The sequence below is a fragment of the Streptomyces sp. NPDC093546 genome, from assembly GCF_044765045.1.
In the GTDB taxonomy this organism is placed as follows: domain Bacteria; phylum Actinomycetota; class Actinomycetes; order Streptomycetales; family Streptomycetaceae; genus Streptomyces.
In genome coordinates this window covers 335,619-391,685 of record NZ_JBIWJG010000006.1, presented here as the reverse complement: position 1 = coordinate 391,685, position 56,067 = coordinate 335,619, and the positions used below count along the sequence as shown (strand labels likewise).

Below are 56,067 nucleotides of genomic sequence, written 5' to 3'. Positions count from 1 at the left end.
CCCCCTGCCTGGGGTCACCTCGTTGAACGATCTGATCCGTGAGACGGACGGCCTCGCCGGACTGCTCGCCGCCGGCGCCGCGGCGCTGGACGTGCCGCCTGGTCCGCACGCCTCCGAAGTCCGACTGCTCGCCCCGCTCCAGCCGTCCTCCGTCAGGGACTTCGTCACGTTCGAGGAACACGTCGAAGGCGTACGCCGGTCCGTCAGCGGCGAGCCCGGCGTACCCGCTCAGTGGTACGAGGCGCCCACCTACTACTTCACCAACCCGCACGCGGTCTTCGGCCCGCACGACGACGTCCCCATGCCCCCGGGCTCGTCCGTGCTCGACTTCGAACTCGAAGTGGCCGCCGTCATCGGCCGGGAGGGCCGCGACCTCACCCCGGAGCGGGCGCGGGACCACATCGTCGGCTACACGATCTTCAACGACTGGTCCGCACGGGACCTGCAGTCCGCCGAGATGCGGGTCGGTCTCGGCCCGTGCAAGGGCAAGGACACCGCCACCACCCTCGGCCCCTGCCTGGTGACCGCGGACGAGCTGGAGCCGTACCGCGATCCCGACGGCTTCCTGCGCCTGGCACTGACCGCCGAGGTCAACGGCGAGCGGATCGGCTCGGACCTGCTGTCCAACATGAGCTGGACCTTCGAGGAGATGGCCGCCTACGCCTCGCGCGGCACCCGGATCGTCGCCGGCGACGTGCTCGGCTCGGGCACCTGCGGCAACGGCGGCTGTCTCGCCGAACTGTGGGGCCGGCGCGGTGAACAGGTGCCCCCGCCGCTGAAGCCCGGCGACACCGTCACCCTGACCGTGGAGGGCATCGGGTCCCTCACCACCCGTGTCGTGCCCGGCTCGGCGCCGGTCGCCCTGCCCCGTGGGCGGCGCCGCAGCCGGGAGCGGCCGTGAACGGCGGGCGCGCAGCTGCCGTGCCGACTCGCTCCGGATGTAACCCAGCGACGCGATTCGTATGCACCTTCGCCATCCGAGGGTGAATCCTTTCACTCCGTTTACCTCGCAGCGCCTTGACCACGCAACGGAAGCGTGCTTCCGTGTCAATGAAACGATTCACTCGCCGCCGACGCTAGCGCGGCCCAGGTTCCGAGGTTGCCCATGACTGTCGTACGGGACGCCGTGAAGGCCGCGCTCAAGTCCCAGACCATCGAGACGCCCTCCTGGGGCTACGGGAACTCCGGCACCCGTTTCAAGGTGTTCGCCCGGCCCGGCGTGCCCAGGACGCCCTGGGAGAAGCTCGACGACGCGGCGAAGGTCCACGAGTTCACCGGCGTCGCCCCGAAGGTGTCCCTGCACATCCCATGGGACAAGGTCGACGACTACGCCGCCCTGGCCGCGTACGCCAAGGAGCGTGGCCTCCAGCTCGGCGCGATCAACTCGAACACCTTCCAGGACGACGACTACCGGCTCGGCAGCGTCTGCCACCCCGACGCGGCGGTGCGCCGCAAGGCCGTCGACCACCTGCTGGGGTGTGTCGACATCATGGACGCCACGGGGTCGAAGGACCTGAAGCTGTGGTTCGCCGACGGAACCAACTACCCGGGGCAGGACGACGTCGCCGCCCGCCAGGACCGGCTCTCCGACGCCCTGGCCGAGGTGTACGAACGCCTCGGCGACGACCAGCGCCTGCTGCTCGAGTACAAGTTCTTCGAGCCCGCCTTCTACACGACGGACGTGCCGGACTGGGGCACCTCGTACGCCCACTGCCTGAAGCTCGGCCCGCGGGCGCAGGTGGTCGTGGACACCGGCCACCACGCGCCGGGGACCAACATCGAGTTCATCGTGGCGCTGCTGCTGCGGGAGGGGAAGCTCGGCGGTTTCGACTTCAACTCGCGCTTCTACGCGGACGACGACCTGATGGTCGGTTCCGCCGACCCGTTCCAGCTCTTCCGGATCATGCACGAGGTCGCCAAGAACGGCGGCCTCGGCCCGGCCGCGAACGTGGCCTTCATGCTGGACCAGTGCCACAACATCGAGGCGAAGATCCCCGCGGTCATCCGCTCGGTGATGAACGTGCAGGAGGCCACCGCCAAGGCCCTCCTCGTCGACACCGACGCGCTGGCCGCCGCGCAGCGCGCCGGTGACGTACTCGCGGCCAACGCGGTGCTGATGGACGCCTACGCCACGGACGTGCGCCCCCTGCTGCGGGAGGTCCGCGAGGAGATGGGGCTGGCCACCGACCCCGTCGCCGCGTACGCCGCGTCCGGCTGGGCCGAGAAGACCGCTGCCGAGCGCGTCGGCGGCGAACAGGCCGGCTGGGGCGCCTGACCTCGTCGTGCGTCATGCCCGGCAGCCCGCCGACCGCCCCTTCCTCCTCCTCTCGCGATCCTCGAAGGATGTCCCATGTCTTCCGCTCCCCGCTCTACGCCCCATGAGCTCCTGCAGCGTTCGAACCGCCTGGGCGCCGACCCCCGCAACACCAACTACGCCGGGGGAAACACCTCGGCCAAGGGCGTCGGCACGGATCCGGTGACCGGCACGGCGGTCGAGCTGCTCTGGGTCAAGGGCTCCGGTGGCGACCTGGGCACCCTGACGGAGGACGGTCTCGCCGTTCTGCGGCTGGACCGCCTGCGCGCGCTGAAGGACGTCCACCCCGGCGTGGAGCGCGAGGACGAGATGGTCGCCGCCCTCGATCACTGCTCGTTCGGCAAGGGGGGTGCGGCCCCGTCGATCGACACCGCGATGCACGGCCTGGTGGAGGCGGCACACGTCGACCACCTGCACCCCGACTCCGGCATCGCGCTGGCCTGCGCCGCCGACGGTGAGAAGCTGACCGCCGCATGCTTCGGGGACAGCGTGGTGTGGGTGCCGTGGCGCCGGCCCGGCTTCCAGCTCGGGCTCGACATCGCCGCCGTCCAGGCCGCCCACCCGGGCGCGATCGGCTGCGTCCTCGGCGGCCACGGCATCACAGCCTGGGGAGCCACGTCGGAGGAGTGCGAGCGCAACTCCCTGCACATCATCCGCACCGCCGAGGCCTTTCTCGCCGAGCGGGGCCGCCCCGAACCGTTCGGACCGGTCGTCGCGGGCTACGAGCCGCTGGACGAGGCGGCGCGCCGGGACCGTGCCGCCGCTCTCGCGCCCCGTATCCGGGCGCTCGCCTCCCAGGACCGGCCCCAGGTCGGCCACTTCAACGACACCGAGGCCGTCCTCGACTTCCTGTCCCGCGCCGAGCACCCCCGGCTGGCGGCGCTCGGCACGTCCTGCCCGGACCACTTCCTGCGCACCAAGGTCCGCCCGCTCGTCCTCGACCTGCCGCCCTCCGCGCCCCTGGACGCCGTCCTCGCCAGGCTCGGCGAACTCCACACCGCCTACCGGGAGGAGTACGCCGCCTACTACGCGCGGCACGCCACCGAGGACTCCCCGGCGATGCGCGGGGCCGATCCCGCGATCGTCCTCGTCCCCGGTGTCGGCATGTTCTCGTTCGGCAAGGACAAGCAGACGGCGCGGGTCGCGGGCGAGTTCTACGTCAACGCGATCAACGTGATGCGCGGGGCCGAGGCGGTCTCGGCGTACGCGCCGATCGAGGAGTCGGAGAAGTTCCGGATCGAGTACTGGGAGCTGGAGGAGGCCAAGCTGCGGCGCATGCCGAAGCCGAAGCCGCTCGCCACCCGTGTCGCCCTGGTGACGGGCGCCGGCAGCGGCATCGGCAAGGCCATCGCCCACCGCCTCGCCGCCGAGGGCGCCTGCGTCGTCGCCGCCGACGTCAACACCGAGAACGCCGCGGCGGTCGCCGAGGAGATCGGCGGGCCGGACAGGGCTGTGGCGGTGACGGTGGACGTGGCCGACGAGCACGCGATCGCCGCCGCGTTCCGCGAGGCCGTCCTCGCCTTCGGCGGCGTCGACCTGGTCGTCAACAACGCCGGCATCTCCATCTCCAAGCCGCTGCTGGAGACCACCGCCCGCGACTGGGACCTCCAGCACGACATCATGGCCCGCGGCTCGTTCCTCGTCTCACGCGAGGCCGCCCGCATCATGATCGAGCAGGGCCTGGGCGGCGACATCGTCTACATCGCCTCCAAGAACGCCGTCTTCGCCGGGCCGAACAACATCGCCTACTCCGCCACCAAGGCCGACCAGGCCCACCAGGTCCGGCTGCTCGCCGCCGAACTCGGCGAGCACGGCATCCGCGTCAACGGCGTCAACCCCGACGGTGTGGTGCGCGGCTCCGGCATCTTCGCCGCCGGCTGGGGTGCCCAGCGCGCGGCGACGTACGGCATCGAGGAGGAGAGACTCGGCGAGTTCTACGCCCAGCGCACCCTCCTCAAGCGCGAGGTTCTCCCCAAGCACGTCGCGAACGCCGTCTTCGCCCTGACCGGCGGCGACCTCACCCACACCACCGGCCTGCACATCCCCGTCGACGCCGGCGTCGCCGCGGCCTTCCTCCGCTGACGGCCCCTCATCGCCCTGGGGCCGGCGACCGGCCCACCGGCCTCAGGTGCGTCCGCGGACCGGCGGCACGATGCCGCACGGAACCGGCCCTGACAGCGTGCCCGCACGGCGCCACCGGTCCGCCTTCGCCTTCCCCCTCGTTCCTCGACGAGCCGCTGAGCCGCCCCCATCGCAGAGGTATCCACGTGACCACCACTCCACCCTCGTCCGCCTTCGCGTCCGCGTTCGCCGCGGTCGACCTCGGCGCCACCAGCGGACGGGTGATCACCGGTCGGGTGGGGCGGGACAACCTCGACCTCATCGAGGTCCACCGCTTCCCCAACACGCCCGTGCGCTTGCCGGACGGCCTGCGCTGGGACGTCCTCTCCCTGTTCCAGGGCGTGCTCGACGGGCTGCGCGAGGCCGGCCGCTCCGGTGGTGTCGCCTCGATCGGCGTCGACACCTGGGCCGTGGACTTCGGACTCCTCGACGCCGACGGCTCCCTCCTCAGCAACCCGTTCCACTACCGCGACGACCGGACCGACGGCGCCGCCGCCCGCGTCTGGGAGCGGATCGGCCCCGAGGAGCTGTACGGCATCACGGGCCTGCAGCACCTGCCGTTCAACACCGTCTTCCAGCTGGCCTCGACCGAGGGAACCGCCCAGCGGGACGCCGCCCGCACGCTGCTGCTCGTCCCCGACCTGCTGGTCCACTGGCTGACGGGATCCGTCGGCGCCGAGGAGACCAACGCCTCCACTACCGGTCTCTTCGACGCCCGCACAGGCACCTGGTCCAAGGTCCTCCTGAGCCGGCTCTCCCTCGACCCAGACCTGTTCCCGCCACTGCGCGCCCCTGGCGACCCGGCCGGCACCCTGCTGCCCCACGTCGCCGCCTACACCGGGCTCGATCCCCGGACGCCGGTGACGACGGTCGCCTCGCACGACACCGCCTCCGCGGTCGTCGCCGTACCCGCGACGGAGCCGCACTTCGCCTACATCTCGTGCGGTACGTGGTCGCTGGCCGGCCTCGAACTCGACGCCCCGGTCCTGAGCGAGGCGTCCCGGGCGGCGAACTTCACCAACGAGCGCGGCATCGACGGCACCGTGCGGTACCTGCGCAACATCATGGGAATGTGGCTGCTGGAGGAGTGCCGGCGCGCCTGGGACAAGGAGAACCCGCCCACCCCTCTCCCGGCCCTCCTCGACGAGGCGTCCCGGTCCGAGGCGTTCGCCTCCCTCGTCGACCCGGACAGCCCGGAGTTCCTCGCCCCCGGCGACATGCCGGCCCGCATCCGGGACCACTGCGCCCGCACCGGCCAGCGCGTCCCCGGCAGCCGGGGCGCGGTGGTCCGCTGCATCCTGGAGAGCCTGGCCCTCGCCCACCGCCGCGCCCTGCGCCAGGCCGCCGAGCTCGCCGGCCGCGACATCACCCGCATTCATCTCGTCGGTGGCGGCTCGCGCAACGACCTGCTCTGCCAACTCACCGCCGACGCCACCGGCCTGCCCGTCGTCGCCGGCCCCACCGAGGCCACCGCGCTGGGCAACATCCTCGTCCAGGCCCGCACCGCCGGCCTGGTCGGCGACCTCGCCGACATGCGCCGGCTGGTCGCCTCCACTCAGCACCTGCGGCACTACACCCCCCGGGGTGACAGCGCCGCCTGGGACGCGGCGGCCGCCCGACTCGCCTCCGCCCCGAGGATCTCCTGATCCCCGTCGCCCTCTTCACCACCTGCGCCGACGACGCGGTCTTTCCCCCTCCGCAGCCGTCGCCACCGTCAGGCTGCCGGCTGGTGGAGCTGCCAGGAGCGGAGGAACGCTGCGGCTTCGGCAGCACCTGGAGCTCCTGGCCGTCCGCGACCAGTGTCCTTGCTCAGCCGGTGGTGTCGAGCAGCAGCTTCGCGGCCGCCATCGCCCCGTCGGTGCGGACCGCGCCGGCCACGGCCTTCGCCCGGCCGCCGGTTTCCGGATGCAGCGCCGTCTTGAGCGCGGCCGACAGGGACGCGACGGTCGGCACCGGACCGTCGTGGGCCACACCGATGCCCAAATCGGCCACCCGGCCGGCCCAGTACGGCTGGTCCGCCAACTGGGGCACCACCACCTGAGGAGCGCCGGCCCGAGCGGCCGTCGTCGTCGTACCCGCGCCGCCGTGGTGCACGACGGCCGCCACCCGTCCGAACAACTCCTGGTGGTTGACCTCGCCGACGGCGAAGCAGTCGTCCCGGTCGTCGATGAGCCCCAGATCCGCCCAGCCGCGCCCGACGAGCACCCGGCGGCCGCATCCACGAACCGCCTCGATGGCCACCCGGGCCGCATCCTCCCCGCCGCCTACCGCCATGCTGCCAAAGCCCACGTACACCGGCGGCGCGCCGGCGTCCAGGAAGGCCACCAGCTCGGCCGGGAGCGGCCGCTCGTCGGGCAGCACCCACGCGCCGGTCTGCACGACGTCGAGGTCCGGTGTCTGCAGCCACGGGTCCAGCACCGGGTCCGTCGCCAGCCACGGCCGCTCGCCGAAGGCGTAGTCGCGGACGTTGTCCACCGGCGGCAGCCCGATCGACGCCCGGTTGGTGTTGAGCGCCTCACCGAACAGCGCGTTGATGCTCTGGGCGTCCAAATCCCACAGCGCCCGGTTGTCGGTCACCTCCGGCGGGAACGGCCGCCCCGGGTACGCCAGCGGCGGGCGCTGCGGCGAGGGCAGGGTCAGCTGCTGGAAGATCGCCGACACGTAGCGGATGCCCAGCTTCTCGGCCACCGACCGCGCCCCCGCGATGGCCGGCATCGCGCCCGTCGCCACCAGCACGTCACACCCCTCGGCCACCGCCGGTATCACCTCGAACTGACCGGCGATCAAATCGGCCGCGCGCTGCGGCAGATTGGCCTTCGACGGCGGCGGAGCCCTGGTCATCAGCGCACGCGCCGACTGCCCCACCCCCACCACCGACACGCCCACCCCGGCCAGCCGCTCCGCGAAGACCTCGTCCGGCGGCGCACACACCCGCACCTCCGCACCGAGTTCGCGCAACCGCACCGCGAGACCCACCAGCGGTTCGACATCCCCGCGCGACCCATACGTCGACAACAACACACGCACTTCGTAAATCTCCTGTTTTGTGGTTCCTTGACCGGGCCGATCGTTCTGAGGTACGGCCCGGCTAGCGAATGGTGTTACCTGTGTTTCTTGAGTTACCGAGCCCAGGGCAGTTCACGGGTGCCCTCGGTGCCGGGAACGGAGGCGACGCCGTCGGAGCGCATCGAGACGTGGGCCTCGGCCTGTTCCGGGGCGTGGATCCGGCGGACGCGGTCGGCCGGCAGGATCAGGGTCTGACCGGCCGCGACCTTCTCCGTACGGCCGCCGCAGGTCACCTCCAGCGCGCCCGCGGTGACCGTCCAGACCTGCTCACGGCTGATGGAGTGCTCGGGTCCGGTGGCGCCGGCGTCCATCGTGACCGTCCAGCTGCTGAGTTCAGCGCTGCCGCGGCTGGGGGCCGCCAGACCGGCCATGGTCGCGTTGGGCGAGACGGTGACGTGGTCGGCGGAGGGCGTGATCACGATCGCGGCGGCGCTCTCGTCGTCGGCCGGATCGGCCGGACCAGCGGCGTCGGCGGCGGCCGCCCATTCGACGAGCTGGACGACGACACCGTTCGGGTCGGTCATCTGGAACAGCCGCTCACCCCACGGTTCTTCGCGCAGCGGCATGGTGATGGGGGCGCCCGCCGCGCGCAGCCGGGCCTCCTCCGCCGCGAGGTCGGTGACCGTGAGGGCCAGGATCAGACCGGCCGCCCGCTGGTCGCGCTGCTCGGGCGGGAGGACGTCCGTACCTCCTCCGAGGAGTATGACGTCGACGGCGGCGTCACCGCGGGTCAGGGACACGAAGCCGTCGTCGGCCATGGCCACCTCGTAGCCGAGGTGGGTGCACAGGAACGCGCGGGAGGCGTCCACGTCGGCGACGGTCAGGGAGAGGGTGGAGGAGGAGACGTTCATGACGGGTCCTTCGTGAAGTGGGTGATGGTGAGGCCGGAGTCGAAGGCGCGCGTGCCGGCCGGGACGAAGCGCGTCGGGGTGAAGGGGCCGTCGAACAGGGGGATGCCGGAGCCGAGGACGAGGGGGTGCCGCTTGATGATCAGCTCGTCGATCTCGTCGCGCAGGGCGGCCGCCAGCTTGCCGCCGCCGCACAACCAGATGTCCATGCCGTCCTGCTGCTTGAGCTCGCGGACGAGCGCGACCGGGTCGTCGACGACGGTCACCGCCGGATCGGGGCTGGTGAGCGTGCGGGAGACGACGTACTGCTTCAGGTGGGCGTACGGGCTGGTCCACCCCAGCTTCAGGCCGGGGGCGTAGGTCGCGCGTCCCATGATGACGGTGTCGAAGCGCTTGGCGGCGCGATCGGCGATGCCCAGCGGCTCGCGTGCGGGTGCGGGCATCGTCTCGGGGAAGTCGGCCAGGATCGCAGCGGCTTCCTCACCCTCGAAGGGGAGGAAGTCGTACTGGTCGTCGGGGCCGGCGATGTAGCCGTCGAGGGTGGCGGCGATGTAGTAGGTCAGCTTGCGCATGGACTGGCTCGATTCTTCGAGAAGGGGGACGGATCGGGGTGCGGATCTCGTCGTACGGATCAGTCGGCCGACACGTCGAGCTGGAGTTCGCGGGTGCGCCGATAGGAGCGGAAGCCCAGGGCGCGGTTGACCGCGAGCATGTGGACGTTGTCGTCGGCGTTGTCCGTCTCGATCTCGACGACGCCGGGATGCTCGGCGCGCAGCCGGCACACCATGGCGGCCTTGACCCACAGGCCCAGCCCGTGGCCGCGGTGTGCGGGCACGACGGCGGTGTCGTACTGCTGGGCGCGAGGCCCTGAGCCCTGCGGGAGGAGGATCTCGGTGTAGCCGGCCATGGTGCCGTCGTCGTGGACGGCGGCGATGGTCAGCAGGGTGTCGCCGCGGTCGGCGACCACCTTGGCCATGGCGCGGACGCGGTCGGCGTCCCACGCGACGCTGCCGTAGTCGAGGTCGCCGACGGGCATGTCGTTCATGGCGTTCTTGGCCTCGGCGAAGGCGTCGGCGAGGTCGTCGGGGACTGTTCCGGTCCAGCCGGTCAGACGGTAGCCGGGGTGCTCGGCCTCGGTGATCCGCGGCAGGTCGGCCACCGCCGGTTCGTCGAGGCGCAGGACGAGGTGGTCCAGGGTGAGTGCCCGGCGAAAACCGTGGCGTTCGCTGAACTCCTCGCCCGGGCTGTCGGCCGCGGCCGCGGCCGCGGCGATCAGGCTGCGCCGGTTCTCGGTGCGGCAGGCGGCGACGACCGCCGACAGCAGGAGGGAGCCGGTTCCCAGGCGGCGGTGTGCGGGGTCGACGTGGAGTTCCAGTTCGGCGAGGTGCTCCTGGCCCGGGGAGGTGAACACCCGCAGGCCGGCGACTCCGACCGGAATGCCGTCCGCACCGGTGGCCAGCCAGGTCAGCCGGTGGCTGCCCAGTGCGGGGCGGGTGAGCTGGGCGTGGATCTGTCCGGGGTCGGGGGTCGGTACTCCGGGCAGGTCGTGGGCCGTCGAGGCGGCGACGACCCGATGCCACGCGGCGGCTTCGGCGAGCGTGACGCGCTGGAGCGGATGGACATGTACTGAGAGGGACAAGGTGATGGCTTTCGGTCGAGTGCGGGAAGGACGGGTGTGACCCGGTTCAGGCGATACGGCTGTCCGGCCGTGTGATCGCCTTCGCGTTCTTTCCGTCGGTGTGGCGCACGAGCGGCCAGTCGACGTCGACGCGGGCGGCTGTGGCGAGGTAGTTGGTGAACACGTTGAGAGCGACGTGGGCGACGACCTCGACGATCTGCCCGTCGGACAGGCCGGCGCGCCGGGCCGCGGCCAGGTGCTCGTCGGTGACGGTTCCGCGGTTGCGGACGATCACGGCGGCGAGATCCAGGACGGCGGCGTCCCACGGGTCTTCGGCCTTGCCATGGCGCGCGCGGGTGGCCTCGTCCGTACCCAGCCCAGCCAGCTTGGTTCCGCGGAACGTGTGCACGGACAGGCAGTAGTCGGACCCGTTTTCCTGCGCCACGAGCAGCGCGATGCTCTCGCGCACGTCCGCCGGCAGGGTTCCCTGCGTACTCAGGGCGGTGACGACGCCCAGGTACCCCTTCAGCACGGCCGGGCTGTTGGCCATCACTCGGGCCAGGTTGGGGACGATTCCCAGCGCCTGGTGGGTGGCGGTGAACAGGGCTGCGGTTTCACCGGTCGCGCTCTCGGGTTCGACGGTGCGGAGTGATTGCATGCCGGTAACCCTGACGGTTGATCTTGATACATTCCCGATGCTTCTTCGATGCACGCGATGACGACCCCTGGAGTGACGGCATGCGGTTCACGATCCTCGGCCCGGTGGAGGCCGTGGCTCCCGGTTCCGACGTGCCCGCCCTGGCACCCCGCCATCGCGCGGTGCTCGCCTATCTGCTGCTGCACGCCGGGGTCGCGATCAGCACGGACCGCCTGATCGACGCGATGTGGGGGCCGCTGCCGCCGGATTCCGCCCGCGCACAGATCCAGACCACGATCGCCGCGATCCGACGGATGCTGCGCGCCGCGGACGCCGACCGGATGCTGGCCACACGCCCGGCCGGGTACGTGATCACCCCGGAGCCGGGACAACTCGACTTGGACGAGTTCACCAGTCTGACCGCCAAGGCACCGGCCGACTCCGACGACCCGGGGCGTGCCGCGGACCGGATACGTGCCGCGATGGGGCTGTGGCGGGGAGAGCCGCTGGCCGGCATCACCGCCCACTACGTCGAGAGCGCCAGAGCACGTCTGAACGGGCAGATGCTGTCCGCCGTCGAGCGCCTGGCCGAGCTGGAGCTCACCCGGGGGCGGCACGAAGACCTCATCGACGAACTGTCCGTCCACTTGGCGGCCAACCCCTTGCGGGAGCGGCTGTGCTGCCGGCTGATGCTCGCCCTGCACCGGGCCGGACGCCAGACGGACGCGCTGCACGTGGCGAGGACCTTCCGGGAGAACCTGGCCGAACAGCAGGGACTGGACCCGGGCCATGCGTTCAACAAGCTCGAACAGGACATCCTGCGGGACGCCCCCGATCTGCGGCCGCCGCTCACCGCTCCGGCGAAGCCGCAGGGAATCAGCTTCCTGCCGTACGACGTCCCGGACTTCACCGGACGCGAGGACGAGCTCGACGGGCTGATCCGCCTGTGGTCCGGCAACAACGCCGGCGTCGTGACGATTTCGGCGATCGACGGGATGGCCGGGGTCGGCAAGACGACGCTCGCCGTCCACCTGGGCCACCGCCTCGCGGACCGGTTCCCGGACGGACAGCTCTTCGTCGACCTGCAGGCGCACACCGCCGGTCAGGCGCCGCTCGACGCCGGTGCGGCGCTCGAAGTCCTGCTCGGCCAACTCGGCCTGCCCGCCCAGCACATACCCGCCTCGGTCGCCGACCGCGCCGCCCTGTGGCGGTCCGAACTCTCCGGCCGCCGCGTGCTGGCCGTACTGGACAACGCCCTCGGCGCCGACCAGGTCCGCCCCTTGCTGCCCGGGGTCTCCAGCACCCTGGTCCTGATCACCAGCCGCCGACGGCTGACCGACCTGGACGGCGCGCACGCGCTGTCCCTGGACGTGCTGCCCGCCGCGGACGCCGTGGAGCTGTTCACGGCGATCGTCGGCGAGCGGGCGTCCGCCGAACCCCTCGCCGTCCTCGATGTCCTGCAGCTGTGCGGATTCCTGCCGCTGGCCGTCCGCATCGCCGCCGCCCGCCTGCACCATCGCCCCCGCTGGACCGTCGCGTACCTGGCAGACCGGCTCCGCGACCAGCGCCGCAGACTCTCCGAGCTGGCCACGTCGGAGCGGGGGGTGGCAGCGGCGTTCACGCTGTCGTACGAGCAGCTGACCCCGGACCAGCAGCGCATGTTCCGGCTCCTGGGGCTCCAGCCGGGCCGAGACATCAGCCCCGAGGCGGCAGCCGCGCTGGCCGGCCTCCCGCTCGACGACGCCGAGACGCTTCTGGAGGGCCTCCTGGACGCCCACGTCCTGACCCAGCACCAACTCGGCCGCTACACCTTCCACGACCTGCTGCGCGAACACGCCCTCGCCACCGCCGCCGCCGAGGAGCCTCCCCACGCCCAGCGCGAGGCCCTCGGCCGGCTGTTCCACCACTATCTCCACACCGCCGGCGCGGCCGTCGACCACCTCTACCCCGAGGGCAAGAACCTCAGACCGCGCATCCCCGCACCGGACTTCCCGGCCTCGCCCCCACGGGACGAGCTCGAGGCGCTCACCTGGCTGGACACCGAACGCGCGAACCTCATGGCGTCCGGCCGGTACGCGGCCGAGCACGACTGGCTGTCCCACACGAGCCAATTGACCGCCACCTTGCACCGCTACCTGCTGGGTCACGCCCACCAGGCCGACGCGCTGGCCCTCAACGACCTGGCACTGCGAGCCGCCCGCCGCAGCGGCGACACAGCCGCCGAAGCCCGGACGCTCATCGACCTCGGCCAGGTGCACTTCTGGTGGCACGGCGCCTACGAGCACGCGGCCGAGCACTACCGGCACGCCCTGGACCTCGCGCGCGGGATCGGCGACCAGAGGACAGCGGCCGACGCACTGCATGCCCTCGCCGCCGTCTCCTTGCGGCGACGGGAATACGACCAGGCCCACGAACACGGCACGCAGGCCCTCGTGCTCTTCCGCGAGCTCGGGGACCGTAGTGGCGAAGCCAGATGCCTGACCTACCTCGGCATCATCCACGAACGCCGGGGAGAGTACGAGGCCGCCCACGAGAACCACCGGCACGCACTGCACGTACACCGTGCGACGGGATCCCGCATCGGCCAGACCGTCGTGCTGAACAACATCGGGCTGGTGTACCAACGGGAAGGCCGCTACGACGAGGCCCGGCGCCATCACGACCAGGCCCGGGAACTGAGCCGCAGGTTCGACTTCCCCGGAGACGAGGCCGAGTCGCTCAACGCCCTCGCGGAAGCCGCCCGCTCCATGGGCGACCTCGACCGGGCCGCGGCCGAACACGACTCCGCGCTGGCCCTCGCCCGCGAGACCGGCTACCGCCCCGAGCAGGCCCGCGCCCATGACGGCCTGGCTCACGTCCACCACGACCTCGGCCGCATCGACCTCGCCCGCGACCACGCCCTCCAGGCCCTTGACCTCTACACCGCCCTCGCCGTCCCCGAGGCCGACGAAATACGTACCTTTCTCACCGGGCTGGCGCCCACCGCGCACGAAGCGGAACCGCTGGAGGCATCCGCCGCCGACCAGCTGTCTTGAACGCTACCCACCAGCACTCGCCCCGGCATTCCCGATCCGACGGAGCGCCCCCGACGCGCTGACACGGTCAAGCACGCTGGTCCCCCACAGGTCCCCGAAAACGATCGAGGGGCCGTTTCAGATTCCTCTGAAACGGCCCCTCGACCTGCGACTCCGCAAAGTCGGGACGACAGGATTTGAACCTGCGACCCCTTGACCCCCAGTCAAGTGCGCTACCAAGCTGCGCCACGTCCCGATGCCCGTCTGACCTGGGGTTTCCCCCGGCCCGGCGTGCATGAGAACAATACCGCACTCCCGGCGGTGATCACGAACCGCTTTCCGTATCGCTCACCAGTTCGAAACAACCAGACCGGCCGCGCGCGCACCACCCCCACGCGCCCCCACACACCCCGCGGGCGACCCCGTCACGCGATGTACGCCGCCATGCGCCCCCACGCGCCCGGAACCGCGCACGCCCCCTCCTCGCCGCACCGCAGCCACCCGTGCGCAACGAAGCGCACATCCCGCTCATCCACGGTAGGGAATCGGTCGGCACCCGTGCCGAATCGATCCGCCTTCCCGTACACCTGGGGCCACAGTGAACCAGTGAGGTCGGAATCCACCCCTCCGGGCGAGAGGCCCGCGAAAGCTTTGCCCTTGGCATGTGGCAGAAAGAAGCACAGGGGGAATGGACCCCGGATAGGACCGGACAGGCCAGCACCACGGGAACCACAGTCCCCGTGAAACGTCAACCGACCGTGTTCTGGACAAAGTTGAGCAGTGCGCTGAAGGGTCGGAGACGATCAACACCATGAGGTGGTCGGCCTGTTCGGGACGGGACCACTACCGATGCACCACCTGTTCGAAAACCGCACGAGCAGGCGTTTCGCAGAGGAGGGCTCGCATGGACGGGTATTTCGCCAGTCGGCTCCATCACCAACTACGGGAGGAAGTCAGGCACTTCGCGGAGAACCAGGTCCGGCCACTGATACCCGCCATGGAGGCGGCCCGGTCGGTGCACCACGAGCTGTCCCGGCTCATCGCCCGGCAGGGCTGGCTGGGGGCGACGATCGGCAGGGACTACGGCGGGATGGGGATCGGTCACCTCGGGAAGACGATCATCATCGAGGAGCTGTCGCGGGTCAGCGGCGCCATGGGGGCCATGGTCCAGGCCTCGCAACTGGGCGCCGCCAAGATCGTGCACTTCGGCAGTGACGAGCAGAAGAAGACGTGGCTGCCGGCGATCGCGGCGGGTGACTGCCTGCCGACGATCGCGGTCACCGAGCCCGAGTCCGGCGGCCATGTCCTGGGCATGAACGCCACCGCCGTCCGGGACGGCGACGACTACCTCCTCAACGGCCGGAAGGTGTTCGTCGGCAACAGCCATGTCGGGGACCTGCACGGTGTCGTCGTCCGCACCGGCCCCGGCTCCAAGGGGCTCACGGCCCTTCTCGTCGAGCCGTGGCGGCCCGGCTTCCGCGTCGGCGACCAGAAGCCGACGATGGGCCTGCACGGCTTCAGCTTCGGCGAGCTGATCTTCGACAACTGCCGCGTCCCGGCGGCGAACCGGCTCGGCGACGAGGGGGACGGGCTCGCCGTCGCCTACTCCTCCAGCGTGCTGTACGGGCGGGCCAACCTGACCGCCGTCTCCCTCGGCATCCACCAGGCGATCCTCGAGGAGACGATCCGCTTCTGCGAGGAGCGCCACCGCTACGGCGCGCCCCTGCACGAGCTGCCGTCCGTCAAGCTCAAGCTGGGCCGGATCCAGTCACGGCTGATGACGGCGCGACTGACCGCCTACCACGCGGTGCACCTGCTCGACCAGGGAATGCCCTGCGACGCGGAGCTGATGAACGCCAAGCTCCTCAACGTCGAGTCGGCGCTGGACTCCGCGCGCGACGCCATGGAGATCCACGCCGCGGCCGGGCTCTTCACCGACCGCCCCATCGAGCGCTACCTGCGCGACGCGCACCACATCTTCGCCCCCGCCGGCACCTCCGACGTCCAGCTGCTGCGCCTCGCCGAGGTCGCGCTGGGCGCGTCGAAAGGCCAGTGGTCGGAGCGGCTCGCCGATGTCGTACGCATGGAACCGGCCCTGTAGTGCCCGCCGCGCGGCGCGCGCGGAACGGGCGCGCACGGAACGCATGATGTCCCCGAGGGGCTCGGGAGGCGCCCCTCGGGGACATCATGACCGGCGCACGACGGGGTGGGGGGAGCTCACAGCCCCCCGTCCTCGCGGCGGTGGATCTGCTCCACCAGCTCCGCCGCGAGCGACTTGATCGTCTCCAGGCCCGCCCGCCCCCACGGCCGGGGTTCGGTGTCGACCACGCAGATCGTGCCGAGGGCCGTGCCCGTACGGTCGATGAGGGGCGCGCCGAGGTAGGAGCGGATGCCGATCTCGTCGACGACCGGGTTGCCCGCGAACCGCGGATAGTCGCAGACGTCCTCCAGGACCAGCGCCTTGCGGCGCACGACCACGTGCGGGCAGTAGCCGTGGTCGCGCGCCATGAAGCGGCTGACGCCCCCCGTGGCCGCGGCCGTGGCGGCGGCCGTGGACTTGAGGTCCTGGCGCGCGTGGGTGCCGTCCGGGGTGTGCAGGCCGGCGAAGAACTGCCGGTTCTCGTCGATGAAGTTGACCATCGAGTACGGCGCGCCGGTCACCTGCGCCAGCCTGGCGGCGAACGCGTCGAGGGCGGGGTCGGGCTGCTCCCCGAGGCCGAGTTCGCGCAGCCGCCGCACGCGCAGGGGTGCCTCGCGGTCGACGGGGGTGAGCAGGAGGTGACGGGTGGGGTCGTAGGTCATGACGGTGCTCCGTAGCTCGGCGCCGGGGCCGGGGCGGGGTTGGTCGCCAGCAGGTGCTGGACGAGGGTGACCAGGGTCTGGATTCCGGAGCTCGCGATCCGGGCGTCGCACAGCACGACCGGTACCTCCGGCTTGAGGTCGATGGCGGCGCGGACCTCTTCGGGCGCGTACTGGAAGGAGCCGTCGAACTCGTTGACGGCCACGACGAAGCGGATGCCGCGCCGTTCGAAGAAGTCGACGGCCGAGAAGGAGGCCTGGAGCCGGCGGGTGTCGGCGAGCACCACCGCCCCGAGCGCGCCCTCGGAGAGCTCGTCCCACATGAACCAGAACCGCTCCTGGCCCGGTGTGCCGAAGAGGTACAGCACGTGCCGCCGGTCGAGGGTGAGGCGGCCGAAGTCCATGGCGACCGTGGTGGTGGTCTTGGACTCCACTCCGGCGAGGTCGTCGGTGCCGATGCTCACCTGGGTGAGCAGCTCCTCCGTGCTCAGCGGTTCGATCTCGCTGACCGCACCCACGAAGGTGGTCTTGCCGACCCCGAAGCCCCCCGCGATCAGGATCTTCACGGCGGTGGGGAAGACGTCGTCGTCGAAACCGTCTCGAGCCTCAGAGCCGTCGTCGTAGGCCATGGAGCACTGCCTCCAGCAAGGAACGGTCGGTGGGGTTGTCGTGGACGCGGGGCGCCCGTGCGGTCAGCGCCCCGCAGTCGACGAGGTCGGAGAGCAGCACCTTGGTGACCACCGCGGGCAGCCGCAGGTGCGCCGCGACCTCGGCCACCGAGGTCGGGCCGTGGCACAGCCCGAGGGCCTGGGTGTGCTCCGGCCCGAGCGGGGCCTGCGGCACCGCCCCGGTGGCCATCACGAGGGAGAGCAGGTCCAGCGCGGCCGTCGGCCGGGTGCGGCCGCCGCTCACCGTGTACGGGCGGATGAGCCGGCCGGCCGCGTCGTCGAGCCAGGGCCCGTCCTGCCACTGCCCTTGGCGTTGCCGTGATCGGGAGGACGGCACGGCTCAGCGTCCCGTGGCGCCCGGGACCGCCGCCGCTTGTCTGGCCGGGGTGACGAGGTAGGGCCGTACGCTCTTGACCAGCATCGCCATCTCGTACCCGAGGACGGCGGCGTCGGTCTCGCGCCCGGCCAGGACGGCCAGGCAGGTGCCGGATCCGGCGGTGGAGACGAACAGCAGGGTGTTGTCGAGTTCGACGACGACCTGCCGGACCTCACCGTTGTCGCCGAAGCGGGTACCGGCGCTGCGGCCCAGCGAGTACAGGCCGGAGGCGAGGGCCGCCATGTGGTCGGCGCTGTCGGCGTCGAGGCCGTGCACCGATTTCACCAGGCCGTCGGAGGAGAGGAGGACCGCGCTGCGGGTATGGGGGACCCGCTGGATCAGACCGGTGAGCAGCCAGTCGAGATCCGTGGAATGGCCGGTCGGCACATCACTCGCCATGGTGCATCTACTCCTTGTGAGCTTCGTCGTGTCGCTGCGGTGCGGGGTGTCGGTCGAAAGCGGTGTCGAGAGCGATGTCGGGGGCGGGGGCGGGGGCCGGGTCGCTGTCGGAGTCGGCGTGAGCGAGCTCCGCCAGTCCGATGCCGCGCCGGAAGGCGGCCATCAGGCCCGGGTCGTGCAGGGCTTCGTCGTCGTGGCGGCGCACCACGGGCGCGTCGCGCAGCTGCGGCACCAGGTGCTCCTGCGCGCGCCGCTTGGGGAGGCGGGGCCGGTCGCCGTGTTCCTCCTGTACGGGGAGGGGCGCGGGGTCCGGTACGTACGGAGCCGGCTGCTGCGGCGGCAGGGCAGGTGGGGCGGGCGGGGCAGGGCGCGGTTGTACGGGCTCGGGGCGCGCGGTGTCCGGTGGCGCGAGCGGTGCCGGTACGTCGCCGGCCGCCGGGGTTTCCGTCCCCTGGGTCACCGGGGTCCCCGGGGTGGACGCGCCCTGGGGGGCCGAGGCGGATTCGGCGCCGAGGAGTCCCTGCGGCAGGACGATGGCGGCCTGGACGCCGCCGTAGATGTTGGTCTGGAGGCGGACGGCGATGCCGTGCCGGCGGGCGAGCGCCGCGACGACGTACAGGCCGATCCGCCCGTCCTGGAGGAGATGGGCGACGTTGACCTGGTCGGGGTCGTTGAGCAGGGCGTTCATCTTGTGCTGCTCGTCGGCCGACATGCCGAGCCCGCGGTCCTCGACCTCGACGGCGAGCCCGGCCGTGACGTACTGGGCGCGCAGCAGCACGGTGGTGTGCGGCGCGGAGAACAGCGTGGCGTTCTCGACCAGTTCGGCGAGGAGGTGGATGACGTCGGCGACGGCGTGCCCGCGCAGGGTGCCTTCGATCGGCGGCACCAGCTTGACCCTCGGGTACTGCTCGACCTCCGCGATGGAGGAGCGCAGCACCTCGGTCATGGTGACCGGGTTGGACCACTGGCGGCGTGAGATGGCGCCGCCGAGGACGGCGAGGTTCTCGGCGTGCCGCCGGACGCGGGTGGCCAGGTGGTCGACGTGGAAGAGACCCTTGAGCAGCTCGGGGTCCTCGACCTGGTTCTCCAGCTCGTCGAGCAGCTGGATCTCGCGGTGGACGAGGGACTGGAGCCGGCGGGCGAGGTTGACGAAGACCTCGACCTTCTGTTCGTTGCCGACGGCGCTGGAGAGCTGGGACGCCTGGACGACGGCGGTGACCGCGGCCTCGTGGGAGCGGGTCAGCTCGGCCGCGAGCACGTCGAACTCGTCGGCGCCGGGTCCGGGCAGCGGCGTGCCCGGCCTTGGGGGCGGCCGCTCTCCGCGGCGCAGTTGGGCGACCAGCGCCTGGAGTTCGCTCGGGCCGCGCGCGGCGGTGCGGCGCAGCGCGGCGCACCGGTCCAGTACGGAGGTGGCCACGCGGTCGGCGCTCAGGGCCGCCCCGGCGATGGCCGCGACGGCGAGCGCCGCGCAGGCGGTCAGCGCGGCCCACAGGGTGGGCGACGGGCCGGCGCCGGTGGAGCGGAGGGTGAGGAACACGGCGGCGACGCCGCCGAGGGCGACGACGACCGAGGGCACGACGGCGGCGCCCAGGAGTCGGGAGCGTATGCGGGCTTCCGGAGACGGGCCGGATGGGTTCGGCCTCCCGCGGTGCGGCAGGGGACGGGCGCCGGACCGGCCGTGCCGCCCGCCTTCACGGCGGTCCGGCCGCGCGGCGGGTGCGCGAAGTTGAGACATCAGCGTCCTTGGTACGTGGGGCCCCGGGAATCGGCGTGCGAATCGGCGTGGAGTACGGACGTGCGTGTGTGGAGTGCTGCGGGTGTTCGACCGTGGTGCTTCGGCGAACGCCTCAGGCGTCCGATGAGCCCACCGTTGATCACCGGCCACACACGGTAGTCGGCATACATTCACGTCTGATGGGCAGTTGACAAACTTGCCCGCCAAGCGTCCCGCTCTGGTATGAGGCCTCGTACTCCAGCCCGAAATCGCGGAGTTGACGCCGGCCGCGGGGCCCGGCGGCCCCGCGGCTCGTGCGGACTGCCCTTCAGGAGGCAGGGGTCGGGAAGGCGAACCGCACGTCGGTCAGCCGTTCCGACACCTCCCACAGGCGGCGTCCCGTCTCCGCGTCGGCCGCCGCCGGGGACAGCGCCACCCGTGTGGGAGCGCCGCGCAACTCGCCCCGGCCGTCCGGGCCGAAGAGCTCACCGCCGCTCGCCCCCGGATCGGTCGCCGCGTACAGCTGGGGCAGCGCGCCCTGGGCCGGGGGCTGGGCGAGCGGGACGAGGAGGCGGCCGAACAGCACCTTCACCAGGCCGACGGGCGCGCTGGTCTGGAGGTTGGTGGCGGTGTAGCCGGGGTGGGCGAGCACGCTGCGCACGGGGCTGCCCGCGGCGGTGAGGCGGCGGTGGAGCTCCCGCCCGAAGACGGCGTTGGCGAACTTCGCCTGGTTGTAGAAGCCCATGGGCGAGTACGCGCGCTCGCCGGTGAGGTCGTCGAAGTGGAGCCCGCCCTTGCGGTGGTTGAGCGAGGTGACCGTGACCACACGGGGGTCGCGCCCGCCGCTCAGCAGGTCGAGCAGCAGGCCGGTGAGGGCGAAGTGGCCGAGGTGGTGGACGGCGAACTGGAGCTCGTGGCCCTGCCGGCTCAGCGATCGCGGGGGCGCCATCACTCCGGCGTTGTTCACGAGTACGTCCAGCCGAGGATGGTCGGCGCGCAGCCGGTCGGCGAAGGCCCGTACCGAGTCCAGGTCTGCCAGGTCGAGGGGGCGCACCTCCAGACGGGCGGCGGGCAGTTCGGCGGTGATCTCGGCGGCCGCCCGGCGCCCCTTCGCCTCGTCGCGCACCGCGAGGATCACGTGCCCGCCCCGGCGGGCGAGTGCCCGGGTGGTGGCGAGCCCGAGGCCGCTGTTGGCCCCGGTGACGACGAACACGCGGTCGGTCTGGTCGGGTATCCGGTCGGCGGCCCAGCGCTTCTTCTGCTCTGTCATGCGGCACACGCTGCCCGTGATGGCACCGAGTGTCAAGACGCTACCAAGTGACACAGACGGCATGGCGCTACGATTGTCGGGTGAGTTCCCGCCCAGAAGTGACCATGGCCGAGCGCAAGCGTCAGCTTGTCGCCAACGAGTTGACCGAAGCGGCGCTGCAGTCGCTGGCGCTGAAGGGGTTCGACGCGGTCACCATCGACGAGATCGCGACCGCCGCCGGGGTGTCCAAGCGCACCTTCTTCCGGTACTTCGCGTCCAAGGAGGACGTGGTCGTCCAATTCCTGGCCGACATGGGCGCCGGCATACGGTCGGAGCTGGCCGGTCGCCCGGACGGGGAGCAGCCGTCGGTGGCGCTGAAGCACGCGGTGTGGGTGTCCATGGCCGCCTGCGGCGACCACTCCGACCACGCGGCCAGGGCGCTGCGCGTGGTCCAGCTGATCCTGCGCACGCCCGCTCTGCTCGCGCGCTTCCTGGAACGCCAGGCGCAGTGGCGCGACGACCTGGCGACGGAGGTGGCGCACCGCCTGGGGCTCGACCCCGAGACCGACCTGTACCCGCGGCTGGCCGCGGGGATGGCCCTGACCGCCTACGACGCCGTACTGCGGCGGTGGAGCGACAGCGACGGCGCCGAGGACCCGGCCGCGCTGATGGACCGGGCCTTCGCCGTCATCGCCCCGGCGCTGGACGCGCCGGGGGCCGGGTCACGTCGCGCCAGGACGTGACCGGATGCCCGCCGTCGTACGACTCCGGCCGCTGGGCCACGGCGACCGCTTGGAGTGGGGGACCAAGACGGCCCGAAGCACTCCGGTCGCCGTGGCGCGCTCGTGGCCCTGCGCCAAGCCCCTCCCATCGTCGATGCGCCGGTGACGTCACCGGCATCAAGGCAGGGCGAAGATTGCCGGCCGACGGCAATGCGAACAGGCGTGCCCCCCTGTCAACATGACCTTCCCGGAGCCAGTTGCGTCGACTGCATGCCGGAGCCCGGAAGACGGCGTCCCGCCACAGAACTCTCCGCCCGGGCGGCCGCCGCGCTCGGTCCCGAAGGTGATGAACGAGGGGAGCATCAGTGAGTAAGAGGAAGGCGCGCAAGATGCTGCGGCGGATGGAGGGCGGGGAGCCCGTAGAGGTCACCAGTGCCACGGCCTCCATAAGGCAGTTGGCTCGCCTCGCCTACATCGCCGAGCAGTACGGGTACGAGTACGCCGACGCGTGGCAGGGCGGCGGACCACAGGGAAAGGGGTTCGTGATGCGCATCGTGCCCGACCCCGACCCCCAGGCCCGCGCGCGGGCCGCACGGAACCGGGCACGGTACCCGAACGCCGGCGAGGGGGGCGCGTTGCCGCCCCTCATGCCGGACGCGGTCGAGCTTCTCAGAGCCCGCATCACGTACGACCTCGCCGCCAGGTACAGCGAGAAGCAGCTGAGGGTGATCGCGAGCGTCGGCTTCACCGCTGCTTCCGTGGGCCTGTGCTTCGAGCTCGGCGCGGACGCCACCGCGGTTCTCATCGCCGGCATCGCCTGGGTCGCACTCATGGGGCTCGTGCACGTCCTCGTCGTCGGCAACCGGCGCTACAGGGCCAAGTACGCCGCCCGGTTGCGGGCATGCGGGTTCACGCCGGTGACCGACCAGAGCGGGCGGGTGCGGTATGCGCCGCCGGGCAGGCAGCCGCCCGGGCACGGCGATCCTTTCACCAGCCCGGCGTAGACACCTCGGCCCGAGCCGGCGGGCAAAGGCCATATGCGCGCCGCTTCCCAGGGCGGCAGGCGGTCGGCGACCGACCCGGCCGTCGGGGGCGTGTGGGCACATGGGTGCCGTCGTCCTCCGCGGAAGCCGGGGGCGGCGCCGAGGGGTGTCTATCGCCGATCGGACTTCCTCGATGCGGATGAGGGCCTCGGTGGTGTCGCGTGCACGGCATCGAGCACGAGGGCCAGCATCCGTCGGGCCGGTCCGGCGTCTTCGTCGCGGGCCGTGGACAGTGCGATCCCGGTGACGAGTTGGACCAGGTCACCGGCGGTCAGGTCGGCACGAGCGGTTCCGTGGTGCTGCGCCCGGGCGAGCAGACCGGCTGCCGCGTCCAGGATCAGCCGATGGCAGTCCAGGTCCGCCGCGCCGGACTCGTTGACCATCAGCGCGCTGCCCGTGCCGTGGTTGGCACGGGCATGGACCAGGAACGCACCCAGCCATTGGGCCAGGGCGTCGTCGGCGGAATCCGCGGTGCGCAGTTTCTCCGCTTGCTCGCACAGGGCCTGGATCCGGTCCGTGAGGACCGCGGTCAGCAGGGCCTGCCGATTCGGGAAGTGGCGGTACAGGGTCCCCGGGCCCACGCCGGCCCTGCGGGCGATCTCGTTGAGGGACGCTTCGGGGCCGGCTTCGGTGAACACGTCGTGCGCGGCGGCCACCAGGCGTTCCCGGTTGAGGAGCGCGTCCGTGCGCTTCGACGTGCGAGCGGCGTGGCCGCGTTCGGCCGTCATCCGTCCTGCCCTTCCGGTGCCTTTGGGGATAGCCAAGCGGAGAAGTTCTCCGTATCGTAGCGGACCTCAACCGGAGAGCCTCTCCGGAACGCCTCACCGAGGAGTATCCATGACGGACGGCCCATCGGAAGCGCTTGGCCGGGTTGGCATCTGGACCTTCGCCTTTGACGAGCAGCCCGCCGGACGCGTGCGGGAATCGGCCGCGGAAATCGAGGAGTTGGGCTACGGAGCCCTGTGGTACGGAGAGGCCTTCGGCCGCGACACGGTGGGCCAGGCATGGCTGCTGCTGTCGGCGACCCGTCACATCACCGTCGCATCCGGCATCGCCAACATCGCCTTCCGGGAACCGAACACCACCGCTGCCGCGGCGCGCACGCTCGGCGAGGCGTTCCCCGGACGGTACGCACTCGGCCTGGGCGGACACCGCGTCGACAACACCATGCACACGGTGGATGGTTACCCCGTGCCGACCCGCAGCAGGGCGGTGGCCACGATGCGCACCTACCTGGAAGCCATGGACGCGTCACCCGCCCACAGCCCGGCGCCGGAGCCGGCCCCGCGCCGCCTCCTGGCCGCCCTGGGCCCGAAGATGCTGAAGCTGGCCGCCGAACGCACCTGGGGCGCGCACACGTATTTCGTGCCCGTCGAGCACACCGCACAGGCGCGCCGGATCATGGGGCCGGATGCGTTTCTCGGCGTCGAGCAGGCCGTCGTGCTCGACCACGATCTCGACCGGGCCCGGGAGGTGGCCACCGCGCATGTCGCCGGATACCTGGCGGCGGCGCCGCACCAGGAGGCGAACGTACGCCGGCTCGGCTTCGGAGACGAGGACATCGTCGGCGGCCCGAGTCGCAGGCTGGTGGACGCGATCGTCGCCTACGGAGACACGGAGGCGATCCGCCGGCGCGTTCAGCAGCATTTCCAAGCGGGTGCCAGCCACGTCTGCCTGCAGGTCCTGACCGCCGCTCCGGCCACGCTGCCCCGACGAGAATGGCGCGAACTCGCCCCCGCTCTCGTGCCCCGCCGTACAGGGTGACGAGGCTCAGCGCTCACCGGCGAGGTCGAGATGGCCCCTGGTCGTCTCGGCCGCACCCTCCACCCCGCCCGAACGGCGCCACGGGCGCGCGATCGGATCGGACACCGCCCGCCACCACGGCTCCTCGGGCACCTTCCCCGGGGGCTCGAACGGCTCGCCGGGGCGGGGAAACGCCACCGCCTGGCCGGCCTCCTCGGCCGCGTCCTTGGTCCACTCCCCCGGCTCGGCCCACGGGTGCGGCGCCAGGTTGAAGGTGCCCCAGTGGATGGGGAGCAGCACGCCCGCCGCGTCACCGCCCTGGAGGTCCAGGTGGGCCCGTACGCCCTCGGCGGGGGTCATGTGGATGTCCGGCCAGAACTCGCTGTACGCGCCTATCTGGATCATGGTGGCGTCGAACGGGCCGTGTTCGGCGCCGATTTCCCGGAAGCCCGGGAAGTAGCCGGTGTCGCCGCTGTGGTAGACGCGGTGGTCCGGTCCGGCGACCACCCAGGACGCCCAGAGGGTGTGCTGCTGGTTGCGCAGGCCGCGCCCGCAGAAGTGGCGGGCCGGGGTGGCGGTCAGCCGTACGCCGCCGACCTCGGTGGACTCGTGCCAGTCGAGCTCGCGCAGGCGGGACGTCGGGACGCCCCAGTGCTCCAGGTGGGCGCCGACGCCGAGCGGGACCGCGAAGAGGGTGTCCGTGGTGGCGAGGGCGCGGATGGTCGGCAGGTCCAGGTGGTCGTAGTGGTCGTGGGAGATGACGACCACGTCCACCGGGCCGAGCGCGGCCAGGGGCAGCGGTACCGGGTGCAGCCGCCGGGGCCCGGCGAAGGGGAACGGCGAGCACCGCTCGCCCCACACCGGGTCGAAGAGGACGCGGACTCCGTCGATGTCCGCGAGCACGCTGGAGTGCCCGAGCCACGTCAGGCGCAGCCCGGACGCCGGGGGCCGGGCGAGGTCGGCGACGGTGGTGGGGTGCACGGGAATGGCCGCCGCCGGCGAGCGGTGCCTGCGCCCCTCCTTCTCGAAGTACGTCTTCGCGAACTCGATCGCCGAGCCGGAGGGTCTGTGCCGGGCGCCCACGGGGTTCTGGAACACTCCGTCCGCGAAGTGCGGCGAGCGGCGGATGCGCTCCATCCGCTCCCCCGCCGGGTCCGCGCCGAAGGCGGCGGGCCGCAGCGCGCGCAGCCGGGACCACGACGGTCGCATGGGCGTGGTGTCGGAGCCGGTCACAGGACCTCCAGAGCTAGGTCCCTCCATTATGGGCAGGGGGTCCGACAGCCCGGGGTGCGCCCCGGGCCCGGCTACAGCGGCAGCAGGTCCGGGCGCTTGGCCGAGACGTGGTCGCCGGAGCTTTCGCCGCGCAGGCGGCGGCCGATCCAGGGCACCAGGTACTCCCGCGCCCACTGGATGTCGTCGCGGCGCACCTCGAGCGGGCCGCGCGGCGGCAGGGGCGGCCACGGCTGGTCCGGGTCGGCGGGGACCTCCACGCCCAAGACCTGGCCGGCGCGGAGGGCGACGCGGGTGTGGCCCTCGGCGGACAGATGGAGCCGGTCCGCGTCCCAAGCCCGCCTGTCCTGGACGGTCTTGAGGGACCAGAGGTCCAGCACGGGGCAGCCGTAGCGGTCGGCGACGGCGCGCACATGGCCGTTGTACGTGGCGATCTTGCCGCGCAGGTGGCGCAGCACCGGCACGCCGCGGGTGTCGAAGCCGGTCGTCACCAGCACGGTGCCGACCACCGAGGTCAGGTCGGCGACGGCCCGCTCGAAGCGTTCGGCGACGTCGTCGGGGTCGCTGCCGGGCCGGATGATGTCGTTGCCGCCCGCGCAGAAGGTCACCAGGTCGGGGGCGAGCTCCTTCGCCCGCGGGAGCTGCTCCTCGACGATCTGGTCGAGGAGCCGTCCGCGTACGGCGAGGTTCGCGTACCGGAAGTCGTCCGGCTCGGGCAGCCGGTCGGCGAGGAGCACCGCCAGGCGGTCGGCCCAGCCGACGAACGTGCCGTCGGGTCCGGGGTCTCCGACGCCCTCGGTGAAGCTGTCACCGATCGCCACGTACGACCCGAATACGTCACTGTCTCTGAAGGTCGAATCGTCTGCCACGGGAGCACATCCTGCCTCCTTCCCTGTGACCTACGCGACCGTAAGGAGGGGTTGACGTAGCGTGAGATATGCCACCGGTCAAGATTCGTCCAAGCCGGAATACGCCGCTGCCCGGCACCGTGGAGCACGGTGCCGGACAGAGGGGGTGGCCGACGGTGCGTCGACGGTGCGTCAGATCGAGACGCCGTGCTGGCGCAGGTACGCCAGCGGGTCGATGTCCGAGCCGTAGCTGGGGCTGGTGCGGATCTCGAAGTGCAGGTGCGGGCCGGTGGAGTTGCCGGTGGACCCGGAGAGGCCGATCTGCTGGCCGCCGCTCACGCTCTGGCCGGAGGAGACGGAGAGCTGGGAGAGGTGGGCGTACTGCGAGTACGTGCCGTCGGTGTGCTTGATGACGACCTCGTTGCCGTACGAGCCGCTCCAGCCGGCCGAGACCACGGTGCCGGGGCCGACGGCCTTGACGCTGGTGCCGGAGGAGGCCGCGAAGTCGACACCGGTGTGGTAGCCGGAGGACCACATGGAGCCGGAGGCGCGGTACGGGGTGGTGATCGAGGAGTCGACCGGGGCCGTGAAGCCGGAGCCGGTGCTCTTCGGGGCGGACTGCGCCGGGGCTGCCTTGACCGCCGGGGCCTCGGCCTTGGCGGCGGAGCGGGAGGCGCGGGCCTCGCCGCGGTCCTCGTCCGCCTTCGGCTTGGCCTTGGCCTTGGCCGGGGCGGCCTTGGCGCCGAGGGTGAGCTCCATGCCCGGGAGGATCAGCGACGGGTCCTCACCGATGACCTCGCGGTTGTCCTTGTACAGCTTCTGCCAGCCGCCCTTGACGTTCTTGTTGTGGGCGATCTTGGCGAGGTAGTCGCCGGCGACCACGGTGTACGTACGGGGCGCGGGCTTGGCGGCGGTCTGCGCGGCGGCGACCACCTGCTGCGGAGCGGTCGCCGGCGCGGCGCTCTGCTCCGCGGCGTGGGCACCGGTGGCGCCGAGCAGCGGAAGGGCGAGGGCCGCGCCACCGGTACCGGCGGCGACGAAACCACGCGTGAGCGTGCTGGACTTGGGACGGCGGTGCTTACCCTTGGCGGGCATGGCGAATTCCTCTCCGGCGCCTGCGAGGTGAGCTGTCGGGTTCGGGCTGGAGATGCCCGGCCGCGTGGTGACGCGACTTAACCCCGAGCCGGTCCCGGAATTCCGGGATCGGCGGACTTACCTTGGGTCCCCCGCTCCTGCCACACGTGGGTGGGTGCTGAATTCCGGGCCGGCGGCAGGATTCGGCGGTCCGGCCGGATTGCGGTGACCGTAGGACAGTCGGGTCGGCGCGAACAAGCCGCCGCTTTCCCGTGTGCATTCCTTTGCACCGCACCGCTGCGGATTACCGGTCACCCTCCGTGGATTACGGATCATGAATTCCCGGTGAGTGCAGGGGAATTGCGGAAGGGGCCCGGCCACGGACGGTCACTTTTATGACGCTGCTCACGCGCCGATGCCCATCTCCCGTTCTATCGGGGCACGTTATGCCGAACACCCCAATACGGACAGAAGCGCCATACGCCTACGAGCCGCCGCAGCCGTCGAGAGGGCGGACAGGAGGACGGACCGAGCACCCGTGCGGATGATTGCCCCGGGAACCCAATGTCGTATCGTCGGATCGCGACATCGTCGGCGGCCGGCGCCGACGTCAGACGCGGAGGAGTCCCCGTGACGCAGCAGGTGCCGCAGGCCCCGTCGAGCGAGCCCGAACTGTCCGGTGTGCGCAATTTCCGGGACGTGGGCGGGCTGCCGACGGTGGACGGGCTGCGCATCCGGCACGGGCGGCTCTACCGCAGCGGCCACCTCGCGCACGCCACCGGGGAGGACGCGGCGTTCCTCGGCTCCCTCGGGCTGCACACGATCTTCGACTTCCGCAACGCCGCCGACCAGAAGCTCGAAGGCCCCGACATCGAGCTCCCCGGCGTGCGGAACGTGAACATCCCGCTCACCGACCCGGCCGACGGCGCCGAGTTCTGGCGGATGGTCCGCGACGGCGACCTCGACCAGCTGCGCCAGATCCTCGCGGACGGCCAGGCGGCGGCACGGATGTCGGCGTCGTACCGCACGATCATCAAGGAGCGCACGGCGGAGCACAGCCGGGTGGTGCACGCCCTCGCCGAGGACAGCGTCCCGGCGCTCATGCACTGCGCGGCGGGCAAGGACCGGGCAGGGCTGTCGATCGCGGTGACGCTCCTGGCGGTCGGCGTCGAGCGGGAGGCCATCGAGGCGGACTACCTCAAGTCCAACGACCCGCACCGCCGCTACAAGGTGCACCGCAGCGACAGCTCCCCGGCCGGTATGTCGCCCGAGGTGATGGAGCTGCTCAGCCCGCTCTTCGACGCGCGCCTGGAGTACCTGGCGGCGGCCTTCGCGACCATCGAGGAGACCTGGGGCACGACCGACCGGTACCTCTCGGAGGGTCTGAAGCTGGCGCCCGAGACGCGGGAGCAGCTGCGCGAGCGGCTCCTCGACGCGGGCTGAGCCCCGGGGCCCGAGCCGGGCTCGTCAGCCGGCGCCCAGCGCGAAGAGCAGGTACAGGAACGCCGCGAAGAGGTGGCCGGCCACCAGGTAGGCGAAGAGCCGGACGACGAGCCCGCGCGGGAACTTCACTTCGTAGGACATGGGGTCCTCCCTCTCGGGGACGTCAGCGGTGGGTGCCGGGGCCGCCGAGGCACAGGTCGGCCGCGGCGCTCTGCAGGAGCGTGTGGACGAAGAGCAGCTCGGCCCCGCGGCGCCCGGCCGCGGCGATGCGGTGCGGGGTCAGCGAGTCGAAATGCGCGCTGTCGCCGGGGTCCAGGACATGGACCACGTCACCGAGCACGAGCCGCACCCGGCCGGTGAGGACGTAGAGCCACTCCTCGCCCGGGTGGACGCGTACGAGATCGCTCTGGCCCGCGGCGTACGGCACCTCCACCCGCAGCGCCTGCAGGGCGCGCCCCGCGCCACCGGCCTGGTGGTACGTCCAGCCGTCCGCCTCCACGGGCTCGGCGCGCCCGGCGCGGACGATCGGCTCGCGCTCCGGTGGGACCTCGCCGAGCAGCTCGGACACCGTCGTACCGTAGACACGGGCCAGGCCCAGGAGCATGGGCAGGGACGGCTGGCGCCGTCCGGTCTCGAGGCGGGAGAGGTGCGCGGGTGACAGGCCGGCGCGCCGGGCCGCGGACTCGAGCGTGAGGCCGCGGCGGCGGCGCAGCTCGCGCAGCCGGGGCGCGACGTCCGGCAGCGCTTCCGGTTCCGGTGGGCCGGCAGGGGTGGTCATGCCCCCATTGCGCCAGGAATGGGCCTGGGAGGCAATTTTCTTGCCTCTGAGGCAAAAAGATCAGCGGTTGGCGACCGCCTGCTTCATCAGCGTCTTGCCGAAGTCCCACATCAGGCCGCCGCCCGCGTGGGCCTCGTCCATGACGGCCGTGAAGGCGGCCATGAACCGGTCCACCTCGCGCTCGCCGATGATCAGCGGCGGAATCAGCTTGATCACTTCCAGGCGGTCCCCGGAGACCTGCGTGAGGATCCGGTGGCGCTGGAGCAGCGGGACGACGACCATCTGGGCGAACAGTCCCTTGCGGGCCGCCTGGAGCATCGTCCAGCGGCTGCGCAGGCCCAGCGAGGACGGGCGGCCGAACTCCAGCCCGATCATCAGGCCCCGGCCGCGTACGTCGTGCAGCAGCTCGTAACGGTCCACGAGCGCCGCGAGGCGGGTCTTCAGCAGCTCGCCGGTGAGCCGTGCGTTGGCCACGACCTCCTCGTTCTCCAGTACGGAGAGGACGGCGAGGCCGGCCGCCATGGCCTGGGCGTTCGATCCGAAGCTGGCCGAGTGGACGACCACCCGGTCCATCGACGAGAACACCTTCTTGAAGATCCAGTCCTTGCCGAGGGTGGCGCCCACCGGCACGTAGCCGCCGGACAGCGACTTGGCCACGCACAGCAGGTCCGGCTCGACGCCGTCCTCGTGCTGGTACGCGTAGAAGTCGCCGGTCCGGCCGAGGCCGGTCTGCACCTCGTCGGCGATGAGCAGCGCCTTGTGCCGGTGCAGGAGCTCCTGGGCGGCGCGCAGGAAGCCGGGCGGCGCCTCGTGCACGCCCTTGCCCTGGACGGGCTCGACGATGAGGGCGGCCACGTCGCCCCGCTTCAGCTCCCGCTCCAGGGCGTCCAGGTCGCCGAGCGCGATCGGGGTGTCGGGGAGCAGCGGTGCGAAGCCGTCCCGGAAGCAGTCCTCGCCGTTGACGGAGAGGGAGCCGGTGGTCAGGCCGTGGAAGGCGTGCGCGCAGTAGACGACGCGGGGTCTGCCGGTCGCGCAGCGGGCGAATTTGAGGGCGGTCTCCACCGCCTCCGTACCGCTGTTGGAGAAGAACGCGCGGTCCAGGTGCGGCGAGTACGACAGCAGCTTCTCGGCCAGCAGCCCGGGCAGCGGGGCGCAGTCGAAGCGGGTGAGGTCGGGCAGCTCGGCGTCGAGGACGTCGTGCAGGGCCTTGCGGACGACGGGGTGGTGACGGCCGAGGCCCATCACGCCGAATCCGGCGAGCATGTCGAGGTAGTCGTTGCCGTCGGCGTCCCAGAAGTACGCGCCTTCGGCCCGCTCGTAGACCTTGTCGAAGCCGATGGTGTGCAGCATGCGGGGCAGCTGGTGGTTGAGGTGCCGGGCGTGCAGGTCGTAGCGCTCGGCGCCGCGGTCGGCGAGCAGCTGCGCCAGGTCGAATTTCTTGCTCATGCTTCGTTCTCCTTGCGTCCCAGCGCGGCGCTGATCCGTCCGGCGATCTCGACGGGGGTGAGCCCGATGTCGGCCAGCACCTCGCCGCGCTTGGCGTGCGGCAGGAACTGGGCCGGGACGCCGAAGGTGCGCAGGGGTACGTCGGTCCCCGCGTCGCGCAGCGCCTGCCCGACCGCGCTCCCGACGCCTCCGGCGCGGCTGCCGTCCTCGACGACGGCGACGAGGCGGTGCGCGGCGGCCAGCGGTGCGAGCTGCTCGTCGACCGGCTTGACCCAGCGCGGGTCGACGACAGTGCAGGGCAGGCCGCGCTCGGCCAGCAGCCCGGCGACGCGGAGGCAGACGGGCGCCATGACGCCGACGGCCACCAGCAGCACGTCCGCGTCATCGTGGCCGGGCCGGTGCAGGACATCCATGGAGCCGACGCGCCCGACGGCGGGCAGTGGCGGGCCCGCCGCCTCCTTCGGGAAGCGCACCACGGTCGGCGCGTCCCGCACGTCGACCGCCTCGCGCAGCTGCGCCCGCAGCTGGTCTGCGTCGCGCGGGGCGGCGATCCTGAGGCCCGGCACGGCCTGGAGGACCGACAGGTCCCACACGCCGTTGTGCGAGGCGCCGTCGGTGCCGGTGACGCCCGCCCGGTCCAGGACGAAGGTGACGCCGCACCGGTGCAGGGCGACGTCCATCAGGACCTGGTCGAAGGCCCGGTTGAGGAAGGTCGCGTACACGGCGACCACCGGGTGGAGCCCGGCCGTGGCGAGCCCGGCGGCGCAGACGGCGGCGTGCTGCTCGGCGATGCCCACGTCCCACACCCGGTCGGGGAACCGCTCGGCGAACGGCGCCAGCCCCACCGGCTTGAGCATCGCCGCCGTGATCGCCACGACGTCGGGCCGCTCGGCCCCGATCGCCGCCATCTCCTCGCCGAAGGCCGACGTCCAGGACGGGCCGCCGGCCGGGGCGAGCGGCTCGGCGGTCAGCGGGTCCATCGCGCCCACCGCGTGGAAGCGGTCGGCCTCGTCCTCCAGCGCGAGCGGGTAGCCGCGTCCCTTCTCGGTCAGGCAGTGCACCAGGACGGGCCCGTGGAAGCGCTTGGCGCGGCGCAGCGCCGACTCGACGGCCTCGATGTCGTGGCCGTCGATCGGGCCGACGTACTTCAGGCCGAGGTCCTCGAACAGGCCCTGCGGGGCGATGAAGTCCTTGAAGCCCTTCTTGGCGCCGTGCAGCGACCCGTACAGCGGCTGCCCGATGACGGGCGCGCTGCGCAGGACGTCCTTGCCCCAGGCGAGGAAGCGTTCGTAGCCGTCGGTGGTGCGCAGGATGGCGAGGTGGGTGGAGAGACCGCCGATCGTCGGGGCGTAGGAGCGCTCGTTGTCGTTGACGACGATGATGAGGGGGCGGTCCTTGGCGGCGGCGATGTTGTTGAGCGCTTCCCAGGCCATGCCGCCGGTGAGCGCGCCGTCACCGATGACGGCGACGACGTGGTCGTCCCTCCCCCGCAGCTCGTTGGCCTTGGCGAGGCCGTCGGCCCAGCCGAGGACGGTGGAGGCGTGGCTGTTCTCGATAACGTCGTGCTCGGACTCGGCGCGGGACGGGTAGCCGGACAGGCCGCCCTTGCCGCGCAGCTTGGAGAAGTCCTGGCGGCCGGTGAGGAGCTTGTGGACGTAGGACTGGTGGCCGGTGTCCCACAGGACGCGGTCCGCGGGCGAGTCGAAGACCCGGTGGAGGGCGATGGTGAGCTCCACGACGCCCAGGTTGGGCCCGAGGTGCCCGCCGGTCCTGGCCACCGCCTGGATGAGGAACTGCCTGATCTCCTCGGCGAGTTCGCCGAGCCGTGTACGGTCCAGTGCCTTGAGGTCGCGCGGCCCCCGGATGTTCTCCAGCAACGTCACGCTTCGGACCCCCTCTCTGATCGGTTCAGCCGGCGGTGGCGGCGGAGTCTCCCGAGGGGCTCACCCCCGTCCTCCGGAGACCGTTTCCCGGGCCGCGCGCAGGGATTCCTTCAGCGAGCCCATGGTGGCGAGGACGGCGGTCGGCTCGTAGCCGCAGTGCGCCATGCAGTTGGCGCAGCGCGGGTCCTTGCCGCGACCGTACGAGTTCCAGTCGGTCTCCTCGATGAGCTGGCGGTACGTCGGGACGTAGCCGTCGGCCATCAGGTAGCAGGGCCGCTGCCAGCCGAAGAGCGAGTAGTTCGGGATCGCCCAGGCCGTGCAGGGGAAGTCGGCCTTGCCTTCCAGGAAGTCCAGGAAGAGCGGCGAGTGGTTCAGCCGCCAGCGCCGCCGGTTGCCGCCGGCGAAGGCCTTCCGGAACAGCTCGCGGGTCTGCTCGACGCCGAGGAAGTGCTCCTGGTCGGGCGCCTTCTCGTAGGCGTACGCGGGCGAGATCATCATCTCGTCGACGCCGAGGTCGTCGTTGAGGAAGTTCAGCACCTCGATGACGGTCTGGGGGGTGTCGGTGTTGAAGAAGGTGGAATTGGTGGTGACCCGGAAACCGCGCCGTTTGGCTTCCTTGATGGCCGCCACCGCCTCGTCGAACACACCCTCCTTGGCCACGGATTCGTCGTGGCGTTCGCGCAGTCCGTCGATGTGCACGGCGAAGGCGAAATACGGCGAGGGCCGGAAGTCCTCGATCTTCTTGCGCAGCAGCAGGGCATTGGTGCAGAGGAACACGTATTTCCGGCGGGCCACCAATTGTCGGACGATCTCGTGGATCTGCGGGTGCATCAGCGGCTCGCCGCCCGCGATGGAGACCATCGGCGCTCCCGACTCCAGGACGGCCCCGACCGCCTGGGCGACCGGCATGCGCTGCTTCAGGACCCCGGCCGGGTGCTGGATCTTCCCGCAGCCCTCGCACTTCAGGTTGCACGCGTAGAGCGGCTCGAGCTCGACGATGAGGGGGAACTTGTCGCGCTTGCGGAGCTTCTGCTGGAAAAGATAGGTCCCGACCCGGATGGTTTGGCGAAGCGGCATGGCCATCTGGCTCACCTCCTGGGGAGCAGCAAAGAACGGTGCCATTCATAGAAAGCGGGCAATACAGCACGAAGAACGCGGAATGCAGATATTCCCCCGCGCACCGTGCCGATCCGGACGAGTTCGTGCTCAGGAGCATCCACGACCACTCGGACGGCCGCAACCGGGCGCGGCCCGGCGCTCAGGGCGGCCCCGAGGGTGGCGGCGGACTCCATGTCCACCGCGATGGCGCCGGTGGCGCGCAGCTCGGACCGCTCCTGGCCGCGTACGACGTGGTCCGAGCCCGTCAGCGGGCCGGTGTGGACCGTGCGGCGCCCGGGCACCGCGCCGGTCAGCGCCTTGACCAGCAGCTCCGTGCCGGTGCAGCCGGCCCGGCCGCCCGGCCCCCAAGTCTCGTCGGCCACGACCAGGTCCCCCGGATGCATCCCCGGGGCCAGGCCCGCGCAGAACCCGGAGGCCACGACCGCGGCGCCCCGCAGCGGCTCCCCGGCGAGCGCCCGGGCCACCGCCCGCTCGGCACTCGCCGGCCCCATGCCCGTACGCAGCACGGTCACCGGGCCGGGCGCGGCTCCGTGGCGCCGCCGGCCGCGCAGCGCGAGGCGCTCGATGCCCAGCGCGCAGGCGATCAGCAGCGGCGGCGCGACGAGGTCCGCGTCGGCATCGGAACCGGGCGGCTCCGGTGCGGCTGCCATCAGCCCTCCTTGCCGGAGCGGCCGAAGGAGGGCTCGCCGTGGACGTACCGGCCGAGCGCGGTGAGCGGGAAGACCTGCCGGTACAGGTGGTAGTTGATGGAGAAGTCCCACGGGAAGCCGGTGCCGGTGAAGTGCGGCTCGTCCCAGGAGCCGTCCTCGCGCTGGGTCGCGGCCAGCCAGCGGATGCCGCGCTCCACCGCCGGGGAGTCCCGCTCCCCCGCGGCGAGGAGCGCCATCAGCGCCCAGGCGGTCTGCGAGGCGGTGGAGGCGCCGTGGCCGATCCACTCCTCCTCCCGGTAGGAGCGCAGGTCCTCGCCCCAGCCGCCGTCGTCGTTCTGGACGGACTCCAGCCAGGAGACGGCGCGGCGGATCGCGGGGTGCGAGCCGGGCAGGCCCGCCGCGGTCAGTGCGGGCACCACGGACCCGGTGCCGTACACGTAGTTGACGCCCCAGCGTCCGAACCAGGCGCCGCTCGCCTCCTGTTCGGCGAGCAGCCACTCGACGCCCCGGCGCGTACGGGGGTGCTGGGCCTTGCCCTCGTGCGCGAGCATCTCTACCACGTGCGCGGTGACGTCGGCGGACGGCGGGTCGATGACCTCGCCGAAGTCGCAGAACGGCAGCCGGTTCGGGAAGGGGCTGGTGTTGTCGGCGTCGAAGGCGGCCCAGGCCCCGTCGGCGCACTGCATGCCGAGCGTCCAGCGGGCGCCGCGCTCGACGGCCGCGTCGAGCCGCTCCGGGTCGGGGTGCTTGACCCGGCGCAGCGCGAGGATCACCTCGGCGGTGTCGTCGATGTCGGGGTAGGTGTCGTTGTGGAACTCGAACGCCCAGCCGCCCGGTGTGAGCCCGGGCCTGCGGACCGCCCAGTCCCCGGGCCGTACGATCTGCTCGCCGAGCATCCAGTCGGCCGCCTTGACCAGCGCCGGGTGGTCCGGGCGCAGGCCCGCGTCGGCGAGGGCGATGGTGGCCAGGCAGGTGTCCCAGACGGGTGACTGGCACGCCTCGATCATGCGGGCGCCGTCCTCGCGCCAGACGGCGAACCGGTCGAGGGACTCCAGCCCCGCGCGCATCACCGGGTGGCCCAGGTCGTAGCCGAGCAGGCGTAGCGCGATGAGCGAGTAGACGGCCGGCGGCTGGATGCCGCCCCAGCAGCCGTCGTTCTCCTGCCGCTCGACGATCCAGCGGGCGGCGGTGTCCATCGCGGCCTTGCGCAGCCGGCGCGGCGCGATCCGGTGGTACGCGTGCAGGGCCTTGTCCAGCCGCTGGAAGAAGCCCTCCCAGCTCGCGGCGGGGGCGAGCGGCCTCGGCGGGTTGGGGCGGCGGGGGTCGGTGTGGAGCTCGTCCAGCGCGAAGGGCGCGGGGCGGACGGGGCGCTTGGCGGAGACGATGGTGAGGGGCACGATCGTCTGGCGGGCCCACTGGCCGAAGTCGTAGATGTTGAGCGGGAACCACGGCGGCAGGTAGATCAGCTCGGGCGGCAGTTCGGGCAGGTCCTCCCAGCGCCACCAGCCGAAGAGCGCCAGCCAGATGCGGGTGAAGACGCGGCTCGCGGCGATGCCGCCCTGCTTGCGGATCCAGGCCGCGGCGCGGGCCATGTGCGGGGCGTCGGGCGGGTCGCCCGCGAGCCGGAGCGCGACGTACGCCTCGACGGTGGCGGAGAGTTCGCCGGGCCCGCCCCAGAAGGTGGCCCAGGTGCCGTCCTCGCGCTGCTCGCCGCGGATGTACCGGGCGGCGGCGCGGGTGACGGCTTCGTCCTGGATCCCGAGGAACTGCCGGAGCAGGAGGTCCTCGGCGTCCATGGTGACGTTGGTCTCGAGGTCGCCCTTCCACCAGCCCTCGGCGTCCTGCTGCGCGAGGAGGTGGGCGATGGACCGTTCGGCGGCCCGGGCGGCGGCTTCGCGTACGGCGCCCGCCGCGGGGGTGGTGGTCGTGGGGGTCGGAGGAGTGGTGGTCGTGGTGGCCGAGGCTGCCCGGGGGCCGAGGGCCCCGGTGCTTCCGTCGGTCGTCGCTGTCATGGCTTCCCCTTCGTGCAGTGGATGTGCTGCGGCTGCGGGTGGGCCGTCGGCCGGTGCACGCGGGGGCACCGGCCGGCGACTAGCGATTCATATGGTGCGGATGGCGGTGGGGGCGGTGGGGTGGGCTTGGGTGGCGGTTACGGTCCCGATGGCGGTCATCGCTTTCGTACGACGACGAAGTCCGCGAGCGCGGTGAGCTGGGTGCGGACCCGTTCCGGCATGTCGACCCGGTGCAGGGCCTCGATGGCGACGGCGTGCTGCCGGCGGGCCTCCTGGGAGGTCCACTCGCGGCCGCCCGCCTCCTCGATGAGGGCCGCCCGCATGGCGAACTCCTCCTCGGAGAAGCTGTCGAGGTCGGGGTTCTTGGCGTCGGCCGCGAGGAGCTCCCCGAGCCGCTCGGAGGCCGGGCCGCCGGCGGCGAGGGCGGCGACGACCGGCAGGGACTTCTTGCGCTGGCGCAGGTCGCTCCAGGTCTGCTTGCCGGTGGACTCCGGGTCGCCCCAGATGCCGAGCAGGTCGTCGATGGCCTGGAAGGCGAGGCCGAGGTGGTAGCCGTACGCCTCCAGGGTGTCGGCGGTGCGGTCGTCGGCGCCGCCGAGGACGGCGCCGACGGAGCAGGCGCAGGCGAGGAGGGCGCCGGTCTTGTTGCCCTCCATCTCCAGGCACTCCTCGACGCTGACCCGCTCGCGGTGCTCGTAGGAGATGTCCTGGGCCTGGCCGTCGATGAGCTTGCGGGTGGCCGTGGTCAGCCGGCGCGTGGCGCGGCCGGCCTCGACGGTGCCGAGTTCCAGCAGCAGCTCGTTGGCCAGGGCGAAGAGCGCGTCGCCGACGAGGATGGCCTGGGCGGGGCCGTGGACCTTCCAGACGGTGTCGCGGTGGCGGCGCTGCTCGTCGCCATCCATGAGGTCGTCGTGGAGCAGCGAGAAGTTGTGCACCAGCTCCACGGCGACCGCGCCGGGGACGCCGATCTCGGGGTCCGCGCCGGCCGCCTCCGCGGAGAGCAGGGCGAGCGCGGGGCGCACGGCCTTGCCGCTGTCGCCGTCGGCGGGGCGGCCCTGGGCGTCGATCCAGCCGAAGTGGTACGCGGCGACGGTGTCCATGGGCGGCGCGAGCCGCTTCACGGCCGCGCGCAGGACCGGGGTGGACATGGTCCGCCCGCGTTCCAGCAGAGCGGTCACGTCCACGGTGTCGACGGCCGGATTCACCGGGGGCACAGTCGGCACGGTCTCTCCTCTTGTTCCAGTACTCAGGCTCATGCCGCCTCCTCGAGCGGATGTACATGGGGACGGCCGAGTGCCGAGAGGGCGGCGCCCGCGGCGCTGAGGCCGCTGCGTACCGCACCTTCCATGGTGGCGGGCCAGCCGGTGGCGGTCCACGCGCCGGCCAGGTACAGGCCGGGTGCGCGGGTGCGGGCGGGGGGACGCAGCCGTCCGACGCCGGGGGTGGGGGCGAACGTCGCCGCCCGCTCCCGGGTGACGAAGAAGTCGCGCACCTTCGCGCCGCGCGCGGCGGGCAGCAGCCGCTCCAGTTCGGGCAGGTAGCGCTCGCGCAGGACGGCGACGGGCTCGTCGATCTCGTCGCCCGCGGCGGACTGGGACAGCGCCAGGTACTGGCCGTCGGTGTACCCGGAGGCCTCGGTGCGGTCGAAGACCCACTGGACCGGGGAGCCGAGGGCGGTGAAGAAGGGCCGGCGCAGCACCTTGCGGTCGTACAGGACGTGGACGTTGAGGATGGGCGCGGTGCCGATGTCCAGGAGGGCGCCGGGGTCGTCGAGCGCGCCGTCCGGCAGGAGGCCGTGGGCCTCGTGCTGCGGTACGGCGAGGACGACGGCGTCCGCCTCCAGGGTCTCGCCTGGCACCCGGACGTGCCAGCCGCCGCCCGCGGCACGGGAGAGGGAGGTGGCCTTGGTGCGCAGCTCGGTGCGGACGCCGGCGGAGTCGAGGGCCTTGCGGGCGAGGGTGTCGTGCAGCTCGCCGAGGGGGACGCGGGCCCAGCCGATGTCGGCGGCGCCGGGCTCGGACAGCAGTCCGGTCTTGAAGACCATCGCGGCCAGGCCCATGGAGGCGTGCGGCGCGGTGGCGTTGAGGGTGGCGACGCCGACGAGGTCCCAGAGCGCCTCGACCGTGCGCGGCGACTGGCCGTGGCGGGCGAGCCAGGTGGCGAAGTCGATGCCGTCGAGGGCGGGGTCGGCCGGGTCGAGCTTCTTCAGGGCGAGCGCGGCGCGCCCGACGCTCGCGCGCTCGGCGAGCGAGAGGTGCGGGTAGGCCGCCAGGCTCGCGGCGAGGTGGAGCGGTACGGGCAGGGCGGTGCGGCGCAGTCGGCCGAGGCGGGGGCCGCGCGGGTGGGCCACGTCGAGGACGGGTACGTCGAGCCGCCGCTGCAGCGGGGCGAGGTGGGCGCCGTCGACGCGGTCGAGGAACCAGCGGTAGGCGGTGCAGCAGCGCAGGTAGACGTGCTGGCCGTTGTCGACGGTGAGGTCGCCGCGTTTGAAGGAGAAGGCGAGGCCGCCGAGCCGGGGGCGCCCTTCGAGGAGCGTGACGCGGGTGCCCGCCTCGGCGAGCCGCAGCGCGGCGGTGACCCCGGCGAGTCCGCCACCGATCACCACGGCGTGCCGCTCCCGTGCCGGGTCGCCGCCGACGGGCGCGGCGTGGCCGCGTCCCGGGGACAGCTCGTCCTCGCTCATGCGCCCTCCTCGGATGCGGTCATCAGGCGTGCCTCCTGACGGTCTGCCGGGAGATGGTCCGGGCATCCAGGCCCGACAGGCCGCGCACGGCGACGTACGCCTTCTCGCGGCCGGGCAGGGAGACGCGGCCGCGCAGCACGGCGAGCGGGTCGCGCTCGATGCGGTCGAGCAGGCGCCGGTAGATGCCGGCCATCGCGGCGACGCAGGCGCCGCTGCGCCGGTCGAGCATGGGCAGCAGCCGGTAGCCCTCGGCGAACAGCGCGCGGGCGCGGCGGACTTCGTAGTGGACGAGTCCGGTGAAGTCGGCGCCGGGCGGCGGCGCGGCGGCGCGGAAGCCGTCCGCGCAGCCGAACTTGGCGAGGTCGTCGGCGGGGAGGTAGGTGCGGCCGTTGGCCGCGTCCTCGCGGACGTCCCGGAGGATGTTGGTCAGTTGGAGCGCGAGTCCGAGCGTGTCGGCGTACTCGGCGGCGCGTTCGGCCGAGCGCGCGCCGGGGGTGGTGCCGAAGATGGAGAGGGAGAGCCGCCCGACGGCGCCCGCGACGCACCGGCAGTACACCTTGAGGTCGTCCCAGGTCTCGTACGTCTCGCCGCGCACGTCCATCAGGACGCCGTCGATGAGCTCGTCGAGCGCGCCGAGGGGCAGCGGGAAGCGGCTCGCGGCGTCGCTGAGGGCGACGGCCACCGGGTCGGTGTCGTCCTCGTCGACGGCGTCCTTGCGGATCCGGTCGAGCAGGCCGCGGGTGGCGTCGAGCCGCTCCTCCTTGGCGACCGGGTCGAGCCGGCCGTCGCCGATGTCGTCGACGCGCCGCGAGAACGCGTACAGCGCCGACATGGCCTGCCGCTTCTCGGTCGGCAGCAGGCGGATGCCGTACGCGAAGTTGCGGGCCTGCCGGCCGGTGACGGCCTCGCAGTAGCTGTACGCGGCCTGCACCGGCGCGGACATGGGCGTCTGTCCTTCCACGATCCGGCTCACCCCTTTCTGCGCGCGCTTCGCAGGACGGCTCCGGTTCGGCGCAGCAGTCGCGGCTTGGTGGCCTTGGGCGGCCCGGGCAGTACGTCGTGGCCGGCGGCCGCGATCGCGTCGAGCTGGGCGTGTCCGCCGCCCACGAAGCCGGCGAGCAGCAGGCGGAGCCTGCCGTGGACGCTGCCGACGAGCGGGGTGCCCTCGTCCAGGAGGCGGCGGGCGCGCTCCGCCTCGTACGCGATGAGCGCGCGTACGGACGCGCCGGCGCGGGGGCGGGCGAGGTCGTCCTCGGTGACGTGGAACCGCTTCATGTCCTGGGCCGGGAGGTAGATCCGGTCGCGGCCGAGGTCCTCGGCGACGTCCTGGAGGTGCTCGACGATCTGGAGCGCGGTGCAGATGGCGTCGGAGAGGCGGACGCGCTCGGGGCTGGTGGTGCCGGTGATGCCGAGCACGAGGCGGCCGACGGTGTTGGCGGACAGCTCGCAGTACGCGGCGAGGTCGTCGTACGTCTCGTAGCGGCGTACCAGCTGGTCCTGGCGGTTGGCCGCGATCAGGCCGAGGAACGGCTCGGGCGGCAGGGCGTGGCGCCGCACGGTGGGCTGGAGGGCGCGCAGCAGCGGGTGGGCGGGGACGGAGTCGAAGACGCGGTACAGGTCGGCCTCGAAGGCGTCGAGGAGGGCGAGCCGGTCCGTCTCGCCCTCGGCGCCCAAGTGGCGGGCGTCGGCGCCGCCGGGGGCGAGGTCGCCGTCGCCGATGTCGTCGACGAGCCGGGCGTAGCCGTAGATCGCCATCAGGTCGTCGCGCCAGTCGGCGGGCAGGAAGAAGGGGGCCACGGGGAAGTTCTCGTGCGCGGCCTTGTCGAGTGTGGTGCGCGAGGAGGCGTCGGGGCGCACCTGCCGGGTGGCGGTCACCGCGGACTGCCCGGCGCGGGGACGGCGGGACTCTCGCGGAGCTGGAGATCTTCCGTCAATGCCGTCACGTCTCCCGTTCTACACTGCCGACCCAAAACAACCCATTTCGGACACGCCGCCGGCCCTCCGGAGTGACGGGGCCGGGCGGAATCGCCCCACTTGCCGTGACTTGCCGTGAATCGGCACCGGCACAGCTTACGTTGTACAACGGCCGGGCCCGCGTCGGGGCGTTACACACGGGGGAACACCAGCGCGAACGAACACGGCGCGAACCGCCCGTCGGAAGGGCCCCTGCCGAGTGCCGCGGCAGGGGCCCTTCCGGCGGGATCACGGCTTGGCCGTCTCCTTCTCGTACGCCTGGAGGACCTCTTCGGTCGGGCCGTCCATCAGCAGCTCGCCCTTCTCCAGCCACAGGACGCGGTCGCAGGTGTCCCTGATCGACTTGTTGCTGTGGCTGACGAGGAAGACGGTGCCGGCCTCCTTGCGCAGCTCGCGGATGCGCTGCTCGGAGCGGATCTGGAACTTCCGGTCGCCGGTGGCCAGGGCCTCGTCGATCATCAGGACGTCGTGGTCCTTGGCCGCCGCGATGGCGAACCGGAGGCGGGCACCCATGCCGGAGGAGTACGTCCGCATGGGCAGGGTGATGAAGTCACCCTTCTCGTTGATGCCCGAGAAGTCCACGATGTCCTGGTAGCGCGTCCGGATCTCCTCGGGCGACATCCCCATGGCCAGGCCGCCGAGGATGACGTTGCGCTCGCCGGTCAGGTCGCCCATCAGCGCCGCGTTCACGCCGAGCAGCGAGGGCTGGCCGTCGGTGTAGACCTTGCCGCTCTCGCAGGGCAGCAGCCCGGCGATGGCCCGCAGCAGGGTGGACTTGCCGGAGCCGTTGGTGCCGATGAGGCCGATGGCCTCGCCCCGGTACGCGGTGAAGGAGACGCCGCGCACGGCGTGCACCTTGCGCACGCCGCGCGACTCGCCCTTGTCGCGCCGGATTATGCGGTTCAGCGCGGCCGTGGCGCTGCCCTTGCCCGATGAACCGCCGTTGACGCGGTACACGATGTGCACCTCGTCGGCGATGACCGTGGGGACGCGGACACCGGCCGCGGCGCCGTCCCGGGTGTCCTCAGCCTCGGTGTTCTCAGCCACGGCCGTACCGGTCCTCTGCCTTCCAGAAGTACACGAAGCCCCCGACGCCGACGAGGACCGCCCACACCAGGGCCGCGAGCCAGACGTGCGCCGGGAGGTTCTCGGCGCCGTACCCGTCGATCAGCGCGAAGCGGATCAGGTCCATGTAGATCGCCGCCGGGTTGTACATCAGGACGTTGGCGATCCACTCCGGCTTGTCCGCGAGCATCACCCGGATCGAGAACATCACGCCGGACGCGTACATCCACGTCCGCAGGATGAAGGGCATCAGCTGGGCGAGGTCCGGCGTCTTACTGCCGAGACGGGCCAGGATCAGCGCGAGACCGGTGTTGAACACGAACTGCAGGGCCAGCGCGGGCAGGATCAGCAGCCAGCTGAGCGACGGGTAGCTGCCCATCGCCGCCACGATGACGAACAGCACGATCATCGAGTACAGCAACTGCTGGAGCTGCTGCAGGGCGAACGAGATGGGCAGGGAGGCGCGGGGGAAGTGCAGTGCCCGCACCAGCCCGAGGTTGCCGGAGATCGCGCGTACGCCCGCGATCACGCAGCTCTGGGTGAAGGTGAAGACGAACACGCCCGTCACCAGGAACGGGATGTAGACCTCCTTCGACATGCCCTTCGCGGCGTTCAGGATCAGGCCGAAGATCAGGAAGTAGATCAGCGCGTTCAGCAGCGGCGTGACCACCTGCCACAGCTGCCCGAGCTTGGCCTGGCTGTACTGGGCCGTGAGCTTGGCGCGGGAGAAGGTCAGGATGAAGTGGCGCCGGCCCCACAGCTGCCGGACGTACTGGGGCAGGCTGGGCCGTGCACCGCTCACCGAGAGGCCGTACTTGGCGGCCAGTTCCGCCGGGGACAGACCGTCGTCCGGAGATGGCGGGGCGGAGGCCGCGGTCACGGCGATCGCTCCGTCATGGGTTGTCTCACTCACCAGTTGAAACTTTCGTGTTCAAGATGCGCGGCGGGGGTGGGCGCGGGCCGGCCGGCGGGCCGGGTCCGGTGCGCCCGGGGTTTGTCGGTACGAGCTTGTCAGATGACCGGGGGCCGGCCCAGTCTGGTCAGCCGCCATACCGTACGCCACTTCATGGGCCGCCGGGGTCCGCAGGGGCTCGTCCAGCCCTCCTTGAACCCGCCGAACCAGGCCTTCAGCGCCGGAACGGAAGGGCGCCGCGCCAGCGTGAGCAGCAGCCAGACCCCGAGGTAGAGCGGCACCAGGGGCGCGGGGAGGTTCCGACGGGCCAGCCAGACCCGGTTGCGCGCGACCATCCGGTGGTAGACCGCGTGCCGGGAGGGCGCGGTCGCCGGGTGGAACAGCACCATGTCCGAGCGGTAGTCGATCATCCAGCCCGCGTCGAGCGCCCGCCAGGCGAGGTCGGTCTCCTCGTGCGCGTAGAAGAACTCGCCGGGGAGCTGTCCCGCGTCGGCGAAGACCTTCGTACGGACGGCGTTGGCGCCGCCCAGGAAGGTCGTCACGCGCGAGGAGCGCATCGGGTCGGAGGCGCGCAGCCGGGGCACGTGGCGGCGCTGGGTGACGCCGGTGTCCGGGTCGGCGATCCGGAAGCTGATGATGCCCAGCTTCGGGTCGGCGGCGAACGCCTCGCGCACCAGCTCGGCCGTGTCCGTGTTCGGCAGCAGGCCGTCGTCGTCCAGGAAGAGCAGGGCGTCCACGTCGCAGCCGTTCGGGCCGAAGGCCTCGATGCCGACGTTGCGGCCGCCGGGGATGCCCAGGTTCTCCGGGAGGTCGACGGTGCGCACGCCCTCGGGGACGCCGGTGACGGGGGCGCCGTTGCCGACGACGACGACGTCGATCGGGTCGCCGTCCTGCTTGCGGACGGAGTCGATCAGGGCGCGCAGGTCGTCGGGGCGGTTGCCCATGGTGATGATGACGGCGCCCAGCTTCATGGCACCCGGCTTCACGGCCCTCACCCCGCTCACCTCAGCCTGCTGGAGGCGAGGACCGACACCAGGTGCAGCAGCGTCTGGAGCAGCGCGATGCCGGCCAGCACCGCGACGCCGAGGCGCGAGAAGAACAGGTCGCCGCGGACCTGGTCCACGACCGCCAGCACCAGGATGAGCAGGGACGCCTCGATGCCGAGGACCAGCCGGTGGAACTTGAGCGCGGCGGCCGCCCGGCGGGCGAGCGCCATGCCGGAGGAGCGCGGCTCGGCGGCCGCGTCCTTGACCGGCGGCAGGCCGCCCTGGTGGCGGGCGACGCCGACCAGGTCGGTCTCCGCCTTGATCAGGATCGCGCCGAGCGCCGCGAGGGTGCCGAGGAAGGCCCACAGCCAGTCGATCCGGCCGCCGCCCCACAGGTCCGCGGCGCGCAGGCCGAAGCCGACGAGGACCGCCGCGTCGCACAGGTAGGCGCCGACCCGGTCCAGGTACACGCCGGAGAGCGAGAACTGCTTCTTCCAGCGGGCGACCTCGCCGTCGACGCAGTCGAGCAGCAGGTAGAGCTGGACCGCGACCACACCGAGGACCGCGCCCCAGATGCCCGGCACCAGCAGCGCCGGGGCGGCCAGCACGCCGGCGAGGGTCATCACGTACGTCAGCTGGTTCGGAGTGACCCGGGTGGTGACCAGGAGCCGCGTGATGCGCAGCGAGATCTCGCGCATGTAGAGGCGGCCGCCCCAGTGCTCACCGCTGCGCCGGTCCTTCACTCCCTCCGGGTGAACGACCGGGCGGAGTTCAGCTACGGATGGTCTTGGCATAGTCGGCGTACGCGTCCCTGATCTGGTCGGTGGACAGGTCGAGGTGCTCCAGGATGGTGAAGCGACCGGGTCGGGTCTGCGGTGCGTACTCCACGGCCCGGACGAACTCGTCCGCGGAGAACCCGATCTCCTCGGGCAGCACCGGCAGGCCGTGCCCGCGCAGCACCTCGGCGAAGAGCCCGGACTGCTCGTGGGCACCGCGCAGGTGCATCGCGAAGGCGGCGCCCAGCCCGACCTGCTCGCCGTGGAGCGCGGAGCGCCCCGGGAAGAGCAGGTCGAAGGCGTGGGAGATCTCGTGGCAGGCGCCCGACGAGGGGCGGGAGTCGCCGCTGATCGACATGGCGATGCCGGACAGGACCAGCGCCTCGGCCAGCACGATGAGGAACTCGTCGTCGTCCACGCGGCCGGGGTGGCGCAGCACGGACTCGCCGGCCGTGCGGGCCATGGCGGCGGCCAGGCCGTCGACCTGCTCGCCGGTGTGGCGGTGCGACAGCTCCCAGTCGGCGATCGCGGAGATGTTGGAGATCGCGTCGCCGATGCCGGAGCGGACGAACCGGGGCGGCGCCTCGCGGATCACGGCGAGGTCGATGACCATGGCGATCGGCGAGGGGACGCCGTAGGAGCCGCGGCCGTTGTCGTTGTCGAGGATCGAGACCGGCGAGCAGATGCCGTCGTGCGAGAGGTTCGTCGCGACGGCGACCATGGGCAGGCCCACGCGCGCCGCGGCGTACTTCGTCACGTCGATGATCTTGCCGCCGCCGACGCCGACGACGGCGTCGTACCGCTTGCCCTTGATCTCGTCGGCGAGGCGGACGGCGGAGTCGATGGTGCCGTCCGCGACGTCGTACCAGTCGGCGTCCGGGAGGAGCGGCGCGAGCTTCTCGCGCAGCGCCTGGCCGGAGCCGTTGCTGATCGCCATGGCGAGCTTGCCGGAGGCGGAGATGCGCTGGTCGGCGAGGAGGCCGGCCAGGTCGTCCATCGCGCCCCGGTGGATGTCGACGACGACCGGCGACGGGATGAGCCGGGTCAGTACAGGCACGCGATCTCACGGCCCTTCGCGAGGTCGTCGTGGTTGTCGATCTCGACCCACTTGACGTCGCCGATGGGCGCCACGTCGATCTGGAAACCGCGGTTGACGAGCTCCTGGTAGCCGTCCTCGTAGTAGAGGTCGGGGTCGCGCTCGAAGGTGGCCTTCAGCGCGTCGGCGAGGTCGGCGGCGGCCTCGGGCTCGATCAGCGTGACGCCGATGTACTCGCCGGTGGCGGTGGCCGGGTCCATCAGCTTGGTGATCCGCTGGACGCCCTTGCCGTCGGCGGTGATGACCTTCATCTCCTCGTCGGCGAGGCTCTTCACCGTGTCGAGGGCGAGGATGATCTTCCGGCCGTCGCCGCGGGCGGCGAGGAGGGTCTGCTCGACGGAGACCGGGTGGACGGTGTCGCCGTTGGCGAGGATCACGCCGCGGCTCAGCACGTCACGGGCGCACCACAGGGAGTAGGCGTTGTTCCACTCCTCGGCCTTGTCGTTGTCGATGAGGGTGAGCTTCAGGCCGTACGCGGCCTCCAGCTCGGCCTTGCGCGCGTACACGGCCTCCTTGCGGTAGCCGACGACGATGGCGGCCTCGGTGAGGCCGACGGCGGCGAAGTTGGCGAGGGTCAGGTCGAGGACCGTCTTCTCGCCGGTTCCCGCCGGGTCCACGGGCACGAGGGCCTTCGGGAGCGTGTCGGTGTAGGGGCGCAGACGCCGTCCGGCACCGGCTGCCAGTACGAGGCCGATCATGCGGGTTCTCCTTCGTCGTGTACTGCGGGTGCTCCGGAGGACACCCAGAAGCGGATGGACTCCACGAGCACGACCAGCGCGACGGCCACCGCGAGGACGGTGAGCGCGAGGCTGAGGTGGTCGCCTGCCGTCAGGGTCGCGGCGAGGACCGCGACCACGAGCGTGCGGCCCTCGTGGCCGCCGATCGTCCGCACCAGCCACGCGGGCGGCGCGCCGGTGCCGCCGCGGATGCGGTAGACCGTGTCGTAGTGATGGTAGGCGACGGCCGCGACCAGGCCGAATGCCGCGGGCAGGGCTCCCGGGGCCTCGGAGCGGGCGGCGAGGACCAGGATCGTGACGTACTCGGCGGCCCGGAAGACGGGCGGGACGAGCCAGTCGAGGGCGCCCTTGAGGGGGCGGGCGACGGCGATGCCGGAGGTCAGGGCGTAGCCGAGGGCCGCGACGACGGGCCAGGGGCCGCCGTAGGGCGCGAGGGCGGCGGTGGCGACGACCGCGGCACCGCCGATCAGGGCGGTGACGGGCGCGAGGGTCCGGCCGAGGTTCTTGAAGGCGTGGGCCAGGCCCTGCGCCATGGGTCCGGAGTCGGCGAGGTCCGCGAGCGCCCGGGCGGCGCGGTCGGTGCGGCGGGCCTTGCGGGTCACGGAGCGCAGGAGGCGGCCGGCGGTGGTGTAGCAGGCGGCGAAGGCGCAGCCGGCGAGGAGGGCGTAGAAGACGATGCGCGGCGTGGCGACGGCCGTCAGGACGGCGATCATGGCCCATCGTTCACCGATGGGCAGGACTATCATCCGGCGCGCCCAGACCGTCCAGCCCTTCGCGTCGAGCTTGTCGGAGAGGGCGGCGGTGGGGCTGGTGTTGGCGGTGGCGTCGTGGTTCGCCTCGTTGAAGGAGAAGTCCACGACGTGGCGGCAGGTCTGCAGGACCATCGCGCCGAGGGCCAGGGCCCACACGTCGTCCCCGCCGCGGGCGGCACCGAGGGCGAGGCCCGCGTAGTAGGCGTACTCCTTGGCGCGGTCGAAGGTCGCGTCGAGCCAGGCGCCCATCGTGGAGTACTGCAGCGAGTAGCGGGCGAGCTGCCCGTCGGTGCAGTCGAGGACGAAGGAGAAGAGGAGCAGCACGCCGGCCGCGACGTACCCGCCCCGGGTTCCGGTCGCCGCGCAGCCGGCCGCGATCAGCGCGGTGAGCAGCGAGGCGGTGGTGACCTGGTTGGGCGTGAGGCCCCGGCGGGCGCACCAGCGGGCGATGTAGCGCGAGTACGGGCTGATGAAGAAGGTGGTGAAGAACCCGTCGCGGGCCTTCACGGCGGAGCGCAGCCGTACGGCTTCGTCGTCGACGGCCTCGACGGCGTCCCGCGTCTCCTTGCGGCTCTGCGGGTCGGCCGGTACGGCGGCGACGAGGGTGCCGAACTCGGGCCGGTGGACGCCGACGCCGTCGGCGTCGAGCGCCTCGGCGAGGAGGTCGGGGAGGATACGGCCACCGCCGTCGGCGGCACCGGGCTCCGCGGCGGTCAGGGTCGTCAGCGCGCGGGTCAGCGCCGGGCGGGCCTCGGGCTGGGCCGTCAGGGCGCCGGGGGCCGTGGCCGCCGGGAAGCGGGGATCCGTCAGGGTGAGGCGGAGGGCGTGGACGTGGCCCACGAAGCGGGGGTCCACGACCGCGACGCGCTCGGCGGCCGGGACGGCGGCGAGCAGTGCGGCGGTCTCACGCGGGTCCGTGGCGATCCGGACGTCGAAGCCCAGCGACCGCAGATCGCCCTCGAGCGGCGATCCGGGTACCGGAGGACCGGTGAGGATGGCGGTCGACAGACGAACTCACTCCTTGGAGCCGAACGGGGACGGGTGCGGCGCGGCGGCACGCCGGCTGAGGCTATCCGATGAACGGAAGACGAAGTTCACCGAGGCGTGACCCCGGCTCGCAGCGGTGCGGGCGGCCGAGATCATCATGGTCGATCCCCGCCTCGGCCCACAAACCGCGCTCGGCCAGGGCATAGGCTGACCGTCATGACTTGGCTGATCACAGGCGGAGCGGGATACATCGGCGCCCATGTGGCGCACGCCATGGCGGACGCCGGTGAGCGCGTCGTCGTGCTCGACGAACTGTCCTCCGGCGTGCCCGCGCGGCTGCCCGCCGGGATCCCCCTCGTCCGGGGCGCGGTCGCGGACCGGGAGCTGCTGGACCGCACGCTCGCCGAGCACGCCGTCACGGGTGTGGTGCACCTGGCGGCGAAGAAGCAGGTCGGGGAGTCGGTCGAGCGGCCGCTCCACTACTACCGGGAGAACGTCCACGGGCTGACCGTACTCCTGGAGGCCGTGGTGGCCGCCGGGGTGCGGCGGTTCCTCTTCTCCTCGTCCGCCGCGGTGTACGGCGTCCCGGACGTGGAGCTCATCGGCGAGGACGCGCCGACCGCGCCGATCAACCCGTACGGCGAGACGAAGCTCGCGGGCGAGTGGCTGGTCCGTGCGACGGGGCAGGCGCACGGCATGGCCACCGGCTGCCTGCGCTACTTCAACGTGGCCGGGGCCGCGCGCCCCGAGCTGGCGGACACCGGCGTGTTCAACATCATCCCGATGTTCTTCGACCGCATCACGCGCGGCGAGGCCCCGCGGATCTTCGGCGACGACTACCCGACGCCGGACGGCACCTGCATCCGTGACTACATTCACGTCGCGGACGTCGCCGACGCGCATCTCGCCGTCGCCCGCCGGCTGGCCGGCCAGGACGGTCCCGGGGACCTGACCGTGAACATCGGCCGCGGCGAGGGCGTCTCCGTACGGGAGCTGGCGCGGGTCGTCGCCGAGGTGACCGGGCACACCGCCGAGCCGGTGGTCGGCCCGCGCCGCCCGGGTGACGCGGCCAGGGCCGTGGCGTCCGTCGAGCGGATCACCAAGGAGCTCGGCTGGACGGCGTCGTACGGCGTACGCGAGATGGTCGAGTCCGCCTGGGAGGGCTGGCGTCTACGCCACCCCGAGGCAGCCACCCGCTGAGTCGCCCACCGCTCTGACCTGCGGACATCACCGCAGGTCAGAGCATATGACAACGGTGTTCAGTCCCGGCTTGCACATACCCCCCACCCGTAGTTCACTGGCCGCTCGTACGAGGTGTTCGAGAGCAGCGGGAGGCAGGGGCATGGGGGCTGGGCACGGGCACGACCACGGGCACACGCACGGGGGCCCGCCGCCGACCGGCACGGCGGCCGCCGCGTACAAGGGGCGGCTGCGGATCGCGCTGGCGATCACGCTCTCGGTGATGGTGGCCGAGGTCGTCGGCGGCGTGCTGGCCGACTCCCTGGCGCTGATCGCCGACGCCACCCACATGGCGACCGACGCGGTGGGCCTGGCGATGGCGCTGATGGCGATCCACTTCGCCGGCCGCCCCGCCACCGAGAGGCGCACCTTCGGATACGCCCGGGCCGAGATCCTCGCCGCGCTCGCGAACTGCCTGCTGCTGCTCGGCGCCGGCGGCTACCTGCTGATCGAGGCGGTGCAGCGGTTCATCACGCCGGCCGAGACCAAGGGCGGGCTGGCGATCGCGTTCGCGCTCTTCGGCCTGGTCGCCAACATGATCTCCCTCTCCCTGCTGGTACGGGGGCAGAAGGAGAGCATCAACGTGCGCGGCGCCTATCTGGAGGTCGTCGCCGACGCGCTGGGTTCGGTGACCGTCCTGGTCTCGGCGGGCATCATCCTGGCCACCGGCTGGCAGGCCGCCGACCCGATCGCGTCCCTGGTGATCGGCCTGATGATCGTCCCGCGCACGGTGAAGCTGCTGCGCGAGACCCTCGACGTCCTGCTGGAGGCGGCGCCCAAGGGCGTGGACATGACGCAGGTGCGCGCCCACATACTGGCGCTGCCGAATGTGGAGGACGTCCACGATCTGCACGCCTGGACGATCACCTCCGGGATGCCCGTGCTGTCGACCCATGTGGTGGTGACCCAGAGCGCGCTGGATTCGGTGGGGCACGAGAAGCTGCTGCACGAGCTCCAGGAGTGCCTCGAAGGCCACTTCGACGTCGAGCACTGCACCTTCCAGTTGGAACCGAGCGGGCACGCGGCCCACGAGGCGCGGCTCTGCCACTGACCCGCCGAGGGCCACGCCGCTGAAGGCCACTGAGCCCTCCTGGTAGCGTGGCCCTTCCATGCCTGTGAGAGGAGCTGAGGTTGATGACCGTCGCGGTGAGCACCCCCTCGACCGTGAACCTCAGCTTCCGGGTTCTCGGCTGACCTGATCGCCTTCCTCGATCCCTACGTCGGCCGGGCCCGCCTCACCCAAGGGTTTCCACGTTGTCCGACAACGCTCTGTACGACGCCTTCTTCGCCCTGCACCACGGTCTGCCCCGGCAGGGCCCCGGCTCCGACGACACCACGCGCCGGCTGCTCTCCCTCGCCGCTGCCGCCGGTACGCTCCCGGCCCGGCCGCGCGTGCTGGACCTGGGCTGTGGTCCCGGCCGGTCCGCCCTGTTGCTGGCGGCGGAAGCCGGTCCGGCCGGCGCCGAGGTGACCGCCGTCGATCTGCACGAACCGTTCCTGGCCGAGCTGCGGCGGGCCGCCGACGCCCGCGGGCTCGGCGCCTCCATCCGCACCGTCGCCACCGACATGGCCGAGCCGCCGTACGCCGACGGGTCCTTCGACCTCGTCTGGGCGGAGAGCTCGGCGTACGCGGTCGGCTTCGACCGCGCGCTGCGCGCCTGGCTGCGGCTGCTCGCGCCCGGCGGCGCGCTGGTCCTCACCGAATGCGAGTGGACCGGCGGCGAGCCGTCCGCCGAGGCGCGGGCCTTCTGGGACGCGCACTACCCGCTGCGTACCACCGCGGCCAACACCGCCGCGGCGGTCGCGGCCGGCTACCACGTGGTCGGTACGTACGCCCAGCCCGAGAGCGACTGGGACGAGTACTACGGCCCGCTCGGCGAGCGCGCCGACGCGGCCGACCCGGCGGTGCCCGGCATGGCGGAGGCCCTCGCCGCCACCCGTGCGGAGATCGCCCTGCGCCGTGAGCACGGCGCGGAGTACGGCTACCGGGGCTACGTCCTGCGGCCGGCCGACACCCGACCGGGTATGAGCTGATCATCCGGAGTACTGCCCCCGCCTCGGTTTCGTACCGCTGTCGCGGTACGTCTCGGGGGCGGGGGCGGGGCGCCGGATCCGGTATCCGCAGGTCTCCGGGTCCCACCGGGTCCGAGCGGGTCCGACCGGGCCTGACCGCCCGTCACCCCGGTGGAGCAGACATCACGGGCGCGGGCCGACGTGAGCCGACAAGCGGCTTTTGTGCGGCAGACTGAGACTGCCCCACAGGGCACTGCCCCCCAGGGCCGGGAACGGAAGCGAAGGATGGTCATGCCGATCACACCAGCCACGGCGGCGAGCAGCTCGTCGAACGGAGTCAAGCCATCGATCATGCTCGAACTGGTCGACGAGGACGGCACCACCATCGGCACCGCGGAGAAACTGGCCGCCCATCAGCCGCCGGGGCAACTCCACCGGGCGTTCTCGGTGTTCCTCTTCGACGAGGCGGGCCGGCTGCTGCTGCAGCGGCGGGCGCTGGGCAAGTACCACTCCCCCGGCGTCTGGTCGAACACCTGCTGCGGGCACCCGTACCCGGGTGAGGCGCCGTTCGCGGCGGCCGCGCGGCGCGTGCACGAGGAGCTGGGCGTGTCGCCGTCGCTCCTCGCCGAGGCGGGCACCGTCCGCTACAACCACCCGGACCCGGCGTCGAGGCTGGTGGAGCAGGAGTACAACCACCTCTTCGTCGGGATGGTGCAGGCCACGCTGCGGCCCGATCCGCAGGAGGTGGAGGAGACGGCGTTCGTGACGGCGCGGGAGCTGGCCGAGCGGCACGCCGCAGAGCCGTTCTCGGCGTGGTTCATGACGGTGCTGGACGCGGCGCGCCCGGCGGTCCGGGAGCTGACCGGGGAGAGCGGCGGCTGGTGAAGCCGCTGCCCCCGGGGCCTCAGCCGGGAGGCAGGTCGCGGGCGTAGAGGCGGAGCAGCTCATGGAGCTCGTACCCGCCGGCCGGGGTCTGCTGGACCAGGCACTCGTCGAGCAGCTGGTCCAGCAGCTCCTCCGCCTCCCCCGGCCGGCGGGCTCCGCCGAGCGCGGGGCCGGGGGCGCCGGCCAGGCAGCGCAGCATCCGGCGGCGGTGCGGCGGCAGCCTGCGGTACGACGTGTCGAACGCGGCCCGGAGCGAGCGGCCGCCGGCGCTCAGCCGGTCCAGCCGGGCGTCCTCTGGCTCCAGGCGTGCCGCGAAGTCGGCGAGCCGCCACAGCGGCCGGGCCCGTAGCCGCAGCGCCGCCAGGGCGACGCCCAGCGGCAGCCGGCCGCACAGCGCGGCGATCCGCTCGGCGGCCGCCCGCTCGGCCGCCACGCGCTCCGCGCCCACCACCGCGGCCAGCAGCGCGACGGACTCCTCGACCGTGAACGGGCCGAGCTGCACCGTCCGCGCCCCGGCCGGCGCCCAGCCGGCGCGACGGCTGGTGACCAGGACGAGGGACGCCGGATCGCCCGGCAGCAGGGGGTCCGTCTGCCCGGCGCCGGTGACGTCGTCCAGCAGGATCAGCGGGGCCCGCCCGTGCAGCCGGTCCCGGTAGAGCGCCGCCCGCTCCTCCACGCTGTCGGGTATCCGGTCCGGCGGAACGCCCAGCATCCGCAGGAACCGCGCCAGCACGGTGGCGGGGTCCATCGGCACCCGTCCGGGCGCGTGGCCCCGCAGGTGGGCGAAGAGCTGTACGTCGCCCGCGTGGCCCGCCCGCACGATCTCGTGCGCCAGGCGCACGGCGAGCCGGGTCTTGCCGACGCCCGGCATTCCGGTGATGACGCAGACGAGCGGCGCCGTGGCCGCCTCCCACGCGCCGACCGCCTCCCGTACCCACGCGTGCACCCGGGCGCGCTCGGCCCGGCGCCCGGTGAACTCCGCGCTGTCGCCCGGCAGCGCCCGCACGGCGGGGGCGGGGCGGCGGGCGACCGGTGCCGCCACGGTCGGCGGGGCCGGTGCCGACGGGGGCGCGGTCGCGGACGCGGTCGCCGTCGCCGCCGTCGCCGTCGCGAGAGCCGCCGGGGCCCGGCCGCGGACCGGGCGGGAGGCGCCTGCCGGCGCGCCGTCGCGCGGTGCGGAGGCCGGTACGAGCCCAGGGGCGCGGCGGGGCGCCGGCACGGTGGCGGTGCGCGGGCCGTCCACCAGCCGGCGCCGTACCGCGGTGAGTTCCCCGCCCGGTGCCACCCCCAGCTCGTCGGCCAGCACCCTGTCCGCCTGCCGGTACACCTCCAGCGCCTCCGGGCGGCGCCCGGCCCGGCCCAGCGCCCGCATCAGGTGCGCGGCCAGGCTCTCGTTCAGCGGGTGCTCCGCGACCAGCGGGCGCAGCACCGTCACCGCCTCCGCCGGGCGGCCCTGGGCGAGCAGGACCTCGACGTACCTCTCGGCGACCGCGAGGCGCCGCTCGACCAGCCGCGCCGCCTCCGCCTGGAGCGCCGGACCCAGCGGGAGGCCCTCCAGGGGGCGGCCGCGCCACAGGGCGAGCGCCCCGCCGTAGTGCCGGGCGGCCGCGGCGAGCGCCCCGCCCTCCGCGGCGAGGGTGCCGCGCGCGGCCAGGTCCTCGAAGACCTCGACGTCCACCTCGCCGGTGCGGGCGCGCAGTTGGTAGCCGGGGGGCCGGGTGACCAGCAGCCGCGGCTCGCGGCCGTGGTCGCGCAGCCGCCGGCGCAGCCCGTTGACGTACGTGCGGATGTTGGAGCCGGGCGAGGCGGGGGGCTCCTCCCAGGCCGCGTCCATGACGTAGCCGACGCTCACCGTCTCGTTGGCGCGCAGCGCGAGTGACGCGAGGACGGCCCGCTGGCGCGGGCCGCCCAGGGGTAACGGCACCGTGCCGTCGTCCTCGTACACCTCCAGGGGACCGAGCAATCCGTAACGCATCTGGCGGCCTTCCGGTCAGTTGCCTCCGACATGGGCCCGCGTCGAGTCTCATTTTTCGCGCCTTCCACACCTGGGCCGGGAGATTGTCCGGAACTGGGTGATGTGCTGGCGAGAAGCGGTGCGGGGGCGCGCGGCGCCGCCGGGCGCGGTGGGGCCGGGCCGCCGCCGGGCGGGATCTGGGCGCTTTCTGGGCGGGGTCCGGTCGGCGGGACGCGCACGCTGTGGTCCTCCGTAACCGAGCCGGGAGGCCTGTGGTGCAGCACTACCAGTGGTTGAGCGAGAGGTTCTTCAGCAACACCGTGGACGGCCTGGGCACCGTGTCGTTGCCCGCCGTGGCGGACGCGGTCGAAGCGCTGGACGGCGTACGGCGGCGGGGTGGCCGGGTGTACGCCATGGGCAACGGCGGCAGCGCGACGACGGCCACCCACCTCGTGTGCGACCTGGTGAAGACGGCGCGGCGGCCGACCGAGCCGCCGCTGCGGGCGTTCGCACTCGCCGACAACATCGCCCTGCTGACGGCGTACGCCAACGACGTGTCGTACGCCGACGCGTTCGTCCGGCAGTTGACCGACAACGCCGAGCCCGGCGACGCGGTCGTGGCGATCAGCGCCAGCGGGCGGTCGCCCAATATCGTCGCCGCGCTGCGCGCCGCGCGGCGGATGGGGCTGGTCTCCATCGGCATGCTGGGATGCGGCGGCGGGCCGGCCGCCGAGCTGGTCGACATCCCGCTGGTCGTCGGCTCTGACGACTTCGGGGTGATCGAGACGGCGCACATCGCGATCGTGCACGCCTTCGCCGATGTGCTGCGGGCCTCCGGTCCCGGATCCCTCGGTGTTCCCGAGCGGGTCGGCGCCGGCGCGACGGCGCGTACGCCGTGACGGGCCCGGCGCCCCGGGACGTGGTGCTGGTCTCCGATCGGGGGCCGGTGCGCTTCACGGACCGCGGCGGTCTGCGGCCCGAGCGCCGCAACGGCAGCGTGACCGCCCTGCTGGACCGGATCGGCGGGGCCGTCGACCCGCGCAGCGTCACGCTCCGCTGGGTGGCGCCGTCGGACGCGGAGGCCGACGCGCGCGCGGCGCGGCTCGGGCTCTTCCACGGCCTGGGCGCGGAGTTGGGCTACCGCTACGAGGCCGTGCCGGTCGACCCGGAGGCGTACCGGGGCTACTACGACG

Annotated in this window: 49 protein-coding genes, 1 tRNA gene, 1 pseudogene and 1 riboswitch (2 of these 52 running past the window's edge); of the genes and pseudogenes, 16 read left to right on the top strand and 35 right to left on the bottom strand. The window is 72.5% G+C overall.

Features of this window, described 5'->3' with window-relative positions; translation table 11 throughout:
• The 4 genes from ACIRNI_RS16740 to ACIRNI_RS16725 all read left to right on the top strand — a co-directional run.
• Nucleotides 1-901 carry the 3' portion of a fumarylacetoacetate hydrolase family protein gene (locus ACIRNI_RS16740; protein ID WP_403552139.1) on the top strand. Its footprint begins 71 nt before the window's first position, so 901 of the gene's 972 nt are visible here — the last part of the coding sequence; its start codon lies off the left edge, out of view; the stop codon is at nt 899-901.
• A gap of 204 nt (nt 902-1,105) precedes the next feature.
• Entirely contained in the window at nt 1,106-2,275 is a 1,170-nt protein-coding gene (gene rhaI / locus ACIRNI_RS16735) for an L-rhamnose isomerase (protein ID WP_403552138.1), read from the top strand.
• A gap of 75 nt (nt 2,276-2,350) precedes the next feature.
• Entirely contained in the window at nt 2,351-4,396 is a 2,046-nt protein-coding gene (locus ACIRNI_RS16730; protein ID WP_403552137.1) for a bifunctional aldolase/short-chain dehydrogenase, read from the top strand.
• A 185-nt stretch (nt 4,397-4,581) separates the two neighbouring features.
• A complete protein-coding gene (locus ACIRNI_RS16725; RefSeq protein WP_403552136.1) occupies nt 4,582-6,081 on the top strand; it encodes a rhamnulokinase family protein in 1,500 nt (499 codons plus the stop codon).
• Between the two features lie 163 nt (nt 6,082-6,244).
• Here the strand turns inward: ACIRNI_RS16725 and ACIRNI_RS16720 are convergent, their stop codons facing one another.
• The 5 genes from ACIRNI_RS16720 to ACIRNI_RS16700 form a co-directional block, all read right to left on the bottom strand.
• Nucleotides 6,245-7,462, bottom strand: coding sequence for a glycosyltransferase (locus tag ACIRNI_RS16720; RefSeq protein ID WP_403552135.1), 1,218 nt, complete (start codon nt 7,460-7,462; stop codon nt 6,245-6,247).
• Between the two features lie 92 nt (nt 7,463-7,554).
• Nucleotides 7,555-8,352 (bottom strand): VOC family protein, encoded by a 798-nt coding sequence (locus tag ACIRNI_RS16715; RefSeq protein ID WP_403552134.1) that lies wholly within the window; start codon nt 8,350-8,352, stop codon nt 7,555-7,557.
• The gene (locus tag ACIRNI_RS16710; RefSeq protein ID WP_403552133.1) at nt 8,349-8,921 is read right to left on the bottom strand and encodes a dihydrofolate reductase family protein; all 573 of its coding nucleotides are present in this window, start codon (nt 8,919-8,921) and stop codon (nt 8,349-8,351) included. Before ACIRNI_RS16710 ends, ACIRNI_RS16715 begins: the two co-directional genes overlap by 4 nt.
• 59 nt (nt 8,922-8,980) lie before the next feature.
• Nucleotides 8,981-9,988 carry a GNAT family N-acetyltransferase gene (locus ACIRNI_RS16705; protein WP_403552132.1) on the bottom strand — a complete coding sequence of 336 codons (1,008 nt, stop codon included), beginning with the start codon at nt 9,986-9,988 and terminating at the stop codon, nt 8,981-8,983.
• A gap of 46 nt (nt 9,989-10,034) precedes the next feature.
• Complete coding sequence (locus ACIRNI_RS16700) at nt 10,035-10,625, bottom strand: carboxymuconolactone decarboxylase family protein (RefSeq protein WP_403552131.1); 591 nt, start codon at nt 10,623-10,625, stop codon at nt 10,035-10,037.
• A gap of 80 nt (nt 10,626-10,705) precedes the next feature.
• Between ACIRNI_RS16700 and ACIRNI_RS16695 the strand changes: the two genes are divergently transcribed.
• Nucleotides 10,706-13,639 carry a BTAD domain-containing putative transcriptional regulator gene (locus ACIRNI_RS16695; RefSeq protein WP_403552130.1) on the top strand — a complete coding sequence of 978 codons (2,934 nt, stop codon included), beginning with the start codon at nt 10,706-10,708 and terminating at the stop codon, nt 13,637-13,639.
• A 161-nt stretch (nt 13,640-13,800) separates the two neighbouring features.
• On the opposite strand, the gene ACIRNI_RS16690 is transcribed toward ACIRNI_RS16695, so the two are convergent.
• Nucleotides 13,801-13,874, bottom strand: a tRNA-Pro gene (locus tag ACIRNI_RS16690).
• 648 nt (nt 13,875-14,522) lie between these two features.
• Between ACIRNI_RS16690 and ACIRNI_RS16685 the strand changes: the two genes are divergently transcribed.
• On the top strand, nt 14,523-15,719 hold the full coding sequence (locus ACIRNI_RS16685) for an acyl-CoA dehydrogenase family protein (RefSeq protein ID WP_403552129.1): 1,197 nt from the start codon (nt 14,523-14,525) through the stop codon (nt 15,717-15,719).
• 116 nt (nt 15,720-15,835) lie between these two features.
• Here ACIRNI_RS16685 and ACIRNI_RS16680 read toward each other — a convergent pair whose 3' ends face one another.
• From ACIRNI_RS16680 to ACIRNI_RS16655, 6 genes are all read right to left on the bottom strand, one after another.
• Nucleotides 15,836-16,420, bottom strand: a complete 585-nt coding sequence (locus ACIRNI_RS16680) for a GAF domain-containing protein (protein ID WP_355355015.1) — start codon at nt 16,418-16,420, stop codon at nt 15,836-15,838.
• On the bottom strand, nt 16,417-17,046 hold the full coding sequence (locus ACIRNI_RS16675; protein ID WP_403552128.1) for a GTP-binding protein: 630 nt from the start codon (nt 17,044-17,046) through the stop codon (nt 16,417-16,419). The genes ACIRNI_RS16680 and ACIRNI_RS16675 overlap by 4 nt, the downstream gene beginning before the upstream one ends.
• Nucleotides 17,024-17,422 (bottom strand): DUF742 domain-containing protein, encoded by a 399-nt coding sequence (locus ACIRNI_RS16670; protein WP_355355021.1) that lies wholly within the window; start codon nt 17,420-17,422, stop codon nt 17,024-17,026. The genes ACIRNI_RS16675 and ACIRNI_RS16670 overlap by 23 nt, the downstream gene beginning before the upstream one ends.
• A 3-nt stretch (nt 17,423-17,425) precedes the next feature.
• Nucleotides 17,426-17,860: a roadblock/LC7 domain-containing protein gene (locus tag ACIRNI_RS16665; protein ID WP_403552127.1), complete on the bottom strand. Its 435-nt coding sequence runs from the start codon at nt 17,858-17,860 to the stop codon at nt 17,426-17,428.
• A 7-nt stretch (nt 17,861-17,867) separates the two neighbouring features.
• Nucleotides 17,868-19,595: a sensor histidine kinase gene (locus tag ACIRNI_RS16660; protein ID WP_403552126.1), complete on the bottom strand. Its 1,728-nt coding sequence runs from the start codon at nt 19,593-19,595 to the stop codon at nt 17,868-17,870.
• Between the two features lie 307 nt (nt 19,596-19,902).
• A complete protein-coding gene (locus ACIRNI_RS16655) occupies nt 19,903-20,844 on the bottom strand; it encodes an oxidoreductase (protein ID WP_403552125.1) in 942 nt (313 codons plus the stop codon).
• Nucleotides 20,845-20,948: 104 nt separating this feature from the next.
• Between ACIRNI_RS16655 and ACIRNI_RS16650 the strand changes: the two genes are divergently transcribed.
• Both ACIRNI_RS16650 and ACIRNI_RS16645 read left to right on the top strand, forming a co-directional pair.
• Complete coding sequence (locus tag ACIRNI_RS16650; protein ID WP_403552216.1) at nt 20,949-21,566, top strand: TetR family transcriptional regulator; 618 nt, start codon at nt 20,949-20,951, stop codon at nt 21,564-21,566.
• 344 nt (nt 21,567-21,910) lie between these two features.
• The gene (locus ACIRNI_RS16645) at nt 21,911-22,549 is read left to right on the top strand and encodes a hypothetical protein (RefSeq protein ID WP_403552124.1); all 639 of its coding nucleotides are present in this window, start codon (nt 21,911-21,913) and stop codon (nt 22,547-22,549) included.
• A 149-nt stretch (nt 22,550-22,698) separates the two neighbouring features.
• Here ACIRNI_RS16645 and ACIRNI_RS16640 read toward each other — a convergent pair whose 3' ends face one another.
• On the bottom strand, nt 22,699-23,316 hold the full coding sequence (locus ACIRNI_RS16640) for a TetR/AcrR family transcriptional regulator (RefSeq protein ID WP_403552123.1): 618 nt from the start codon (nt 23,314-23,316) through the stop codon (nt 22,699-22,701).
• 109 nt (nt 23,317-23,425) lie between these two features.
• Here ACIRNI_RS16640 and ACIRNI_RS16635 point away from each other — a divergent pair, with 109 nt between their 5' ends.
• Complete coding sequence (locus ACIRNI_RS16635) at nt 23,426-24,352, top strand: TIGR03620 family F420-dependent LLM class oxidoreductase (RefSeq protein WP_403552122.1); 927 nt, start codon at nt 23,426-23,428, stop codon at nt 24,350-24,352.
• Between the two features lie 6 nt (nt 24,353-24,358).
• Here ACIRNI_RS16635 and ACIRNI_RS16630 read toward each other — a convergent pair whose 3' ends face one another.
• From ACIRNI_RS16630 to ACIRNI_RS16620, 3 genes are all read right to left on the bottom strand, one after another.
• Complete coding sequence (locus ACIRNI_RS16630; protein ID WP_403552215.1) at nt 24,359-25,540, bottom strand: MBL fold metallo-hydrolase; 1,182 nt, start codon at nt 25,538-25,540, stop codon at nt 24,359-24,361.
• A gap of 95 nt (nt 25,541-25,635) precedes the next feature.
• The gene (locus ACIRNI_RS16625; protein WP_355355048.1) at nt 25,636-26,430 is read right to left on the bottom strand and encodes an SGNH/GDSL hydrolase family protein; all 795 of its coding nucleotides are present in this window, start codon (nt 26,428-26,430) and stop codon (nt 25,636-25,638) included.
• Between the two features lie 171 nt (nt 26,431-26,601).
• Entirely contained in the window at nt 26,602-27,504 is a 903-nt protein-coding gene (locus ACIRNI_RS16620; protein ID WP_403552121.1) for a peptidoglycan DD-metalloendopeptidase family protein, read from the bottom strand.
• 4 nt (nt 27,505-27,508) lie between these two features.
• Nucleotides 27,509-27,667: riboswitch (cyclic di-AMP (ydaO/yuaA leader) on the bottom strand.
• Between the two features lie 446 nt (nt 27,668-28,113).
• Between ACIRNI_RS16620 and ACIRNI_RS16615 the strand changes: the two genes are divergently transcribed.
• Nucleotides 28,114-28,926: a tyrosine-protein phosphatase gene (locus ACIRNI_RS16615; RefSeq protein WP_403552120.1), complete on the top strand. Its 813-nt coding sequence runs from the start codon at nt 28,114-28,116 to the stop codon at nt 28,924-28,926.
• 24 nt (nt 28,927-28,950) lie between these two features.
• On the opposite strand, the gene ACIRNI_RS16610 is transcribed toward ACIRNI_RS16615, so the two are convergent.
• The 18 genes from ACIRNI_RS16610 to ACIRNI_RS16525 form a co-directional block, all read right to left on the bottom strand.
• Entirely contained in the window at nt 28,951-29,067 is a 117-nt protein-coding gene (locus tag ACIRNI_RS16610) for a DUF6126 family protein (RefSeq protein ID WP_355355057.1), read from the bottom strand.
• A gap of 22 nt (nt 29,068-29,089) precedes the next feature.
• Complete coding sequence (locus ACIRNI_RS16605; protein WP_403552119.1) at nt 29,090-29,704, bottom strand: helix-turn-helix domain-containing protein; 615 nt, start codon at nt 29,702-29,704, stop codon at nt 29,090-29,092.
• Nucleotides 29,705-29,764: 60 nt separating this feature from the next.
• Complete coding sequence (locus tag ACIRNI_RS16600; RefSeq protein WP_403552118.1) at nt 29,765-31,150, bottom strand: aspartate aminotransferase family protein; 1,386 nt, start codon at nt 31,148-31,150, stop codon at nt 29,765-29,767.
• Nucleotides 31,147-33,033, bottom strand: a complete 1,887-nt coding sequence (dxs, locus tag ACIRNI_RS16595; RefSeq protein WP_403552117.1) for a 1-deoxy-D-xylulose-5-phosphate synthase — start codon at nt 33,031-33,033, stop codon at nt 31,147-31,149. The genes ACIRNI_RS16600 and dxs overlap by 4 nt, the downstream gene beginning before the upstream one ends.
• A gap of 60 nt (nt 33,034-33,093) precedes the next feature.
• A complete protein-coding gene (hpnH, locus tag ACIRNI_RS16590) occupies nt 33,094-34,116 on the bottom strand; it encodes an adenosyl-hopene transferase HpnH (protein ID WP_403552116.1) in 1,023 nt (340 codons plus the stop codon).
• 5 nt (nt 34,117-34,121) lie between these two features.
• Complete coding sequence (locus tag ACIRNI_RS16585) at nt 34,122-34,802, bottom strand: 1-hydroxy-2-methyl-2-butenyl 4-diphosphate reductase (RefSeq protein ID WP_403552115.1); 681 nt, start codon at nt 34,800-34,802, stop codon at nt 34,122-34,124.
• A complete protein-coding gene (gene shc / locus ACIRNI_RS16580) occupies nt 34,802-36,814 on the bottom strand; it encodes a squalene--hopene cyclase (RefSeq protein WP_403552114.1) in 2,013 nt (670 codons plus the stop codon). The genes ACIRNI_RS16585 and shc overlap by 1 nt, the downstream gene beginning before the upstream one ends.
• Nucleotides 36,815-36,969: 155 nt before the next feature.
• Nucleotides 36,970-38,070: a polyprenyl synthetase family protein gene (locus tag ACIRNI_RS16575; RefSeq protein WP_355355078.1), complete on the bottom strand. Its 1,101-nt coding sequence runs from the start codon at nt 38,068-38,070 to the stop codon at nt 36,970-36,972.
• The gene (hpnE, locus tag ACIRNI_RS16570; RefSeq protein ID WP_403552113.1) at nt 38,067-39,497 is read right to left on the bottom strand and encodes a hydroxysqualene dehydroxylase HpnE; all 1,431 of its coding nucleotides are present in this window, start codon (nt 39,495-39,497) and stop codon (nt 38,067-38,069) included. The genes ACIRNI_RS16575 and hpnE overlap by 4 nt, the downstream gene beginning before the upstream one ends.
• A gap of 22 nt (nt 39,498-39,519) precedes the next feature.
• Nucleotides 39,520-40,470 carry a presqualene diphosphate synthase HpnD gene (gene hpnD, locus ACIRNI_RS16565; protein WP_403552112.1) on the bottom strand — a complete coding sequence of 317 codons (951 nt, stop codon included), beginning with the start codon at nt 40,468-40,470 and terminating at the stop codon, nt 39,520-39,522.
• Nucleotides 40,467-41,372: a squalene synthase HpnC gene (hpnC, locus tag ACIRNI_RS16560; protein WP_403552111.1), complete on the bottom strand. Its 906-nt coding sequence runs from the start codon at nt 41,370-41,372 to the stop codon at nt 40,467-40,469. The genes hpnD and hpnC overlap by 4 nt, the downstream gene beginning before the upstream one ends.
• A 327-nt stretch (nt 41,373-41,699) precedes the next feature.
• Complete coding sequence (locus ACIRNI_RS16555) at nt 41,700-42,518, bottom strand: ABC transporter ATP-binding protein (protein ID WP_403552110.1); 819 nt, start codon at nt 42,516-42,518, stop codon at nt 41,700-41,702.
• On the bottom strand, nt 42,511-43,449 hold the full coding sequence (locus ACIRNI_RS16550; protein WP_403552109.1) for an ABC transporter permease: 939 nt from the start codon (nt 43,447-43,449) through the stop codon (nt 42,511-42,513). Before ACIRNI_RS16550 ends, ACIRNI_RS16555 begins: the two co-directional genes overlap by 8 nt.
• Nucleotides 43,450-43,547: 98 nt before the next feature.
• A complete protein-coding gene (locus ACIRNI_RS16545; protein ID WP_403552214.1) occupies nt 43,548-44,420 on the bottom strand; it encodes a glycosyltransferase family 2 protein in 873 nt (290 codons plus the stop codon).
• 29 nt (nt 44,421-44,449) lie between these two features.
• Nucleotides 44,450-45,229, bottom strand: a complete 780-nt coding sequence (locus ACIRNI_RS16540; RefSeq protein ID WP_403552108.1) for a CDP-alcohol phosphatidyltransferase family protein — start codon at nt 45,227-45,229, stop codon at nt 44,450-44,452.
• Nucleotides 45,207-46,268, bottom strand: coding sequence for an iron-containing alcohol dehydrogenase family protein (locus tag ACIRNI_RS16535; protein WP_403552107.1), 1,062 nt, complete (start codon nt 46,266-46,268; stop codon nt 45,207-45,209). Before ACIRNI_RS16535 ends, ACIRNI_RS16540 begins: the two co-directional genes overlap by 23 nt.
• Entirely contained in the window at nt 46,256-47,005 is a 750-nt protein-coding gene (locus ACIRNI_RS16530) for a sugar phosphate nucleotidyltransferase (protein WP_403552106.1), read from the bottom strand. The genes ACIRNI_RS16535 and ACIRNI_RS16530 overlap by 13 nt, the downstream gene beginning before the upstream one ends.
• Complete coding sequence (locus ACIRNI_RS16525; RefSeq protein WP_403552213.1) at nt 47,002-48,804, bottom strand: DUF5941 domain-containing protein; 1,803 nt, start codon at nt 48,802-48,804, stop codon at nt 47,002-47,004. The genes ACIRNI_RS16530 and ACIRNI_RS16525 overlap by 4 nt, the downstream gene beginning before the upstream one ends.
• 195 nt (nt 48,805-48,999) lie before the next feature.
• Between ACIRNI_RS16525 and galE the strand changes: the two genes are divergently transcribed.
• The 4 genes and pseudogenes from galE to idi all read left to right on the top strand — a co-directional run bounded on the left by galE (nt 49,000) and on the right by idi (nt 52,920).
• The gene (gene galE, locus ACIRNI_RS16520; RefSeq protein WP_403552105.1) at nt 49,000-49,983 is read left to right on the top strand and encodes a UDP-glucose 4-epimerase GalE; all 984 of its coding nucleotides are present in this window, start codon (nt 49,000-49,002) and stop codon (nt 49,981-49,983) included.
• A 142-nt stretch (nt 49,984-50,125) separates the two neighbouring features.
• The gene (locus ACIRNI_RS16515) at nt 50,126-51,073 is read left to right on the top strand and encodes a cation diffusion facilitator family transporter (RefSeq protein ID WP_403552104.1); all 948 of its coding nucleotides are present in this window, start codon (nt 50,126-50,128) and stop codon (nt 51,071-51,073) included.
• A gap of 203 nt (nt 51,074-51,276) precedes the next feature.
• Nucleotides 51,277-52,041 (top strand): annotated as a pseudogene (locus ACIRNI_RS16510) (class I SAM-dependent methyltransferase); the annotation flags it as partial.
• Nucleotides 52,042-52,326: 285 nt separating this feature from the next.
• On the top strand, nt 52,327-52,920 hold the full coding sequence (gene idi, locus ACIRNI_RS16505; RefSeq protein WP_403552103.1) for an isopentenyl-diphosphate Delta-isomerase: 594 nt from the start codon (nt 52,327-52,329) through the stop codon (nt 52,918-52,920).
• A gap of 19 nt (nt 52,921-52,939) precedes the next feature.
• Here the strand turns inward: idi and ACIRNI_RS16500 are convergent, their stop codons facing one another.
• Nucleotides 52,940-54,895 carry a BTAD domain-containing putative transcriptional regulator gene (locus tag ACIRNI_RS16500; protein ID WP_403552102.1) on the bottom strand — a complete coding sequence of 652 codons (1,956 nt, stop codon included), beginning with the start codon at nt 54,893-54,895 and terminating at the stop codon, nt 52,940-52,942.
• A 254-nt stretch (nt 54,896-55,149) separates the two neighbouring features.
• Here ACIRNI_RS16500 and ACIRNI_RS16495 point away from each other — a divergent pair, with 254 nt between their 5' ends.
• Entirely contained in the window at nt 55,150-55,773 is a 624-nt protein-coding gene (locus ACIRNI_RS16495) for an SIS domain-containing protein (protein ID WP_403552101.1), read from the top strand.
• Nucleotides 55,770-56,067: the beginning of a trehalose-6-phosphate synthase gene (locus ACIRNI_RS16490; RefSeq protein ID WP_403552100.1), read on the top strand. 1,223 nt of this gene lie beyond the right edge of the window; the window shows 298 of its 1,521 coding nt (coding positions 1-298); it begins with the start codon at nt 55,770-55,772; its stop codon lies beyond the right edge, outside the window. Before ACIRNI_RS16495 ends, ACIRNI_RS16490 begins: the two co-directional genes overlap by 4 nt.

What these genes read in the sequence shown, in the direction of transcription:
- rhaI (WP_403552138.1), top strand. Translation starts at nt 1,106, where the DNA reads ATGACTGTCGTACGGGACGCCGTGAAGGCCGCGCTCAAGTCCCAGACC.
- ACIRNI_RS16730 (WP_403552137.1), top strand. Translation starts at nt 2,351, where the DNA reads ATGTCTTCCGCTCCCCGCTCTACGCCCCATGAGCTCCTGCAGCGTTCG.
- ACIRNI_RS16715 (WP_403552134.1), bottom strand. Translation starts at nt 8,352, where the DNA reads ATGAACGTCTCCTCCTCCACCCTCTCCCTGACCGTCGCCGACGTGGAC.
- ACIRNI_RS16710 (WP_403552133.1), bottom strand. Translation starts at nt 8,921, where the DNA reads ATGCGCAAGCTGACCTACTACATCGCCGCCACCCTCGACGGCTACATC.
- ACIRNI_RS16700 (WP_403552131.1), bottom strand. Translation starts at nt 10,625, where the DNA reads ATGCAATCACTCCGCACCGTCGAACCCGAGAGCGCGACCGGTGAAACC.
- ACIRNI_RS16695 (WP_403552130.1), top strand. Translation starts at nt 10,706, where the DNA reads ATGCGGTTCACGATCCTCGGCCCGGTGGAGGCCGTGGCTCCCGGTTCC.
- ACIRNI_RS16685 (WP_403552129.1), top strand. Translation starts at nt 14,523, where the DNA reads ATGGACGGGTATTTCGCCAGTCGGCTCCATCACCAACTACGGGAGGAA.
- ACIRNI_RS16680 (WP_355355015.1), bottom strand. Translation starts at nt 16,420, where the DNA reads ATGACCTACGACCCCACCCGTCACCTCCTGCTCACCCCCGTCGACCGC.
- ACIRNI_RS16675 (WP_403552128.1), bottom strand. Translation starts at nt 17,046, where the DNA reads ATGGCCTACGACGACGGCTCTGAGGCTCGAGACGGTTTCGACGACGAC.
- ACIRNI_RS16665 (WP_403552127.1), bottom strand. Translation starts at nt 17,860, where the DNA reads ATGGCGAGTGATGTGCCGACCGGCCATTCCACGGATCTCGACTGGCTG.
- ACIRNI_RS16660 (WP_403552126.1), bottom strand. Translation starts at nt 19,595, where the DNA reads ATGTCTCAACTTCGCGCACCCGCCGCGCGGCCGGACCGCCGTGAAGGC.
- ACIRNI_RS16655 (WP_403552125.1), bottom strand. Translation starts at nt 20,844, where the DNA reads ATGACAGAGCAGAAGAAGCGCTGGGCCGCCGACCGGATACCCGACCAG.
- ACIRNI_RS16650 (WP_403552216.1), top strand. Translation starts at nt 20,949, where the DNA reads ATGGCCGAGCGCAAGCGTCAGCTTGTCGCCAACGAGTTGACCGAAGCG.
- ACIRNI_RS16640 (WP_403552123.1), bottom strand. Translation starts at nt 23,316, where the DNA reads ATGACGGCCGAACGCGGCCACGCCGCTCGCACGTCGAAGCGCACGGAC.
- ACIRNI_RS16635 (WP_403552122.1), top strand. Translation starts at nt 23,426, where the DNA reads ATGACGGACGGCCCATCGGAAGCGCTTGGCCGGGTTGGCATCTGGACC.
- ACIRNI_RS16630 (WP_403552215.1), bottom strand. Translation starts at nt 25,540, where the DNA reads ATGCGACCGTCGTGGTCCCGGCTGCGCGCGCTGCGGCCCGCCGCCTTC.
- ACIRNI_RS16620 (WP_403552121.1), bottom strand. Translation starts at nt 27,504, where the DNA reads ATGCCCGCCAAGGGTAAGCACCGCCGTCCCAAGTCCAGCACGCTCACG.
- ACIRNI_RS16610 (WP_355355057.1), bottom strand. Translation starts at nt 29,067, where the DNA reads ATGTCCTACGAAGTGAAGTTCCCGCGCGGGCTCGTCGTCCGGCTCTTC.
- ACIRNI_RS16605 (WP_403552119.1), bottom strand. Translation starts at nt 29,704, where the DNA reads ATGACCACCCCTGCCGGCCCACCGGAACCGGAAGCGCTGCCGGACGTC.
- ACIRNI_RS16600 (WP_403552118.1), bottom strand. Translation starts at nt 31,150, where the DNA reads ATGAGCAAGAAATTCGACCTGGCGCAGCTGCTCGCCGACCGCGGCGCC.
- hpnH (WP_403552116.1), bottom strand. Translation starts at nt 34,116, where the DNA reads ATGGCCATGCCGCTTCGCCAAACCATCCGGGTCGGGACCTATCTTTTC.
- ACIRNI_RS16585 (WP_403552115.1), bottom strand. Translation starts at nt 34,802, where the DNA reads ATGGCAGCCGCACCGGAGCCGCCCGGTTCCGATGCCGACGCGGACCTC.
- shc (WP_403552114.1), bottom strand. Translation starts at nt 36,814, where the DNA reads ATGACAGCGACGACCGACGGAAGCACCGGGGCCCTCGGCCCCCGGGCA.
- ACIRNI_RS16575 (WP_355355078.1), bottom strand. Translation starts at nt 38,070, where the DNA reads ATGAGCCTGAGTACTGGAACAAGAGGAGAGACCGTGCCGACTGTGCCC.
- hpnE (WP_403552113.1), bottom strand. Translation starts at nt 39,497, where the DNA reads ATGAGCGAGGACGAGCTGTCCCCGGGACGCGGCCACGCCGCGCCCGTC.
- ACIRNI_RS16545 (WP_403552214.1), bottom strand. Translation starts at nt 44,420, where the DNA reads ATGAAGCTGGGCGCCGTCATCATCACCATGGGCAACCGCCCCGACGAC.
- ACIRNI_RS16540 (WP_403552108.1), bottom strand. Translation starts at nt 45,229, where the DNA reads ATGCCAAGACCATCCGTAGCTGAACTCCGCCCGGTCGTTCACCCGGAG.
- ACIRNI_RS16530 (WP_403552106.1), bottom strand. Translation starts at nt 47,005, where the DNA reads ATGATCGGCCTCGTACTGGCAGCCGGTGCCGGACGGCGTCTGCGCCCC.
- galE (WP_403552105.1), top strand. Translation starts at nt 49,000, where the DNA reads ATGACTTGGCTGATCACAGGCGGAGCGGGATACATCGGCGCCCATGTG.
- ACIRNI_RS16515 (WP_403552104.1), top strand. Translation starts at nt 50,126, where the DNA reads ATGGGGGCTGGGCACGGGCACGACCACGGGCACACGCACGGGGGCCCG.
- idi (WP_403552103.1), top strand. Translation starts at nt 52,327, where the DNA reads ATGCCGATCACACCAGCCACGGCGGCGAGCAGCTCGTCGAACGGAGTC.
- ACIRNI_RS16500 (WP_403552102.1), bottom strand. Translation starts at nt 54,895, where the DNA reads ATGCGTTACGGATTGCTCGGTCCCCTGGAGGTGTACGAGGACGACGGC.